Origin of the sequence: Sulfuricaulis sp. (assembly GCF_041499725.1) — a bacterium.
GTDB lineage: Bacteria > Pseudomonadota > Gammaproteobacteria > Acidiferrobacterales > Sulfurifustaceae > Sulfuricaulis.
Genome location: NZ_JBGQKW010000014.1, coordinates 1 through 44,898 on the forward strand (window position 1 = coordinate 1; position 44,898 = coordinate 44,898).

A 44,898-nucleotide genomic window follows, 5' to 3' on the forward strand; every position below is an offset into this window, starting at 1 on the left:
AGGTTTTCCGCAAGATCTGCTTTGGTCAAAGCCATATGCCTATACCCTTCTTCTTTGTTCCCAAGGACTTATTGACGTGGTAGCGCTCCCAGCTCGGTTCCCAGAGTCGATATAACCTCTGCCATCACCTGCTCCACATCCACTTCATTAAGAGTGCGCGAAGAGTGCTGCAAGGTCAAGCCCAGGGCCAAACTTTTTCTTCCGGAATCAATGCCTTTCCCGCGATACTCGTCAAATAGCTCAAGGTTTACGAGTAATCTTCCAGCGGTTTTTTGCACACAATCCAGTACCGCTTGGGCTGGTATGGTCTCATTCACTATGATAGCAATATCCCGCCGGATCGAGGGAAATCTGGAAAATTCCTTGAAAATAGGGACTCTCCCCCCCTCCAGAGAGGATAGCGGGAGTTCATACAGCATCACCGGCTGAGAAAGTCCCAAGTGGGCCTGAATCGTTGGGTGCAGCAAGCCCAGCAGGCCAATCCGTTGTCCGTGGTGTTGAATTTCCGCTGTCTGTCCGGGATGCAGGGCCGGGTGCTGTCCGGGCCGGAAAAGCACCTCCCCATCCATGCCCGCTAGGGCGAACAAGGCTTCAATATCGGCTTTGGCGTCATAAAGATCGGCCCCGCGCCGAGGTGCGCCCCATTGCTCAGCCATAGCATCACCATAAACAGCACCGCCCAGCATACGCTCCTGAACAACGTCATGGTTCCGCGGCAGGAAGGTGCGCCCAATCTCAAACAGGCGCACCCGCGTCAGCTGGCGATTCTGGTTATATAGGATGGTCTGGAGCAAACCGGGCCATAGCGAAGTGCGCATAACTGCCATGTCTGCACTGATGGGGTTGGCCAGCGCTAGCGGCGGGATCCCGGGGTCTACCAAGGTTTGAATCTTGGGATCGACGAAGCTGTAGGTGATAACTTCCTGGTAGTCGCGATCCATCAGCGCGGCACGCAGACGCGGTTCGGAGACACCGGACTCCGCTACTGGCCGCGCGGACATCGGTATACGCGGATGCCGGGTCGGGAGTTTGTCGTAACCATGAATGCGGGCGATCTCTTCGATCAGATCCGCTTCACGTTCGATATCGAAACGATAGGAGGGTGGCGTGACGATCCAGTTCGGCCCCGGCTTTTTCAGATTCATGCCAAGACGTTTCAGGATGCTCTCGATAGTTTTGGCCGGCACTTTCATACCCAGCAAACGTTCAACGCGATCGACACGCAACGTAATTGAAGCAGCGCGCGGCAGGTGCCTCCGTGCTGTTTGTTCAATAATCGGTCCAGGCTTGCCGCCAACGATGCCAAGCAGGAGCGACGTCGCGCGTTCCATGGCGCGCCGTTGCAAGTCCGGATCGACACCGCGTTCGAAGCGCTGTGACGAGTCGGTTTGCAATCCCTGTGAACGTGCGCGAACCGAAATCGTTCCCGGCCGAAACCAGGCGCTTTCGAGAAACAAATGCCTGGTGACATTGGTTACAGCAGAGTGAATGCCGCCCATGACACCGGCCAGCGCCAGTGGTTGCCGGTCGTCTGCGATTAGCAGACTGCCTTGCTCGATTTTGATCGTATTGCCATCGAGCAGGACCAGTGATTCGTTTTTCGCGGCATGTCGCACATGAATAGCGCCATGCAGTTTCTCGAGATCGAAGGCGTGCATGGGTTGTCCCAACTCGAGCATGACATAATTGGTGACATCGACAACGGGATGAATGCTGCGGATGCCGCTGCGGCGCAATTTTTCCTTCATCCATACGGGCGTGACCGCGGATGGATTGATATCGCCGATGATACGGCCGACATAGCGCGGACAGTCCTGTGATGCGTCGAGTTTGATGGAAATTTTACGGCGAAGTCTGGCGCCGACCGGTTTGGTGACCGGCGATTTTATTTTCGCACCCGTCAATGCCGCGAGCTCTCTGGCGATGCCGGCGACGCTCAGGCAATCGCCGCGGTTGGGAGTAAGATCGATCTCCAGCGTGACATCATCAAGACCCAGATAATCGGTGATCGACATACCCGGTCTGGCATCCTTGTCCAGGGATAGCAAACCATCGGCGGATTCCGCCAGTCCCAGTTCACTGGCGGAACAGAGCATGCCAGCGGAAATAACACCACGGACTTCCGCGTGTTTGATTTTCATCCCGCCCGGCAGCGTAGCGCCTTCCAGTGCGACGGGCACCTTCATGCCTGGCGCCGCGTTGGCCGCACCACACACGATATTGAGTGATTTGCCTTTGCCGGCATTCACCCGGCAAAGTCGCAGCTTGTCGGCGGAAGGATGCGACGCGACGGAAACGATCTTGCCGACCACGATGCGATTCAGAGCCGGCGCCACGGGTTCAATGGCACCGACTTCCAGTCCAGCCATGGTCAGGCGCTCCGCCAGCGCGCGCGTATCGAGCTTCGGCGACACCCACTCACGCAGCCATTTTTCGCTTATTTTCATAAATGATCTCGAACCGCCAAGAACGCCAAGATAAGTCGACTGAAAGAAATCCCAACTGCTTAGCGTTCTTGGCGGTTTAAATTCTTATTTAAATTGCTGTAAGAAACGCAAATCATTTTCATAGAACAGCCGCAAATCATTCACACCATAGCGCAGCATGGCAAGGCGCTCCACGCCCAGTCCAAAGGCAAAGCCGCTCCATCGCTCGCTGTCGATACCCACATGACGGAACACCTCGGGGTGCACCATGCCGCACCCCAACACCTCGAGCCAACCGGTGTTCTTGCACACACGGCAACCCTTGGCGCCACAGATGACGCAGCTGATATCCACTTCCGCGGACGGCTCGGTGAAGGGAAAGTACGACGGGCGAAACCGTACCTTGAGTGGTTTCTCGAAGAACTGAATGAGAAAATCACTGAGTACACCCTTGAGATCGGCAAAGCTCACCGTCTCGTCCACCATGAGCCCCTCGATCTGGTGGAACATGGGGGTATGGGTCACGTCCGAATCGCAGCGATAAACACGACCGGGCGCGATAATACGCAGCGGCGGCTGGTGGTTTTCCATGTAACGCACTTGCACGGGCGAGGTATGCGTGCGCAGCAATCGGTGCGCATCGAAGTAAAATGTGTCGTGCATCGCCCGCGATGGGTGGCTCGGAGGAATATTGAGCGCTCCGAAGTTGTGGTAATCGTCCTCGATTTCGGGGCCGTCGGCGACATCGAATCCCATGCGCAAGAACAAGGTCTCGAGCCGCTCCAGCGCGCGGGTGATCGGATGCGGACCACCCTGGCGTACGCCGCGTCCCGGGAGTGTCACATCCAGTATTTCACGCGCCAGTTGCTGGTCACGTGCCGCGGATTCAAGCTGATGTTTGCGCGCGCCGAGTTTCTCCTGCAGCGCTTCCTTGGCCCGGTTGACGAGCGCGCCGACGCGCGGCCGCTCGTCCGGCGGTAATCCGCCGAGGCTTTTCAGCTGCTCGGTCAACAGTCCCTTCTTGCCCAGATACTTGACGCGGAGGTCCTCGACAGCCGCAACATCGCCTGTAGCGGCCACGCCCGCCTCGGCTTCGTTCATCAGCGTCTTCAGATGTCGTTCGACTGCGTCTGTCGTGTCATTCACGTTTCAGTTCACTCGCGTGCAAATAAAAAAGGGAAAGGTCGGTTGACCTTTCCCTTTCGGTGACAATCGCCTCATGTGACGGCTCGCGCCGTCATCACGATCTCAAGCGGCCAGAGCGGTCTTGGCCTTGTCAGCCAGAACGGAAAAGGACTTTTTATCGTGCACCGCGATATCGGACAGAACCTTGCGGTCGATATCGATGGCAGCCTTTTTCAATCCGTTCATAAATCGGCTATAGGAGAGACCGCACTCGCGCGCCGCGGCGTTGATACGCGCGATCCACAGGGCGCGGAATTCGCGCTTGCGGACGCGTCGGTCGCGATAGGCATACTGGCCGGACTTGGCCACCGCCTGTTTGGCGACGCGATACACCTTGCGGCGTGCGTTGTAATAACCCTTGGCCTGCGCCAGCACCTTCTTGTGGCGCGCGCCGGCCGTAACTCCACGTTTGACTCTTGGCATGTTCTATTCTCCTCAGCTGTACGGCAACAAGCGGCGCAGACCGGCGACATCGGTTCCATAGACCATGGCCGTGCCGCGCAGGTGACGTTTGCGCTTGGAGCTTTTCTTGGTGAGGATATGTCGCAGATGTGAATGCGAGCGTTTGAAGCCGCCTTTCGCCGTCTTCTTGAAGCGCTTGGCGGCGGCGCGGTTGGTTTTCAACTTGGGCATGTTTGTACTCCTTGAGTAAGCGCCTGCGGGCACATGCGTGGCCCGTTCGGTCGCAGGTTGTAAAAAAATTGCGGCTAGGTCGCCGTCTTGATTTTGGGTTCAGCTTTCGGTTCTGCCTTGGGCTCCGTCTTCGGCGCGGGTTTCTCGCTCTTGACGACCTTGCCGGCACCCGGCTTGGGATTGAACACCATCACCATCTGCTTGCCTTCCATGCGTGGATGTTGTTCCACCACGCCGTAATCCTTGAGATCGCTTTCCAGTCGCTTCAGCATTTCAATGCCGAGTTCCTGGTGCGCCAGTTCGCGTCCGCGGAAGCGCAGCGTGATCTTGGCCTTGTTGCCCTCTTCCAGGAAGCGGACCAGGTTACGCAGCTTGGTCTGATAATCCCCGATATCCGTGCCGGGACGGAATTTGACTTCCTTGATCTGAATCTGTTTTTGCTTGCGCTTCGCCGCGTGTTTGCGCTTGCTTTCCTCGTACTGGTATTTGCCGAAATCCATGACCCGGCAAACCGGCGGCGCGGCGTTGGGTGAAATCTCTACGAGATCGAGGCCAGCTTCCTCTGCCTGGCGCAGCGCATCGCTTATGGGAACTATGCCAACCTGCTGGCCATCACTGCCGATCAACCTGACTTTCGGGGCGTTGATGCGCCCGTTGACACGAACCTCTTTATCCGTCGCGATGTTTCTGATCCTCCAAAATAGTTGCGCCGCGGCTCGCGGTTTCCCGGGTGAGCATGACGTGAAACGCCTCCGGCGTCATCCCGCCGAGATCCTCACCCTTACGCGTGCGCACGGCTAGGGTACCTTCCAGCGCTTCCTTCTTGCCGATTACCAGCATATAGGGGATGCGCTGCAAGGTATGTTCCCGAATTTTAAAGCCTATTTTCTCGTTTCTCAAGTCGGATTCGACCCGCCAGCCGTGGCGGCGCAGGGTTTTCTCAATCTTCCGGGCGGCGTCCTGTTGCTCATCGGTAATGGTCAGGATGACGGCCTGTACCGGGGCCAGCCAGGTCGGCAGCGCTCCGGCATGCTCCTCGATCAGAATACCGATAAAGCGCTCCAATGAGCCCAGAATGGCGCGGTGCAGCATGACCGGGACCTGCTTGGTCCCGTTTTCGGCGATATAGCTTGCGCCCAAGCGCCCAGGCATGGAGAAGTCCACCTGGATGGTGCCGCACTGCCAGATCCGGCCGAGGCTGTCCTTGAGCGAGAACTCGATCTTGGGACCGTAAAACGCCCCCTCCCCCGGCTGCAGGTCCCATTTGAGGCGCTTGGTGTTCAGTGCCTGTTCCAGGGCGTGCTCGGCCTTATCCCAGCTCTCATCGGAGCCGATCCGGTTGGGCGGGCGGGTGGAAAGCTTATAAATGATGTCCTTGAAACCGAAGTCGGCATAAACCCGGTGCAGCAAATCGATGAACGCCGATACCTCGCCCTGAATCTGCCCTTCCGTGCAGAAGATATGCGCGTCGTCCTGCACGAAATTGCGCAGGCGCAGCAGTCCGTGCAAGGCGCCCGACTGCTCATTGCGGTGGCAGGAACCGAACTCCGCCAGCCGTAGCGGCAGGTCACGGTAGCTCTTCAGACCCTGGTTGTAGACCTGGATGTGGCACGGGCAATTCATCGGCTTGACGGCATAAAGCCGTTTTTCCGATTCCGTAATGAACATGTCGCTGTGGAACTTCTCCCAGTGGCCGGATTTCTCCCACAACGAACGGTCCACGAGTTGCGGCGTGCGGATCTCGCGATAGCCGTGTTCGCGCCACAGATCACCCATGTACTGGACGATCTGCTGATAGAGGCGCCAGCCGCGTTCATGCCAGAACACCATGCCCGGGGCCTCTTCCTGCATGTGAAACAGATTGAGGTTGCGACCGATCTTGCGATGGTCGCGTTTCTCGGCCTCCTCGATCTGGTGCAGGTAGGCATCCAGCGCCTCCTTGCTGGTCCAGGCGGTGCCGTAGATGCGCGCCAGCATTTCATTGCGCGAATCGCCGCGCCAGTAGGCGCCGGCCACCTTCATGAGTTTGAACGCCTTGAGCTTGCCGGTCGAGGGCACGTGCGGACCGCGGCAGAGGTCGATGAATTCGCCCTGGCGGTAGAGCGATATATGCTCGCCGGCGGGAATGTCCTCGATGATCTTGGCCTTGTACTCCTCGCCCATGCCCCGGAAAAATCCGATGGCCTCGTCACGCGGCATGACGGTACGGCTGACAGGGTAATCGCGCTTGGCGATCTCGTGCATGCGCTGTTCGATTTTCGCCAGATCCTCTTCCGTGAAACCGCGCTTGAAAGCGAAATCGTAATAAAAGCCGTTCTCGATGACCGGGCCGATCGTGACCTGGGCTTCCGGGAACAACTCCTTGACGGCTTGCGCCAGCAGATGCGCCGTGGAATGGCGGATGATCTCGATCCCCTCCGGGCTTTTGTCGGTAACGATCACAACCTCGGCGTCTTGTTCGACGCGGAACGAGGTATCCACGAGCTTGCCGTTGACGCGACCGGCGAGCGCGGCACGCGCCAATCCCGCACCGATGCTCGCGGCAATATCAGCGACCGTTATCGGCTGGGGATACTCTCTACGGCTGCCGTCCGGCAGCGTGATGACTGGCATGATGCGCGACCCTTTCGTCAGTGGCGACCTCTACGAACGGCCGCGTAAACGGGTTTCAGCATTAGTTATATCCGCCGGCAGCGCCGGGTTGAATCTGGTAGGCGCGAGTGGGATCGAACCACCGACCACCACCATGTCAAGGTGGTGCTCTACCACTGAGCTACGCGCCTGCAAACAGGCGCGGAAAAATAGCACAATTCGGCGCGGCGTCACAAGTTTTATGCGGCATTGGGTGGAAACACCCGCTTTCCCGGAAATTCATTTCATCGAGCACGGGTTGACCACCCTCCTCATCCGCGCTTCCGACCCCCGCCTTCGACCACGCCGAACTGGCGCGAGCGGATGGTGTGAAGCTTGTCGCGCAGCGCCGCCGCCTGCTCGAACTCGAGATTGCGCGCATGGGCGTACATCTGTTTTTCCAGCTTGTTGAGCAGCTTGGCCAGCGCATCCGGTGCCATGGCCGCGTATTCGGCCTCCTCCTCGGCGGCGTGCAGGAACTCCCGTCCCGCATGGGCGGATTTCGTGCCGTAGTTTTTCGTGCCGAACAGCGGGTGCGTGGGCGGCACGCCGTCGATGATTTCCTTGACTGCCTTGATGATGCCCATGGGCGTGATGCCGTGGGTTTTGTTGTAGTCGACCTGTTTCAGCCGCCGGCGCTCGGTCTCGCCGATGGCCGCCTGCATCGAGTCCGTCATGCGGTCGGCGTAAAGAATCGCCTTGCCGTTTATATGACGCGCTGCCCGGCCCATGGTTTGGATCAGGGAACGCGTCGAGCGCAGGAAGCCCTCTTTGTCGGCGTCGAGGATGGCGACCAGCGACACCTCGGGAATATCCAGTCCTTCACGCAGCAGATTGATGCCGACCAGCACGTCGAAGGTGCCAGCGCGCAAATCGCGAATGATCTCCGAACGCTCAATGGTCTCGATGTCCGAATGCAGGTAGCGCACGCGCACGCCGTGCTCATGCAGGTATTCAGTGAGGTCTTCGGCCATGCGTTTGGTCAGCGTGGTGACCAGCACGCGTTCGCCGTCCGCGACGCGAAGGCGGATCTCGGACAAAAGGTCATCCACCTGCGCCGTCGCCGGCCGCACTTCCACCTCTGGGTCGACCAGACCGGTCGGCCGCACGATCTGGTCCACGACAACTCCGTGGCAACGCTCACGCTCGTACGGACCCGGTGTGGCCGAAGTGAAAATCGTCTGCGGCATCAGGCGCTCGAATTCATCGAAGCGCAGCGGCCGGTTGTCGAGCGCCGAGGGCAGACGGAAGCCATATTCGACCAGCGTCTCCTTGCGTGAGCGGTCGCCCTTGTACATGCCCCCGAGCTGGGGGATGGTCACATGACTCTCGTCGATGACGAGCAGCGCATTTTTCGGGAGATAATCGATGAGGGTCGGCGGCGGTTCGCCGGTCTTGCGCCCGGAAAGATAGCGCGAGTAATTTTCGATGCCGGCGCAATAGCCCACCTCGCGCATCATTTCGAGGTCGTACAGCGTGCGCTGTTCCAAGCGCTGCGCCTCGACCAGCTTGTCCAGGGAGCGCAATTGTTCCAGGCGTTCGCGCAGCTCCTGCTTGATCTCGTCGATCGCCTTTACGATGGTCTCGCGCGGCGTGACGTAATGCGACGAGGGAAAAATGGTCATCCGCACCCGGCGCCCGGCGACTTCGCCTGTCAGGGGGTCGAATTCGGAGATATTTTCCACGTCCTCGCCGAACAGCTCGACGCGCACGGCGAGCTGTTCCGATTCAGCCGGGAAGATGTCGATGACGTCACCGCGTACGCGGAACGTGCCGCGGCGCAGTTCCAGGTCGTTGCGCGTGTATTGCATTTCCGTCAGCCGTTGCAGGATGGCGCGCTGGTCCATGGTGGCACCCTGGCGCAGATGCAGAATCATGCTGTGGTAGGCATCCACATCGCCCAGGCCGTAGATGGCCGAGACCGTGGCCACGATGATGGTGTCTTCGCGCTCGATCAGGGCCTTGGTGGCCGACAGGCGCATTTGCTGGATCTGCTCGTTGATCGAGGCGTCCTTCTCTATATAGGTATCCGAGGAGGGAACGTAGGCCTCGGGCTGGTAGTAGTCGTAGTACGACACGAAATATTCCACGGCGTTGCGCGGAAAAAAATCGCGGAATTCGGAGTAAAGCTGGGCGGCGAGCGTCTTGTTCGGTGCCAGCACCAGCGTCGTCCGCTGCAGCTGCTGCACGACATTGGCGACAGTAAAGGTCTTGCCGGAGCCGGTCACGCCCAACAGGGTCTGACAGGCCTCGCCGTGGCGCAGCCCCGCCATGAGCGCCTCGATAGCCTGTGGTTGGTCACCTGCAGGCTGAAAAGGGCTGAGAAGTTCGAGCTTCTGGTTCATACGCTATCGTTTTTCCGCTGACATGCAGGTATATTACCGCGTTTTTCCAATATCGATTTCACGAGGAACCGTTGTCCACCATCCGCCTGTCAGGTCGCGTCAACCGCATCAAACCCTCCCCCACGCTGGCTGTCGATGCCCGGGCCAAGGAACTCAAGGCTCAAGGCAAGGATGTCATTAGCCTCGGCGCGGGCGAGCCCGATTTCGACACTCCGGAGCACGTCAAGGAGGCGGCGGTCCGCGCCATCCGTGACGGCTTCACCAAATACACCGCCGTGGACGGCACGCCCGGGCTCAAGCAGGCGGTGATCGCCAAATTCAGGCGCGACAACGGACTTGATTACACACCGGAGGAAATCCTCGTCTCCGTCGGCGGCAAGCATAGCTTTTTCAACCTGGCACAGGCACTGCTCGACAACGGTGACGAGGTTATCATCCCGGCGCCGTACTGGGTATCCTACCCGGACATGGTGCTGCTCGCGGACGCGAGTCCCATCGTCGTCTCGGCCGGCATCGATCAAGCCTTCAAGATCCGCCCCGATCAGCTCGAGCGCACCATCACCCGCCAGACGCGCTTGCTTGTCATCAACAGCCCATCGAACCCGACGGGAGCGGTCTACACGCGCGCGGAGCTGGCAACATTAGGCGAAGTGCTGCGCAAGCAGCCGCACGTGTTGATTGCCACGGACGACATGTACGAACATATTCTGTGGTCGAATGAACCGTTCTGCAACATTCTTAATGTCTGCCCCGATCTCAAGGAACGCACGATCGTATTGAACGGGGTTTCGAAAGTGTATGCCATGACAGGCTGGCGCATCGGTTATGCCGCCGGCCCGAAGTCGCTGATCGCGGCGATGAAGAAAATCCAATCGCAGAGCACCTCCAATCCGACGTCGATCGCACAGGTGGCGGCAGAGGCGGCGTTGAATGGCGATCAGGGATGCATTGCGCCGATGGTGCGTGCGTTCAAGGAACGGCACGATCGCGTGGTGAGCCGTCTGAACAAAATTCGTGGCGTGCGTTGTCTGCCCTCGCAGGGAACGTTCTATGCGTTTCCCGATTTCAGCAAGGCGATTGCCGCGACCGCCGGCATGGGCAACGATGTCGAGATGGCCGAGTACATTCTTAATAAAGGCGAGGTGGCGCTGGTACCCGGTTCCGCTTTCGGTGCCGAAGGTCACCTGCGCCTCTCCTATGCCACGTCCATGGATACGCTTGAAAAAGCGCTTGATCGGATTGGTAAATTACTCGGTACGAATTAATCCACAAGAATATATAAGATATAAAGCTTACTTTGCAGGTCTTGCAACCTGGGTATGGATTGGCATAATTATGCCTAATAATACCAAGCTGCAAAACCCAAGATAAAAACGTCGCGGGATAGCGGCGTCAACAAAAAAAACAGGATGGATGGGGTGAATCGTTATTTGCCCGGATCATTATCACCGCTACCAAGCTCCAGATATCTCCTGAAGCAGGGCGGCTATTCGCTCTACGATCTGATCATCACTTCTGCGGTGGCGAGCGTACTGGGGGTAGGCGCCATGGGCATGAGCAGCCTGGTGCAGGATGCGCGCATGGCGGCTGGAGTCAATAAGTTAATGACAGAGCTAAGTCTTGCTCGCAGCGAAGCCATCAAACGCCGATCGGCAATTACACTCTGCGCCAGCACAACAAGCAATGAATGCCAGAGTTCTCGAAAATGGCATGACGGCTGGATAATGTTTTGGGATCCGAACGGCAACGGCAGGCTCGAACCGGGTGAGTCCATACTGCGTGTTCAGGACTCGCCGGCGATCAAATCTTTGAACTTTGGCGCCTGGGGTCCAGGCACTGGTCAGTGGGTCACCTACGAAGCCGATGGCTCGACCAAGCAAAATGGAACCTTCACATTTTGCGACAGCCGTGGCGCTGCCAAGGCCAAGGCGGTAATTCTGCTTGGAACGGGACGCCCGCGGGTTTCAGCCCTCAATGCCAGCGGTGATCCGCTCAATTGCACCTAGGGGCTTGCCTTGACCCTACCCGACTTCCACCATAACATACGCGCCCTTCTGACAATTCCCCGGTAGCTCAGTCGGTAGAGCAAGTGACTGTTAATCACTGGGTCGGCGGTTCGAGTCCGTCCCGGGGAGCCACCTCTTTTCGATATGCTGTATCGATACTGGCGCTGGCTTTTTCTCATCCATCACGCCTTCCAAGTGCAGCAGGATCGCTTCCTTGGCATGGGTAAGCGCCTCATCCAGCGTTGTAGCCGGCCGAGAAGCAGCCCGGAAGATCGGGCACAACCACGCCATAGGCGTGCTTCTTATCGCCCTTCTCAATCGCTACTACGTAACGCATATCACTTACCTCCTTAACGGATTCCCGCTTGCTTAAGAATGGCCTTCACGAAACCGGTGCCCAGATCTTTTCTTGGATCCGGCACTGCCACCAGGCCGGGTCACCCCGGCGCAGGCAACAGATCCAGCACCTCGTGCAAAGCGCTGTCCACCAGCACCATGAATTCCGCCGAGCACTGCACCAGCGGACCTTCGATTAGGCGTTTGTTATCGATCGCGCGCAGCTGATCGATTAACAGGTCCGAGTCCTTCTTCAGTCGTCCGTGCGCGGAGACGCGCAGCCGCAGCGGTGCGGCTTCCTCCACCAGGCGCGTAGTCAGGGGAACGATGAGCGTGGAGGGGTGGTCGGCGTCCAGCAGCGCCTGGCTCTGCACAATCAGCACGGGGCGTATCTTGCCCGGTTCCGTGCCGCGTCGCGGGTTGAGGTTAGCGAGCCAGACGCTTCCGCGCTTACGCATCCGGTGCATCTTCAATGGCGTCGAATTCGGCGTTAACGCGCATGCTTTCGCCGCGTACCCGCCGCGAGGCCTCCATCATGCGTCGGCGGCGGTTTTCGGCGATTACCTGCGCGTTGAGCGCGGCAATCGCCCGCCGGATGTATTCGGCGCGCGGAACCTTCAGTTCCCGCGCGCGCTTCTCGGCCTCTTTTATGAGTTCATCCGGCAGGCGCAACGAAACGGTAGTCATATATGTATCTCGATTTGTATTCTATGATGAATATACACTTTGCCGTCATGGTTAGCAAGCCCAATAACAAGGTAGCTGCTATGAAATGTCAGTCAGCAGGATTTGATTCACACGGCAGGGGTAGCAGGTTCGAACTACAGATTGGGCTTTCCGAGGCCGGTTACATTAGGTTAACTGAAACCGACCAGTGCCCAGATTTGTCCGGAATGGGGAGCCAAAATTAAGGGGTTTCTGAGATTCACCGATCAGGCGCCCAATCAAAGCGGATTGCACGCGTCTGCAAATAAAACCCCGCCAGGCGGCGGAGTTTTGATCACGACTGTCCTACCCGGCGCGCCTCACCGATTCGATTCCTACCCGGGCGAGATAACCGGAGCGGGATTCCCCCGAGCGCTTCGCCGCTTCATCGATCACGCGCAGCACTTTGCGGGGCAGCGTGATGTTGATGCGCTCGGTCTTGTCATCGAGCTCGGCAAGGTCCACCTCGATAACCGCCCAGGTCCACCCTTTGTATTTGCGGTTCTTCTGGTGCGCCTCAAGCGGCTTTGGTGCTGGCGCTGGTTTTTTCTCATCCATCAAGCCTTCCAGGTGTAACAGAATCGCTTCCTTGACATTAGAAAGTGCCTCATCCAGCGTGTCTCCGGCCGAAAAGCAGCCCGGGAGATCGGGCACAACCACGCCATAGGCGTGCTTCTTGTCGCCCTTCTCAATCGCTACTACGTAACGCATATCACTTACCTCCTTGCCGGATTCCCGCTTGCTTAAGAATGGCCTTCACGAGACCGGTGCCCAGGTCCTTCTTCGGATGTGGCACGGTCACTAGGCCGGGTTTCGCCGGGTGCTTGAATTGGTGATGACTGCCACGCACCCGCATGAGCTGCCAGCCAGCGGCTCTGCCAAGCGGATCAGCTCCCGGCTGTTCATAGTGTGTATTATACACACTGCTTTAGCTTGATGCAAAGAGGCGGGGAAAATCGACAACGGAATCGCTGTGCCTATTTTGTGCTTAACACCGTCACTCTCCAGCTAATTCCAACCTACTCCAGCCAATATGGGACAATTTGATTTGATAAGTCTTTGTTGTAAAGGGCTGGAGTGGATTGGAATAGGCCGCCGTAGGTAGACAGGAATTGATTCACACGGCAGGGGTCGCAGGTTCGAACCTCCGGATGGGCCTTCCGGCCGGTTACGGTAGGCTGACTGACACCGACCAGTGCCCAGATTTGTCCGGCATAGGGAGCCATCTTTGCTGGTGTCATGCCAGCCGACAAAATCACTCCAGGATCGCCGCGCCGGCACGGGCGATTTGACCATCCTCGGATGATTTGACTCCGCTGACGCCGACGGCGCCGACGATCTGGCCTTTCCAAGTCAGCGGCACGCCGCCTTCTGATGACAGCACGCCCGGCAAACCAAGAACTCTATGCTGTCCACTCGCCAGGAGCTCTTCCCATGCCTTGGTAGGTCGCTTGAACGCCATAGCCGATCTGGCTTTCTGGATAGCGATCTCTACGCTGCCGAACTGGGCATTATCGAGACGTTGCAGGTAGATCAGGTTGCCACCGTCATCCACGACGGCGATCACCACCGGCCAGGCATGTTTCAGTGCCTCGGCCTCCGCTGCAGCGACGATTTTCTTGGCGGCTGCCAATGTTAACATCGCCTTTTCAACCACCATGCTGTTATCCGGCATTGCTCTCCTCCTTCTTATTGCTCAGCGAATGAATAAGGTACAGGGAAGACATTATCATGCAATCATTAATCCATTGCAGAATGCCGGACTTGTGAGAAGCCGCATTGATTCCGCATAATCTGCCTTTCCTTACACCGGTCAGACCATGTTCATCGTCCGTCTTTTCAGCATCGTCTTCCCGATCTTTGCGATCGTCGCCGTCGGCTATCTATACAGCCGCTGGCGTCAACCGGACATGACGTCGGCGAACCAGGTCAACATGACGATCCTGCTGCCGGCGCTGATATTTCATGTCCTGTCCGGCAAGGATTTTCAGCTTGCCGAGTACGGGTGGCTCGCCCTGGGCGCCGCCGCCATCGTGCTGGGCTCGGGCCTGCTGGCCTTGCCGGTGGCCAAGGCATCCGGATTGTCGTTCAAAACATTCGTGCCGCCGATGATGTTCACCAACTCCGGTAACATCGGCCTGCCGCTCGCGGTATTTGCCTTCGGCGAACAGGCACTGCCGGCGGCCGTGGTGTTGTTTCTGGTCGAGAACGGCCTGCATTTTACCCTGGGCACCTATCTCATGGATCACCGCGCGCCACTGCACAAGGTGTTGGTGCAGCCCATGGTCGCTGCCACGCTGGTCGGGATGGCCTTCAGTCTTTTCCGCTGGGGAGTGCCGACACCGCTGCGGGAAACCGTCAACCTGCTCGGCCAGGCTTCCATCCCCCTGTTGCTGTTCTCGCTGGGCACGCGTCTGACCAGCGTTGATTTCCGGGAGTGGCGGATCGGACTACTCGGCGCCGTCACTTGTCCGGTGACCGGCGTATTGATGCTACTGATCGTGCAACCCTTTCTGCGCTTGACGCCATTGCAGTCGAGTCTGCTGCTGGTGTTCAGCGCGCTGCCACCGGCGGTGTTGAATTATCTGGTGGCTGAGCAATACCGGCAGGAGCCGGGGAAAGTCGCCTCGATCGTCATGCTCGGGAACCTGGCGGGATTGGTCAGTCTGCCGCTAGCGCTGGCTTTCGCGCTGCACTGATCGCCTAGGGAAGCTCTGATCAATTCCGTTCGCCCTGAGCCTGGTTCGACTGGCTCACCACAGGCTTCGACTCGTTCGTGCTGAACTTGTCGAAGTACGAACGGGCTCAAGACAGGTTTGGCGAAGGGCGGGTTGATACAGCTCACTGATTCCGTGGCGTCGTCCGTTCATGGTTCGACAAGCTCATCACTAGCGGACGACTTATTCAGAGCTTCCCTAGTTTGTAGTGTGAAACATAATGCCCTACATGCCTGGAACGGATTCCGAAATGACAGCATCCGACCGGCTTGACGCGTCGGCGTCAGAAGGCCTGGCATTTTTGATCCGTTGCCGATGCCGGGCCAAGTGCAAGGGTGTCCAGGAATGCGGAACCCTGAACACGAAGTTATAGCGCGCGACGTGATAGCTGGGATCGAAACCGTAAAAATTGAGCTTCAGGCGTTCCAGTTCTTCGGCGCGATACGTTTCGAGGGATTTCACCGATTCATCCTGTACGCGCCGACGGCGTTTTGCTTCAAGCCGTGTTTCATAAGCAGAATCACGGGCAAGAGATTCGGCGACTGATTTAGTCATCGCCACGAATTCATTCACGCTCCCACCGAAACAGTCGTCAATGAGACCGACGCGCTTGGCCGCGCCGGCTCCCAGCGGCAGACGATTCCCCATGACCTCGCGCCCCCGCTCCCCCATCCGTTTGGGCAGCAGGTAGCTCCAATACTCGGAGCCGTAGAGGTTGCCCATGTTCTTGTAGTGCGGATTCAGAACCACGCCATTACGCGCATACAGGCGATCGGCGGAGAGCGCAAGAAATACGCCGCCGGCGGCGGTATTGCCCTGCAAAGCGGCAATGGTGAGATGCGAGTCCGTCGTGATAATGGCTTGCGCCAGATCGTCCATCGCATTGATGTTGCGCCAGGACTCGTCCGCCGGACTGTCAGCGGCTTCGATGCAGTTGAGATGAATCCCGTTCGACCAGAAGTCCGGTCCGCCCATCAGCACAATCACCCGTGTTGGCCTCCGGCAGGCCTGGAGATATGCCTCGCGCAGGCGTTGGCATTGTTCGGTGCTCATGGCGCCATTGTAAAAATCGAAATGCAGGTACCCCACCCCGGCCTTTTCCTCATACCAGATATCCTTGTACGTAAGGCGTGCCGGCGGGACGTCGAGCGCCAGCGTCGCTTCCGGGATCACGCCAAGCCGGTCATGCAGAACCAGGGTTGCCGGCAATTTGAACGTCTTCTCGCCGGAAACGATTTTTTTTACGTGGCCTATCCATACCGCACCGTCGCGGGTGGCGCGGCAAACGGCGCCGTGTCGGCGCGCAATGATCTCACCCGGCGCGCCGCGCAGGGTATCCTCCTCGCCGGCATTGTAGAGCCGGCAGGCCACGCCGAGCAGCGCGTCGTCGATGCCGGGAGAACCATCGGCGGAGTGGATTTTTCGCAAGACGGTTTGAGTATCATCAGCCAGCCAATCAATGCGTCGATCGGATTGCTTCACCAGCGGCCGCCATTTACCGAGCGCATCGGAACCGCTTTCATTCGGGTGTTCCGGGATAAATTTACCCGTGGCAAACCGGTCGATCGCCTGCAAAACCGCCGCGACCGCCGCCTCGGTCACCTCGTTGCGATACAGGCTGCTCTTGCGCGCAGCGCGCATCGGAAAGTTCACCGACGCCCACACCGGGCCGGCATCCATCTCGGCATCGGCCTGCAACACGGTCACGCCCCACTCCCGCTCGCCGTTCAGGATCGCCCAGTCGAGCGCCGACGGACCGCGGTCGCCCTCGACGCCCGGATGCACCACCAGACACAGGTGTTGCCGCCAGATCGCTTCCGGTATGGCGCGGCGCAAGTACGGCGCGACGATCAAATCAGGCTGGAAAAGCCGCACGGCCTCGATCGTGACGGCATCATTGATGTCGAACTCAATCGAAACATCATGGCCTTGTTGCGTCAGCTCGGCATGGAGCCGCTGCGTGAGACTGTTGAAGCTGTGGGTGAGAAATAGGATTCGCATGTCTCATTCACCCACGGCGACGTCCGATTCGGGAGTTTTCTCAGCCACCCGTGAATTGGTTACGGTTGCGTCATGGCGCCGGTATTTGTAATAAGCCGCGCAGGCGCCCTCCGATGACACCATGCACGATCCAATTGGATTTTGCGGCGTGCAAACCGTCCCGAAAATCCTGCAATCGGTGGGTTTCTTCACGCCGCGCAGGATGGCGCCGCATTCGCATGCCTTGTTCTCGTGCGCCGTCTTTTGCGCCAGGGAGAAGCGCAGTTCGGCATCGAATAACGCATACCGTTTTTTAATGCGCAAGCCGCTGTAGGGGACAACGCCCAGTCCGCGCCATTCAAATGAACGCCGCAGTTCGAAGACCTCCGCGACCATGGCCTGCGCCTTGAGATTGCCATGCCAGGTGACGCCGCGGGAAAACTGATTTTCCACCTCAGCCCGTCCTTCGTTCAGTTGGCGCACCAGCATCCCAATAGCCTGCAGCACGTCGAGCGGTTCGAAACCGGCGATCACTACCGGACGCTGGTATTCCTCGGCAAAAAAATCGTAGGGACGGCTGCCGATAATCGTGCTCACGTGCGACGGGCCGATGAAACCGTCCACGCGCACGCTGCCGAGCTTGCGTACATCCGGAGAATCCAGAATGTTCTGGATGGCCGAGGGCGTGAGCACGTGATTGCAGAACACGCTGAAGTTCTTGAGACCCAGCTTGTCCGCCTGTTGAATCGCCACCGCCGTCGGCGGCGTGGTGGTTTCAAACCCGATGGCGAAGAAAACGACTTCCTTGTCGGGATTGTCCTGCGCGATGCGGATGGTCTCGGAACAGGAATACACCATGCGCACGTCCCGTCCTTGCGCGCGGGATTTCAGCAAACTGCGCTTGCGTGAACCCGGGACGCGCAGCATGTCGCCATAACTGCACAGAATCACATTCGGGTTCTCGGCGAGCTCAATCGCCATGTCGAGGCGTCCGATCGGCAGTACACACACCGGGCAGCCGGGCCCGTGCACCAGATGCACGTTGGGGGGAAGCAGGTCCTGGATGCCATAACGAAAAATCGCGTGCGTGTGGCCGCCGCAAAATTCCATCAGGCTGTAATCGCGCGCGGGAACGGCTTCGACCGTCAGTGCGGCGGCCAGCGCGGTGGCGATCCGCTTGTCGCGGAATTCACTGATGTACTTCATGTGGGTTTTCTTCGAGCTGGCGGGCGATCTCGTCGAACAGCGCGAGCGACTTTGCCGCCTCCTCGGCGTTCAGTCGGGCGATAGCAAAGCCAACGTGGACGATCACGTAATCGCCGACGGTCACGTCCTCAACCAGCATAAGTGAAACTTGGTTGCGGACTCCGCCAACCTCCACCAGCGCCTGATCGTTTTCCAGCTTTTGTACAACTTTTGCCGGTATCGCTAAACACATAATTCACTTTCTCCCCTGGGTTAGAGGCCCGGTGTCGAGAGTCAGGTAATGCTATGCCACTTCCGGTGACTTCCACAAAAAACGTTTCGGTGCCACGTGCTCGGGCGCCTCTCCCAGGAGTTCAGGAAACCACAAAGCACAGCGGCCTTACTTTGATGGAAATCAAATATCGTCGGTGGCAACCGGCGTTATTCGTGTTTTTCAGATCACTCAGCTAGTTAGACTGTTTTTGCGCCGGTTTCCCGCGCAAATTTGATGGTAATGAAAGCCAACACTGACCCGAGCACTGCGCCGGCCAGAACATCGCTGAGAAAATGATGATCAGTAATTATGAGGGCGAGTGCCAGCAGCCACAGCAAGCCGAGGTAAATGGGGCGATAGCGAGGGTAATAATATGACAAGGTTGTCATCAGCGCGGTGAAGACGGTCATGTGCCCGGAGGGGAAGCAACCATATCCTTCGTCGTCGCGGAACCAGTAAAAACGCGGCGGCTCGTGAGCCAACAACCAGGCATAAGGATCGGGTCTGCCGAATACATACTGTAAGCCAGTCTTGGCAACAAAGGCCATCGGCACTACCGTACCGCAGACCCGCAAGAAATCCGTAAGATGATTGCAGATGCCACGGCGTACCAGGATAAAATATCCAACCCAGCTTGATACCGTGATCGCAATGACGATATGCAGCAACAGATCGGGAATATCAGCGGCAGTCTGCAATAGTCGATCGCTGCTATTGAGAATTCGGAAGACGAACTGGGCGATTCCTGTATCGAAATAGAAATAGCTGATAGCGGTCAACGACACGGTCACCAGCAGGACAATGGTCCTGCTTTTCAAAGAAAATATAGCTGTCAAAAGATTTCCGCCTTTTTTGATTTCCGCGATTCCGGTCAGCAAGACGCAAATTGTAAGGCTTCGTTCCGATAGATACCGTTCCTCATTTTCTCCGGTATAATCTAACCTCGTTGCCGCTGAGTTTACTCGCCAGATGCGTTTCCCAGGTATCCTGATGGACAGTCCCTTATTCGAAAAATTACGCCATTTTGTCACGCGCAAGCGTTTGCGTCTTGCATTGTTGTCCCTGGTGCTGCTGCTGTCGAGTTTTGTGCTTTACCTCGACATCACGTTACGTATCCAGTTCGAGGGCAAACGTTGGGCGCTGCCGGCGCGGGTCTATGCGCGACCGCTTGAGCTTTATCCGGGACTGAAACTGCGCCCGGAACAATTGGGTACTGAACTGGCCATGTTGGGCTATCGCGAGGAGGGTGAAAAGCTCGACCCCGGCGACTTCCGGCGTCAACGCGATGTATTCACTATCGCCACGCGGCCGTTTGTATTCTGGGATGGCGCACAGACTGCCCTGCAACTGCGCGCTGATTTCGATGGCGGTCATTTACGGAGCCTCACCGATCTCAAGACGGACAAACCGGTCACACTGGCGCGCCTCGACCCCCTGCTGATCGGCGGCATCTATCCGGCGCACAACGAGGATCGCGTGCTGGTGAAACTGAACGAGGTGCCGCCGATTCTGATCAAGGGACTGATTGCGGTCGAAGACCGGCAATTCTACACCCATCATGGCGTCGATCCCCGCGGTGTGGCACGTGCCCTGGTCACGACACTGCGTGGCGCCGGGCTGCAGGGCGGCAGCACCTTGACCCAGCAACTGGTGAAGAATTTTTTCCTGACGCCCGAGCGCACCCTGCGCCGCAAGTTCACGGAAATAATCATGGCCGAGTTGCTGGAAATGCACTACTCCAAGGAGGAAATACTCGAAGCCTATGTGAACGAGATTTACCTGGGCCAGGACGGTAACCGCGCGATCCACGGATTCGGTCTTGCCAGTCATTTTTATTTTAACCGCGCGCTGTCACAACTCGATCTTCCGCAGGCGGCGCTGCTGGTGGGACTGGTCAAGGGACCGTCATTTTATGATCCGCGTCGGCATCCAGCACGTGCGCTCGCACGGCGCAATCTGGTGCTTCAGGAAATGCGTCAACAGCAAGTCCTTACCCAGCAACAATACGTGACCGCCAGGATCTCGCCCCTGGGAGTGGCCGAACAGGCCCCCGGTGGAACGTCTCTTTACCCTTCCTTTGTCGAGCTGGTTCACCGCCAGTTGCGGCGCGACTACCGCGAGGAGGATCTACGCTCGGAAGGACTGCAGATATTTTCCTCGCTCGACCCATTGGCTCAATTTTCCGCCGAACGTGCCCTCACCACCCGTCTGACGCAACTGGAAAAGGCCCGGCGCATTCCACCGAAAGCGCTTGAGGGCGCGGTCGTGGTCAGCAACACGCAAAATGGCGAGATCCAGGCATTGGTCGGGGGGCGAAATACGCGCTACGAGGGATTCAACCGCGCGCTCGATACCGAGCGCCCGATCGGCTCGCTCATCAAACCGGTTATTTACCTCACTGCCCTCGAGCGCCCGGATACCTATACGCTGGCAACCCTGCTCGATGACAGTCCTCTCGTCTGGCGCGAACGCGGCACCACCGACTGGGAGCCACGCAATTACGACAAGGTATCTCATGGCCAGGTGCCGCTGCGTCTTGCGCTGGCCAACTCCTATAATATCTCCTCCGTGCGCCTGGGGTTAGCGCTGGGTGTACGCCAGGTGATGGACAGCGTTCACCGCCTCGGCGTTGAGCGTGATTTGAATGTCTACGCCTCGAGCCTGTTGGGCGCCGACGGGTTGAGCCCATTGGAAGTCATGCAAATGTATCAAACCATCGCGAGTGGTGGATTCCGCGTGCCGTTGCGCGCCATACGCGAGGTGCTGACGGCGGACGGCCAGCCGCTGCAACGCTATTCGCTTTCTATAGAACAAGCGATCGAGCCGGGACCGGCTTATCTGATTACCAGCGCACTTCAAGGCGTGGTGCGTGAAGGCACCGCCGACGGTCTGAACAAGTATTTGTCGCCGGATTTGCACATCGCAGGCAAGACCGGCACCACAAACGATCTGCGCGACAGCTGGTTCGCGGGTTACACCGGCGATCGTCTGGCCGTGGTGTGGGTCGGGCGCGACGATAATCAGCCGATCAACATGACCGGCGCGGGCGGCGCTATGACCGTGTGGGGTGATATGATGGCAAGTCTCGATCCCGAACCGCTCGTACCGCCTACACCGGAAAACATCGAACAGGTGTGGGTTGATTCCGCTACCGGTCATCGCGCCGATGAAAATTGCCAGGCCGTGGTGTCACTGCCATTCATACACGGTTCGGCTCCGGTGGAAACCGCTCCCTGCGCTACGCACGCGCAAGGTCCATCCATCAAAAACTGGTTCAAAAGGTTATTTGAATAATGAGATTTTATTTAACAGGATTATTTCTTCTGGGCGCGGCATGGATCTCGGGCTGCACCGGCATAGCGACCCAGGAGCCGGAATCGCTGCCGGTATCGGATAACAATGCGGTGACCGTGCTGGCCGAAGCGGCCCGGGCGGATGCCGCCAATGGAAAACTCGATGCCGCCGTGGGATCGTTCGAGCGCGCGCTGCGGATCGAACCGCGCAACCCGGCGTTGTGGCATGAGCTGGCAAAACTGCGGCTGCAGCAAGGACAGTATCAGCAGGCGGAAGGACTGGCGGCAAGATCCAACGGCTGGGCGGGCGGCAACAAGGCGCTACGCGCCGGGAACTGGCGCATCATCGGGCAGGCGCGCCTGAAGCGCGGTGACTATCCGGGCGCCCAATCCGCTTTTGACAAGGCGGCGGAACAGGCGAACTGAGCATGACCGGACATTCAGTATTTTTTAATCCTGCGTCCCGTTGATTCTCCCGAATAACGTTCCGGATCGTATCGATTTTCGTGTCGTATCCATTCTTGTGGGCTGTGCCGCACCGCAAGCGGTGAAATATATCAAGTAACCGACAATGGCCGATAACGAAGTAACACGGCCATCTTCGACCAGGCGCTTTGACATGCCACGGGACACTCCTCAGCACGCCTCCAGATCAAGGAGACTATACTTGGTCAGTGACCGGAGCGAAGCGTTGTCCGGCACGGCGAGGCATGAACCGTTTGTCAGTGGATAAACGCCGTTGGTGCGGAAAGGCCGCCTAGGCTGTTGAATTTGGGGGTGGTCTGAGGGATTCTGACGCTGGTTGATAAATAACTACACGGAGGTAAGGCATGAGCATCGATACGCTTCTTGTCATTCTGCTGGTGTGGACCGTAGCTGGATTGTTCGCCGCCATGGCATTCGGCAGGGCTAGCCGGGGAACCGACTCCGCGCGGGATGACGAGATCCTCGCTTCTTCTACCGGTTCCATCAAATATATCCGCCGTAACAAGCACAGATCGCCTGCGACACGCGCCAATAATGCGGAGCGCGCACATGCAAGCGTTTCGAAACGGGCAACGGTTTGAATTCTTGCTGACTTAGATGCCCTGTTCGGGGCTCACCGGCAGCGCGTTCTTGTTGATATTCCACGATAGCGTGATGTACGGACGTTTCCCGGTGTAGGGATTGACGGCGTGCACCAGCTGGCTCGGAAAAATGATCATGGTGCCGGCCGTCATGCCGGGCAGGAAAGGCGCGGTCATGCAGCCTTCCTGTTCCTGGCAACAGTTGTGCAGACGCGGATCCACAAAACAGAAACGGCCGCTGTGCACGTCTTCCGGATCCTCATCGCCGGGATCGAGACAATACACCACGCTTGCCGTCGAACGCAGCTGGCTGTGCGGCATGCAGTAATCTCCTGAGCGATAGACATTGGCCCAACTGAGATCCACCACCGCCTGATCGCACTCCAGCACGCGTTTGAACAGCGACATAGCGCGCGCGTTGATCAGTTCGGCCTCCGAGCTGACCCACTGCCCCAGGTTGTGTATCTTCGTTCCTCCCGCGCCACGAAAATAACGTTTACGCAGCCGATGGTTCTCCTCGAGCTCAAGGATTTTGGCGACAAGGCGCGGATGATATTCCTGCGTATCGGTAAAGGTGGTCATGCGGATGGTGGGATCGCCGCAGATTTCCGCTTCCTGTCCTTTTGGCCAGACCTCGATCGACTTAAAGCCAAGCTGAATGATCTCGTCTCCCATACCGTCTCTCTCATGCAGCCACGTGGGTGCTGCGGGTATTTTGTCATGGAATACGCGGCAAGGAAAATCGATTACCCGGGGCGGGTCACGTCCAGGCACAGCACAGGCTCGTCGCCAACGCGCTTCCGCGGCGCGCGTAGGCGGTAGGCCGACGTGACGGCAACGACCGCCAGCCGATATTCCGCAGAATGACGTCTGTCTTATGCCGTTTCGAGCGTGACGAACGCCACGGCATGGTCCTGTTCATCCGCGAGGCTGATGTGAGCAACCGCAACGCTTCTTTCTTGCATGAACTCGCGCGCCCGTCCGTGGAACACCAACATGGGTTTACCCTGCTCGTCATGGGTTACTTCAATGTCGTGCATTATCACACCGTTGCTGAACCCGGTTCCCATGGCCTTGACCGCGGCCTCCTTGGCGGCGAAACGCCGCGCAAGAAAGTTTGCCTTATTGGCGTTCTGATTAAATTCCAACAACTCACTTGCCGTGAGGATTCGCTCGGCAAATCGATCTCCGAAGCGACTGAGATCATCCCGGATGCGCCCCACGCGCACGATGTCTGTACCGATACCGTAGATCATGGCGACGCCTCCGTAAGTCCTGAGAAAACCTCCACACCATGCCGTCGGCGTCCTGCGGCCTTCGCCGGTCGCATCCCCAAAGGGGCCCCTGCTCCGCGGCTCATGCCGCTACTTCGTTCATCAGCCGCTTCATTTCACGCACGGCTTCCTGCATCCCCGTGAACAGGGCGCGTGCGATGATGGCATGTCCGATATTGAGATCCAAAATTCCGGGAATGGCGGCAATCGCCTGGACGTTGTGATAGTTGAGGCCGTGGCCGGCGTTCACCAGCAGTTTGAGTTCCAGCCCTTGTTGCACCGCCTGCTCGATGCGCACCAGCTCCTGCCGGCGGGCCTCGTCGGTTGCGGCATCCGCATACCGGCCCGTATGAATTTCTATTGCCGGTGCGCCGGTTTTGGCCGCGGCCTCGATCTGATTCGGGTCGGCGTCGACGAACAGGGATACCCGCACGCCGGCATCCGCCAACCGGACACAGCTTGCGGTGATTTTTTTGAACCCGCCGACCACATCCAGGCCGCCTTCGGTGGTCAGCTCCTGACGCCGCTCGGGGACAAGGCAGCAGTCTTGCGGACGTATGCGGCAGGCAAACGCCACGATATCGTCCGTCACCGCCATTTCGAGATTCATGCGTGTTTGAAGGAGATGGCGCAGCATCTCGACGTCCCGGTCCTGAATGTGTCGACGATCCTCACGCAGATGCAGCGTGATGGAATCGGCACCGGCCTGCTCGGCTTCCCGGGCCGCCTGGATGGGATCGGGATAGCGCGCGCCACGCGTCTGACGCAGGGTGGCCACGTGGTCGATATTAACGCCCAGCTTTAGCAATGCTCGTCTCCACAATGGTTTCCACGGCAGGTGCCACGACAACACGACGGAACAGCTTGCGGCTGTGCAGCGGCTGGTCGCCCAGGTGCCGCGCCAACGCCGCACGCATCAGCGCCTTGGCATCGCGCAAGGCGACGGGGTCGCATAGCGATTCCTGCGTCAGGGCCAGCAGACTCGCTCCGCGTATCCGAATTCCTTCTGTCGGGCGGTTCAACTCGGGGTGTATCAGGCGTCTGGGGCCGCTATCGACGGTGTAATCATAGACGGCCTGCGCCTCAATGGGAGTGTTGTCGGCAACATCGCGATCCAGCACCAGACCGTATCCCAGCTCGCGCAACAGATGCTTTTCGAAAATGCGCAATACTGCCTCGTTGGTAGCGTCCCGGTGCAGGCGTTGCAACGCATCCTGGTATGCCGCGTACAGCGCATCATGGGGATCATGACGGTGCAGCAAGCGCAATAACACCTCGTTCATGTAGAAGCCGCAATACAAGGCCTGCGCGATGAGCGCGGAATCGGGGCCATCCTGCTCGGCGCCGGTGAGTACCGCGAGCTCGCCCTTTCCGCTCCAGCCGATCAGCAAGCGCTGGAAGGGCTTGAGGATGCCGCGCATGCGGCTGCTCGCGCGCCGTGCGCCCTTGGCGATCAACCCGATGCGCCCGTGATGCGCCGTGAAAACTTCAAGCAATAAACTTGTCTCGCTGTAGTCGCGGTGATGCAGTACATAGGCTGGCTGCTGATGAATGCGCATCGATCAGTTCTCGTCAGTGTAACCCAGACTGCGCAGCAGTCTCTCGTTGTCGGACCAGCCCTCACGAACTTTCACCCACAGATTAAGATGAACCTTCCTGGCGAACATTTTTTGCATCGCCAGACGCGCGCGAGTTCCTACGGTCTTGAGGCGTTGGCCGTCTTTTCCGATCAGGATCGGTTTCTGTCCTTCCCTCTCCACCCAGATCGTTGCCTCGACATGCAGCGTGCCCTTGGCGCGCTTGAACTGTTCGATGCTGACAGCCGTGGCATAAGGCACTTCCTGCTGGAAGCCGCGAAATATCTGTTCACGGACGAGCTCCGCCGCAAGAAAGCGTTCGCCGCGGTCCGTGACCTGATCCGCCGGGTACAACGGCGGCTGTTCCGGAAGATATTTGAGAATGGTTTTTTCAAGATCGTCCACATTGGTGCCCGTGCGCGCGGAAACCGGAACGATATCGGCAAACGCCATCTTGCGACCCGATTGTTCCATTAGCGGCAGCAAACGGCCACGATCCTTGAGTTGGTCTAGCTTGTTGATCGCGAGGATCACCGGAATATGCTGTTTGGCTAGCAGCTGCAAGGGGTGCTCGTCTTCTTTCGTCCATCCGCTCGCCGCGATCAGCAGGACGATGCAATCCACGCCTTGCAGGCTTGCCCCGGCCACACGGTTCAGGTGACGGTTCATCATACCTTTATTATCCTTGTGCAGACCGGGCGTATCCACATAGATTGCCTGGACGTGCGAGGTGGTCTTGATGCCCAGCAGGCGGTGGCGGGTGGTCTGGGCGCGCGCCGAGGTAATACTGATCTTCTGGCCGACCAGACGGTTCAAGAGTGTGGATTTTCCGACGTTGGGGCGCCCGGCGAGGGTCACGAGTCCGCAACGCGTAATGGGGTCGGACATCAGCGGTGGGAAAGCAGGTCGAGTACCCGTGCGGCGGCTTCCTGCTCGGCGTGGCGCCGGCTGGTGCCCCGGCCTTGCACAGGAGCATCAAGCCCGGTCACCTGGCACTCCACCACGAAGTTCTGGTTGTGCGCTTCGCCGGTGATCTCCCGGACGACGTAGGTAGGCGTGGGCAGAGACTGCTTTTGCAGATGTTCCTGCAATTGGGTTTTGGGGTCCTTGGGAACCGAATGCGGATTGAGGCGCGCCAGCCGCTCATGGTAGAGATGCAGTATCACGCGCGCCACTTCGTCCGCCGAACTGTCCTTGCAGATGGCGCCAAGCACTGCCTCGAGCGAATCCGCCAGGATCGAGTCGCGGTCGTAGCCGCCGCTTTTGAGCTCTCCTTCTCCCAAGCGCAGATAATTTCCGATCCCGATGTCGCGCGCAAGTGCCGCCAAAGTGTTTTTGTTGACAAGGCTGGCGCGCAGCCGCGTCAGCTCGCCTTCAGACAGGGCCGGGTAGCGGTTGTAGAGTTCGGAAGAAATGGTGAACCCGAGGACGCTGTCACCCAGAAATTCGAGGCGCTCATAATTTTCTGCGCCTTTGCTGCGATGCGTTAAAGCCTGCTCGAGCAGTTCGGGTCGCCGGAAGGTGTAGGTCAGCCGGCGACCAAACTCATCGAGCGTCTTATTCAGGGCCACGGACCTCGATAGCGTGATCGAAACTGAGCAGCGCGGAAACATTGAACGCCATCGGCACGACTGACTCGTAATTGATCCGGATGGTCTTCATCTTTCCGCGCGACTCGACGGTCAATATTTTATTTAGATCGAAGAGATCATCGGCGCTGTCAATCTCAAGACGCTTACGGATGGCCTCCTTCGTCTCGGGAAGCGTCATCACACCGGCATCGGGTTGTCGCCCCAGGCTGTCGAGCGCGCTTTTTATCTTGAAGTCGTCCATGTAGGGTGGAAGCAGCTTGAAGAACAAAAAAAGGAAAAAAGCCAGCGTACCCACTACAAACAGCATTCCCCACATGGTCATGCCTGCCTGGCGTTTAGGGTTTTGCATCATGGTCTCCTTCACCGGTTGAATATCAATGTCAATTGATCGAATGGCCGATACGATCCCAGACAATACGCTGCCAGAACATCTTGCTCTGGTCGGTCATGTCCCAACTGAACCAGATGAGGAAGGCCTTGCCCACCAGATTCTGATCCGGCACGAAGCCCCAGTAACGGCTGTCGTTGCTGTGATCGCGGTTGTCACCCATAACGAAATACTGGCCTTCCGGCACCACAATCTCGGGCAGCGGCATGTCCGGGTGGTTGGTCGTCAGGATGTCATGCTTCACGCCGTCGAGGTTCTCTCTCGTCCTCAGGGCTTCTCCATGGGCATCGCTGCCCGAAGCAAAAAAATAAGGCCGGCCATCGGCCTGGTCCATGGGCGCTCCGTTGATATACAGCTTCTTATCTTTATATAGGATATGGTCGCCGGGAATGCCAACCACGCGCTTGATGTAGTTGATGGAGGGGTTACCGGGAAAACGAAACACCATCACTTCGCCCCGCTTTGGGTGACTGGAATCCATGATCTTGCTGTTGATCACGGGGAGCCGCACGCCATAGGAAAACTTGTTCACCAGAATGAAGTCGCCGATATAAAGACTGGGAAGCATGGAGCCGGAAGGGATGCGGAACGGCTCAACCACGAACGAGCGGATCAGGAACACGATCAGAATAACCGGGAAAAAGGCGCGCGCATATTCGACATAAGTCGGCTCCTGGCGTATCCGGGCCGCTTCCTCGGCCTTCCCCGCCTGGGAAAGCGCCTTGGCCTTGCGCTCGCGGTTCTCCGCCAGCAGCAATCGATCGAGTCCCCAGATCGCGCCGGTAGTGACCAGAATTAGCAGCATAATAAGTGCAAAGTCCATGTGTTATTTCTCGTCCACGCGCAGAACGGCGAGAAACGCCTCCTGCGGAATTTCTACGGTGCCCAGTTGTTTCATGCGTTTCTTTCCCTCTTTCTGTTTTTCCAGAAGCTTGCGCTTGCGCGTGGCGTCGCCGCCATAGCATTTGGCCGTGACATTCTTGCGCAACGCCTTGACCGTTTCGCGCGCGATGATCTTGGAGCCGATGGCCGCCTGGATGGCGACGTCGAACATTTGCCGCGGGATCAGTTCGCGCAGTTTTTTCGCCAGTTCCCGGCCGCGATACTGGCTCTGCTCCTGGTGCACAATTACCGACAGGGCGTCCACTTTATCGCCATTAATAAGCACGTCAAGCTTCACCACGTTAGCGACACGAAATTCCTGGAAGTCGTAGTCGAGCGAGGCATAACCACGGCTGACTGATTTCAACCGATCGAAAAAATCCAGCACCACCTCGGCCAGCGGTAGTTCGTACACCAGCATGGCCTGACGGCCGTGATAGGTCATATCCTTCTGGATACCGCGTTTCTCCACACACAGCCCGATGACATTGCCCACATATTCCTGCGGCACGAGGATTGTGGCGCGGATGATGGGCTCGCGTATATCGACGATTCTGGACGGGTCCGGCATTTTCGCCGGATTCTCGACAAGTAACACTTCATTTGCCGTTACCACCTCGTACACCACCGTGGGCGCGGTCGTGATGAGATTCAGTCCGTATTCGCGCTCAAGCCGCTCCTGAATGATCTCCAGATGCAACATGCCGAGGAAACCGCAGCGGAAACCGAAACCGAGGGCCTGCGAGGTTTCCGGTTCATAATGCAGCGAGGCATCGTTGAGCTGCAGCTTCGCGAGTGCGTCGCGGAACGTCTCGTACTCGGAGGATTCCACCGGATACAACCCGGCGAACACGCGCGGCTTTATTTCCTTGAATCCGGGGAGCGGTTTGTCGGCGGGACGGTCGACGTGCGTGATCGTGTCGCCGACGCGCGCGCTGCGCACGTCCTTGATGCCGGCCATGACATAGCCCACCTCGCCCGGCCCCAGATCGGTAACGGGTTTGCGCTTGGGCGTGAAGATGCCGATCTGCTCGGTCACGTAATCGCGTCCGGTGGCCATGAGCCGGATCTTCTCTCGTGGCTTCAGGCGTCCGTCCATGACGCGCACCAGCGAAACCGTTCCGAGGTAATTGTCGAACCAGGAATCGATGATCAGCGCCTTGAGCGGTGCGTTGGCGTCGCCCTTGGGTGTCGGGATATGCTTGACGATCGCCTCCAGAATTTCCGGCACGCCTTCGCCGGTCTTCGCGCTCGCGCGGACGGCATCCTGGGCATGAATGCCGATGATGTCCTCGATCTCCTGGATTGCCCGCTGCGGATCGGCGGAGGGAAGATCGATCTTGTTCAGCACCGGTAGAATTTCCAGATTCAGTTCAGAGGCGGTGTAACAGTTGGCCACGGTCTGTGCCTGCACGCCCTGCGATACATCCACCACCAGCAACGCGCCTTCGCAGGCGGTCAGCGAGCGCGACACTTCGTAGGAGAAGTCCACGTGTCCCGGCGTGTCAATCATATTCAGGCGATAGGTCTGGCCGTCACGCGCCTGGTAGTCGAGTGCCACACTCTGAGCCTTGATGGTGATGCCCCGTTCGCGTTCGAGATCCATCGAATCCAGCACCTGTTCCTGCATCTCGCGCGCTTCCAGCCCCCCGCAGACCTGGATGAAACGGTCCGCGAGCGTGGATTTGCCGTGGTCGATGTGCGCGATGATCGAGAAGTTCCGGATAAGTTCCTGGTTCCAGCTGCTCACAAATGTTGCCCTGCTGCGCTCGTCTTGTCATTCACAAATGTTGCGATGCTCCCGCCGAAATGGCGCCGGCGGAAACCGCCTGTGTCGTGGATACGAAAAAGGCGCCCGAGGCGCCTGGTTTCCTGGTTTCTGTCAAATGGCTTCAGGGCCGCGGCCTGTTTCCGAACGCCCTGCGCGGCGAAGCATACCTTATTTCAGGGTTGGTATAAATATTCATAACATGCGCTGACATGAGAATAACAACCCCCCGGGAATGTTCAAGTGGGTTCCGCCGAAATAATCGCCAGAAACAGCGTCGTCATGCCACGCCGTACCCGCAGTACGACGGGTCGATGCGGGGAAGCGTGTTCGAGAAGGCGATGGAAGGCGGCCACATCGCTGACGCGTTTGCCGTCCACTTCGAGGATCACGTCCCCGGGGCGCAAACCGGCGTCGCGCGCCTGGCCGTCACCGACACCGACAACGCTGATGCCATTATCGATCTCAAGATTTTTCCGCTGCGATGCCGACATTTCGCTCAAAGCTAGGCCGTATCGCGAATGCTTTTCGATGTCATCGCGCCGGGACGCCGGCTTGGCGGCGATTTCTTCCTTGAGTTCACCGACAGTCACCACCACGGTTCTTGGTCCCCCGTCGCGCCGGAATACACCGAGACGCGTAAGTGTGCCTGGCATCGTGAGGCCCACCTGTGGCGGCAGATCCGTGGACCGGTCAATCGCACGGCCTTGGTACTCCAGCACGATATCGCCGGTGCGCAGATCGGATTTTGCCGCCGGACTGCCGGGTAGAATATCGGCAATCAACGCACCGTGTGGCTGGTTCAGGCCGTAGGCACTGGCCAGCGTACGCGATACCTCCTGCAGACTCACCCCGAGCCAACCGCGCCGCACCCGGCCTTCGTTTTTAAGCTGCGCGCCGATCGTTATGGCGGCATTGATCGGAATGGCGAACGACACCCCCATGAAACCGCCGGTGCCGCTGTAGATCTGCGAATTAATGCCAACCACTTCGCCTTTGAGATTGAACAGCGGGCCGCCGGAGTTGCCGGGGTTAATGGGCACATCCGTCTGGATGAACGAAACATAATTTTCGTTCGGCAGCGTCCGCCCTTTGGCGGAGACGATGCCGGCCGTCGCGGAGCTGTCGAAACCGAAAGGCGAGCCGATGGCCAATACCCACTCGCCAACCTGAAGTTTATTCGCGTCGCCGATGACCACCGTGGGTAGCGCGGACGCTTCAACCTTGAGCAAGGCCACATCACTGCGGCGGTCCGCCCCCACCAGACGTGCGCTGAGTTCGCGCCGGTCGGCCAGCCGCACCTGGATCTCGCGCGCATTCTCGATCACATGCGCGCAGGTTAGAATATATCCGTCGGGCGAAATGATGAAACCCGATCCCAGTGAACTCTCCTCCGCTTGATCGGGATTTTCATCGAAGTAGCGCGGCGTGAAAAGGCGGGAGGATTTTTCATCGGTGGTGGACGATGGCGAAAAACCGGCGCGGCTGGGATCCCGCGTGACACTGAGGTTGACGACGGCCATGCCGTGCCGGACGACGAGCCGGCTGAAATCCGGCAGCTCGCGCGGCGCCGCTTGCACCGTCAGCGAAAGAAACAGCGGGAAGAAAAGACAGTATCCGTGTCGGCGCATCACAGCCGCGAAGCTCACTGCGCCGGCGCCACAGATCCGCCGATGAAAGCAACGGTCGCGGCCGGCACTTCGCCCACCGTCGTAATCTGGTAATCGCCCGACTGGGCGCTCATCGCGTGCACGGCGCCCATGCGGCTCGGTCCCTGCATGAAAGGTTTGACGCCCTTTTCCTGTTTCTCGATGAATACCGACACCATAGCCAACCCGTCCGTGTAAACGAGATGTTCAACGGGTTGCTTACGCATCGGCAGGCGGCGCGTCATGTGCGCGGACAGCCGGAACCCCCGGGGCAATTGCGCGGCAACCCAGCCGGGTTTTTCGGAGACGTTCCGGGCGCCGCTGTCTTCCCGGTACCAAGTCATGCTTTTGCCGGTCATGCCGGGCGCGAGCGCGGCAGCGGGAATTTTGATGCCGATATTGATCTGCGTGAACATGAACTGCTCGAGGATGGCGCCTTGCGTGTCAAGCAGGTCGGCCTTGAGCAGCAGGCCGGTATCGGCATCCGCCCATAAATGATAGCCGTAGCGATACTGATCAACCGGCTTGACGATCACGAGCTGTGCCACGCGACCGGTGACACGCTCGGTATTGCCCAGCATCAGGACGTAATAGTCGTCCAGGTCCTGCAAGCGCTCCGGAAGAATGGAAGGAAAACTTTTCCCGTCCGTTTTGCGATATTCGACCATGACTGAGTTTTTGTCCGGCCAGTAACAGCGGACTTCGTTCGCGTCGCGGATAATCTCGCGCGGCGCGCCGTTCAGCGACACCAGCCGTTCCCGCGACGACTTGTTCTCGATCTTGTGAAAGATCCGCATGGCCTCAAGCTGGGCGTCATGCTGGTAAACGAAGGTGCCGTCGTATTCCAGATCGCGCGCCGCGTGATTAATTTTCATCAACCACTCGTGCGCGGCATCCGCCGCCATGGCCGTGGAGCAAACGAACAAACCGAGAAAAATGAAAGCTGAACGATCCGAGAGGCGAGAAATCATTTATCGTTATCGTAACTGACAATCCGGACATAAGGCATCATGCCGCCGAGCCCGGATGTCGAGGCAAACTCGTCATGTTCAATCAAGTAGGCATTGAGCGCGCTTTCGGTCTCCGGTTCCTTCATGTCCCAACGCGTGGTGCCGGAACGGATGATGTTTTGCGGCGCCGGTTTGTTGGCGGCCAACGCCGGTAATGGCGCCGGGGTCGGCTGATGAATCCACTGCACGCCGGTGATAGCGATCGCCGCGACCGAGGCCGCGATCGCCAGCGTGCCAAGAAAACGGGTGACCCGATGACGCCGGAATGAAACAGCGGTGGACGGTTCGGCTTCGATGCGTCTCGCAACTTGCTCGGCCGCATCCTGCGCAACGACTACATCCACGTCGCGGTGCAGCGCCGCGCGCACGAGATGATAGCGTTCCCACGTGCGGCGGAGCGCGACATCGCCCTCGAGCGCCGTGAATACGCGGCGCTCTTCCAACTCGTCGAGTTCGTTGTCAACCAGCGCCGACAGTTTCTGTTTCATGTGTTCATCGTTCATATGGCACTACCTTTCCAGCAATGGCCGCAGTTCCTGATCGATGGCCTCGCGCGCGCGGAAGATGCGCGAGCGCACGGTGCCGATCGGACAATCCATGATTTCGGCGATTTCCTCGTAACTCATTCCCTCGATCTCGCGCAGCGTGATGGCCGTGCGCAGATCCGGCGGGAGAAGTTCCAGAACCCGGTGCACCGTCGTGGCGATCTCATTGGTCAGCATCTGGCGCTCTGGCGTGGCCTGATCGCGCAGCCCCTCGCCGCCTTCAATGAGTTCCGCGCTTTCAATCTCCATGTCCGAGCCGGGTGGCCGCCGGCCCTGCGACTCGAGGTAATTCTTCGCCGTGTTCACGGCGATCCGGTACAACCAAGTATAGAACGCGCTTTCGCCACGAAAACCTCCGATGGCGCGGTAGGCCTTGATCAGAGCCTCCTGCGTTACGTCTTCCACTTCTCGCCGGTCGCGCACGTAGCGCGAAATCAGCTTGGCGAGTTTGTGCTGGTATTTTCGGGTCAGAAGATCGAAGGCGGTTTTGTCGCCTTTCTGCACACGCACTACCAGCTTTTGGTCAATACTCCGCTCGCTCATGAGGACCTGTCCCCATGGGTTCCGATACGGGGTATTCTGCACCTAAGAGACCGTGGCGAGGGGCTAAAGTTCGCGGGAATGACACGGGGAAGAGGGTATTTGTTGTTCAATTTTCTGTCCCTGAGAGGAATCGGCACGGTAAAAACAAGTCCGACACGTGTGATAGGATATCGTAAACGCCACAAATGTGCCCTCTCCTCATCGAACGCGCATGAAAACCCCCCAGTTCTCCGACGTCCTGATCATCGGCGGCGGCGCTGCCGGTCTCAGCCTTGCACTGCGGGTGGCGGACAAGGCGCGGGTCACCATCCTTGCCAAAGCGGCGCTCACGGAGAGCGCCAGCCTCTATGCCCAGGGCGGCGTGGCCGCCGTTCTGAACGGACAGGAAGATACCTTCGATTCGCACATCCAGGACACGCTTAATGCCGGAGCCGGCTTGTGTCGCCGCGACACCGTTGAATTCGTCGTGCGCCAGGGACCGGAGGCGATTCACTGGCTGATTGACCGCGGCGTTCCGTTCAGCCAGGAGAAACAAGCGAATGGCGCAATGGAATATCACCTGACGCGCGAAGGCGGCCACAGTCACCGACGGGTAATACATGCCGAAGACGCTACCGGCCGCGCTGTCGAGACGACGCTCGAATCGCTCGTCCGCCGGCATCCGAACATCACGCTGCACGAAAGCCACATCGCCATCGATCTCATTACCAGCCGGAAGCTCGGCCGCACCGGGCCTGACCGTTGTCTTGGCGTCTACGCGCTGAACAGAAAATCCGGACACATCACCACCTACAGCGCCCATTTTGTGGCGCTGGCCACTGGCGGCGCCTGCAAGGCTTACCTTTATACCAGCAACCCGGACACCTCGACCGGCGATGGCATCGCCATGGCCTGGCGCGCCGGCTGCCGCGTGGCCAACATGGAGTTCATCCAGTTCCACCCGACCTGTCTGTATCACCCGCGCGCCAAATCATTTCTGATTTCCGAGGCAGTGCGCGGTGAAGGCGGACGCCTGACACTGCCGAACGGCAAGCCGTTCATGCAGGATCACGACCCGCGTGGCGAACTGGCCTCGCGCGACATCGTGGCGCGCGCGATCGACTACGAAATGAAGCGCGGCGGTCTCGATTACATCCACCTCGACATCAGCCACAAGCCGGCGGATTTCATCAAAAGCCACTTCCCGACGATTTACGAGCGCTGCAAGGAATACGGATACGACATCACGCGCGAACCGATCCCGGTGGTACCGGCGGCACACTATACCGGCGGCGGTGTCATGACCGATCTCTCCGCCCGCACCGATCTCGACCGGCTCTACGCTGTCGGCGAATGCGCCTACACCGGCCTGCACGGGGCCAATCGCCTGGCCAGCAACTCCCTGCTCGAATGCCTGGTGTTCGCCAAAACCGCGGCCGAGGACATACTCAAGCAGCTGCCGGTGGTCGGCCAGTTGCCGGGCGACCTGCCGCCCTGGGATGAAAGCCGCGTGACCGACCCCGACGAACAGGTGGTGGTGTCGCATAACTGGGACGAGCTGCGCCGTGGCATGTGGAGCTACGTAGGCATCGTGCGTACCACCAAGCGCCTGCAACGCGCACAGCATCGGGTGACGATGCTGAAAGAGGAGGTCCGGGAGTTCTACAGTAACTTTAAGGTTACGAATGATCTCATTGAATTACGTAATTTATTATTGGTATCCGAACTGATCATCCGCTCCGCCCTGGCGCGCAAGGAATCACGCGGGCTGCACTACACGCGTGACTATCCGAAGACGCTCCCGGGCACTCCCCAGGACACTGTGCTTACGCCGGAACCACATGAAGCTTCAGGGCGACGCGCCAACGCCTGAACGGTTCCGGTTCCACGGCATCGGCGGCAATGGCGAGACTGATCGGCCAGCGCCGGCTCTCGATTTTGAGCGATAAAAGCGTCAACCAGGGATGAACAAAGCGGCTGGTAATCTGGCAGACGTGCCAATCGTCCTTTCCTGCGAAGCACACCGACATCACCCCTTCTCCGTCCATCTCGATCGTCTCAATGGCTGACGGCCCCTGGCGCCACGCATGAACGCGTAAGGACCGGTAAAGGCTCATCCCTAACAGCGTCCAGAGTGCCAGCCGTACCGGCCAAGCGACGGGAACCACCATCAACAGCGCCATCCCGCCGAGATGCACGAACAGCAATGCACCCGTCAGAAGATGAGAAACTTTTATATTTAAAATCAGATTACTTTCTGATCTTGGATACAATTTGGCTTAACTCTTTTTCGAGTGGATTTTCGCTGCCCTGAACATAAGCCCAGAGTATGTTATCGGGAACAGCCAGTAATTTGTCGAAGGCTTCCTGTTCGGCCGGCGTGAGGGACGCATAACCCTGATCCAGGAAATTCTTAAGTACTATGTCGAGTTCCAGAAGCCCCCGGCGGCAACGCCAACGCAGCCGATCGAAATGACGCCCATCCAACTCCCCCTCTCCCGCATTGCGGGAGAGGGCAAGGGGAGAGGGTAGAGGCGATTTGTCCATCAGAGAACGCGTTTGGCCAGCATCATTTTGATATGGCCAATGGCTTTGGCAGGATTCAGCCCTTTGGGGCAAGCCTCGGTGCAGTTCATGATGGTGTGGCAGCGGAACAGCTTATAAGGATCTTCCAGGTCGTCGAGACGTTCACCGGTGGCTTGATCACGGCTATCGGCGAGAAATCGCCACGCCTGCAGCAGCGCGGCGGGCCCCAGGAACTTATCGGGATTCCACCAGAATGACGGGCAAGCCGTTGTACAACAAGCACAAAGTATGCACTCGTACAGGCCGTCCAGCTTGTCGCGCTCCTCGGGAGATTGAAGCCGCTCTATCTCCGGTTCCGGGTCATGATTGATCACCCAAGGCTTCACCGCCCGATAGGAGGTGTAAAACTGGGTCAGGTCCACGATCAGGTCGCGGATCACCGGCACCCCCGGCAGCGGCCGGAGCTCGATCGGCTGCTTCAAATCCTTCAGCGGCGTGATGCAGGCCAGCCCGTTGCGACCGTTGATGTTCATCCCATCCGACCCACACACCCCTTCCCGGCACGAGCGCCGGAACCCGAGACTGTCGTCCTGCTGCTTGAGCAGCACCAGCGCATCCAGCAGCATCACCGCGTCGCTATCATCCGGTAGCTCATAGGCCTGCATCCGTGGCCTTTTGTCGGATTCGGGGTTAAAGCGGTAGATGGAGAATTTCATTCAGCAGAGTTTAGCTTGATGCGGATTCAGTTGTCATATCCCCGGTATTTTCTCCGTGGCACCGTTTTGTTTCATACCTCCCCGTGGCGGCCCCCGAGAGGCCAATAATCCCTGCATAAAACAGCGAATTTAGTGACCGGTAATCCCCGTCGTTGCCGCCTTTGGTCGGACCGGCGCGATGTCCGCCTAGGCTAGCGCTAATTACTACGCATAATTACATGATCGGCCCGCAAGTGGTCATTTCGTAATGCACAAAGGGAGAATGCTATGGACAGCTGGCAGGCACTACTTATCTGGCCGGGAAACCCCGTCGTGTCGGTACTGATGTTGTTTGTCATTGCCATTCCAATTCTATACGGCGCGCGCCAGGCGATGCACAGCCTGCTGCACGCGTTGTTCCGTGCCATCAGCAATCCCCTGCGCCTCGGGTCCCACTGGCTTTTCAAAACCGCTGAAGAACTGCGCCAGCGTAATAAAATGGTGCTGCTCTCCCACGGACGCGGTGAAATCTCCCAAGGCATCGTCAAGGAGTTCGACCGCGTCACCAGCTTGGTGCAGCGCGATCTGCACGGTTACCCGGCGCTGCAGCGCAAGCTCATGGACGAGATCACGCGCATCGAGGAAGACTTTCAGAAGTGCGGCGAGGTGCCGCCGCCCCCGCCGGAGTGGACGAAAGCCGTCGCCGCGATCGCCAAGATCAAACCCTCCGGCGACGGTCTGGTGGAAAGAATTCTGGAAGACATCAGCGACTCCATCGAAGAAATTTACGAGAAGGTCATCGCCGAGTACCGCGAGTCATCCAAGAAGCGCCACGACATCCTCAAGGGCTTCATGCCGTTCTGGCGCTCCGTCGACCAGAGCCTGAACCGCGTGGACAAGAATCTCAACGGGCTCAAGGACAGCGCCGCCAAGATCGACGAGCAGATGGAGAAGTACAAGCAGATCAATGCCAACACCGAAAAGGCCGAGTATACCCTGACTTCCTCGGCAACCACCCTGTTCGTGATCTCGCTGCTGGTGATGCTGATAGCCGCCGGCGGCGCGTTCGTAAACTTCTGGCTCATCGAACGTCCCATGGAAGCGATGGTGGGCGGTTCGGAATATATTTACGGCAATCTCCAGGCCTCCTATCTGGCGGCGATGGTGATCATCTTTTTTGAAACCCTGATGGGTTTGTTCCTGATGGAATCGCTGGGCTACACCCATCTGTTTCCGCTCAATGGCGTCAACAACAGCATGCGGCGCTGGATGGTGTGGATCGCCTTTACCATCCTGCTGATCCTGGCCGGCGTCGAAGTGGCGCTGGCGGTTATGCGCGACATGATCGTCGCGGCGGACGTGGCCCTGAAACAGGAACTGGCCGGCGGCGCGGCGGTTACCGCGGCGAACGTTGGTTGGGCGCTGAATATTCCCAAAGCGGCGCAGATGATCCTGGGTTTCACGCTGCCCTTCGCCCTCGCCTTCGTGGCGATTCCGCTCGAGTACCTGATTCATTCCGGGCGCACCGTGTTCGGTGCGCTGCTGGTGCTGGGCATCCGCGGCCTGGGGTTCACGACGCGTTTCCTGTCGAGCATGACGCGTCAGATCGGCAAAGGAACGGAATATTTCTATGACGCCGTGATCTTTCTGCCGCTCATCATCGAACGTGTCGTGGTCAACCACGGTTCACAACCGGCGGGAAAATCGGGAGGCATGGCCGCCTTTTCCAAGCGCAGCACCGGGGAGCATGTACTGTGATGCGGCGCCTGGGTTTCATTCCGTTCCTGGCTTTAGCCCTGTTGTCAGCGTCCTGCGCCGATCAGCGCAGCCATGCGCAGGCGGTCTACATGCTGGTGGACACCTCGGGCACCTACTCGCAGGAGCTCGATAAGGCGCAGCGCATCGTCAGTTACCTGCTCGGCACCCTGAAGTCCGGTGACTCGCTAGCGGTGGCGCGGGTCAAGAGCCGCAGTTTCTCCGAGAAGGACATCGTCGCCAAGGCGACCTTCGTGAAGGACCCGATGCAGGTCAACAATCAGAAGCGCGCCTTCGCCGACAAGATCGGCGTCTTCAAGTCCGACGCCAAGAAAGGCAGCGCCTACACCGACATTACCGGCGGGGTCATCCAGGGAGCGGAGTTCCTGAATGAAACCGAAGCCGGACAGAAGACCATCCTGATCTTCTCCGACATGCAGGAAGAACTGGACTACAAGACCGTGCGTGACTTTCCCATCGACCTCAAGGGCATCCGCATCATCGCGCTGAACGTCACCAAGCTCACCACCGATAACGTCGACCCGCGCCGCTACATGGGGCGTCTGGAATGGTGGGAGAAGCGCGCCCGCGCCGCCGGGGCCACGGATTGGAAGGTGGTGAACGATCTGGAACACCTGGAGCGCATATTCAGGGGGCGAGGATAAATAAGTTGTGTACTTACAAACCGCTCTGAACTTACGCTTGTTAAAGGGTACTGACCCCTATATTTGGAAGGCATATTCAAATTGCGTAGCCATAGTTATTTCTCCTTGCCTTTAAATAAGGTGCTGCATGGGCAATATTGGGCGCTCATCTTTTCTTGCGCACAGTACTTTAAGCATGCCTCATAAGAAGGCTGTTTCCTAAACCAATCCAACCCAATCCATCCTCCATCACCGTTATAAATCATTTCTCCGCACGAAACTGCCTTAGCCGTTTTAATTACAGTTCGATCGATGGTATGAGTCATTGAATCTCTATTTAACTTCTTGATATTCTCAACGGAGACAAAACCATCACGAGCAGTCATGTTCAGGATTTCTTTCTTTTTAACTTCGTTAGAGTTTGGGCTCAGTATCACATTTAATTCTTTAAACTCCGTTGGGAATTGCTCCACAGGGATTCTCTTCCATTCCCCGTCGTATTTTAAGAACACGTAGGGCGGATTCGGTCTTTTCCATTTGTTATAGGCGAGACACCCGCCGGGCGTAGTAACTAGGTACGGTGTGCCGTTCAGGATGTCTACCATATACAAGACAAGATTGTCTTGATACGCCCTGCCAAAATCACTCTTCCACGTCACGGTCTGTTTCGTTTCCGGAACTGTGAACGTGAGCGTCGACTCCTTCAGCGGGTCGGGTTGGAAGGGCTCGCGCAAGCCCTTGGGATCGTAAGTATACGTGCGGGAAACGATGAGTTTTTTTCCGTCATGCAATGCCACCTCCTCTTTCCACGTGGTAGAAGTACAGGCGCTCAGGGCGACTCCCAGCATTACTATAAAAACAACCGGCTGCCACCCGCGTAACGGTAAGGTATGGGTTAACTTAATTAATGGGGCCAGAGCCACTAATAAACCCTTTCCTTCGGAGGGAAAGGCTCAACGCTAAGCGGCTTCATGCGCACCGGTTTGTAATCAAGCTTGTTGCCCTCCCGACTGTAGAGTGTGTGCTTAAGCCAGTTGCGGTCGTCGCGCTTGGGATAATCGAGTCGTGAATGCGCGCCGCGGGATTCGTGGCGCGCGGCAGCGGAGTGGACCGTGGCGAGCGCAATGTCCATGAGATTTTCGAGTTCGAGTGCTTCGATGCGCGCGGTGTTGAATATCCTGCTGTGATCGCGCAACGTGGCGCGCTGTAAACGCTCGACGAGTTTCGTGACTTTTTTAATTCCCTGGTCCAGCAATTCCTGCGTGCGGAACACGCCGCAGTGCTCTTCCATGGTGAGACGCAATTCGTCGCACAGCTTATCAACCGATTCGCCATCGCCCTGTTTATCCCAGCGTGTCAGGCGCGCCATCGCGCGATCCTTGGTATCGGGCGGCATTGGGCGGTGGCGCCGGTTTTCCTTGAGATATTCGAGGATGTGATTGCCGGCCGCGCGGCCGAACACGATGATATCGAGCAGCGAATTGCCGCCGAGGCGATTGGCGCCGTGTACCGATACGCAGGCGCATTCGCCCACGGCATAAAGACCCGGCACCGCTTCTTCCGGCCCGGTATGCACCGGCGCTACTACTTGGCCGAAACGGTTGGTGGGAATGCCGCCCATGGTGTAGTGCGCCGTGGGATAAACCGGGATGGGTTTTTCTATCGGATCGACGTGCGCGAAGCGCATGGCGGATTCGCGTATACCTGGCAGGTGTTTTTTGATGGCTTCTGCGCCGAGGTGATCGAGCTTGAGCAACACGTGGTCCTTCTTCGGCCCGCAACCGCGCCCGGCGTGGACCTCTTCATAAATTGCGCGGCTGACGACGTCGCGGCTGGCGAGGTCTTTAGCGTGCGGCGCGAAACGCTCCATGAAGCGCTCGCCTTCGGCATTAATAAGGTATCCGCCCTCGCCGCGTGCGGCTTCGGTAATGAGGATACCGATGCCGGCGATGCCGGTCGGGTGAAACTGCACGAACTCCATGTCCTGCAACGGGATGCCGGCGCGCAGCGCCATGGCCATGCCGTCGCCGGTATTGATCATGGCATTGGTCGTGGTGCGGTACAGGCGCGCCACCCCGCCGGTGGCGATCAGCGTGGTCTTGGCCTCGATGATCAGTGGCTCGCCGGTTTCGATTTCGATCGCGAGCGCGCCGAGCGCATAACCGTTCTTGTCCATCAACAGATCGACGACGAAGAATTCATCGAAGAAATGCGTGCGTGCCTTGAGGTTCTGCTGGTAAAGCGCATGCAGCATGGCATGACCGGTGCGATCGGCGGCGGGACAGGTGCGCATCGCCTGCTCGCCGCCAAAGTTCAGGCTTTGGCCGCCGAAGGCGCGCTGATAAATGCGGCCATTTTCCAGGCGTGAGAACGGCACGCCGTAATGTTCGAGCTCGATGACCAGGTTCGCCGCCGCGCGGCACATGTATTCGATCGCGTCTTGATCGCCGAGGTAGTCGCTGCCCTTCACGGTGTCGTACATGTGAAAATGCCAGTTGTCCGGTTGCGTGTTGCCGAGCGCGGCGTTAATGCCGCCCTGCGCCGCGACGGTGTGCGAGCGCGTGGGAAATACCTTGGACACGACGGCGACATGCGCCTCACCCTGTGCGAGTTGCAATGCCGCGCGCAGCCCGCCACCGCCGGCACCGATGACGAGGCAATCGAAACGACGGCGGGCGATGTTTTTCATGGGGCGGCGGTAATCAGAATTTGCGCTGCCCAGAGTACCAGAGCAAGCAGGCCCAGTGCGGTCAGCAAGGTGACGCTGAAACGCAGCCAGAGTGGATGCAGATAGTCGAGATAAATACTGCGCATGCCGACCCAGGCATGGATCAGGATGCTGGCCAGGAACAAAGCCCAGGCGATGCGTACATAGCCCGTGGCGAACCAGGCCTTCCACGCGATGTAATCACGGACCGGTAACAAGCTGAGATGCGCAATGGCGTAAATGACGAAGCCGCCCATGTACAACGAAGTCACGCGTTGCAGCAGCCATTCCGTCAGGCCGCTGTGGGCACTGCCCGCGGAGCGTACGCGTCTCACAGACAGACTCCGGTCAGCGCCACGACCGCCAGGGAAGCAGCAAAGGCGAGCCAGGCGTTGCGACGCGCGGCGGGCTTACTGTCGCCGATGCCGATGTCCAGCAGCAAATGCCGAACACCGGAAAAGAAGTGCTGGGCGAATACCCACACGGTCACCAGTACGACAATACGCCCAATAATGGTGGCCGCTTGCGTAGCAATTTTGGCGTAGGCCGCCGGGTCCTGAAGCGAACGCTGCAATATATATAGTGCGATCGGCAGCAACAGAACCAAGAACGCGCCAGTGGCGCGGTGCAGGATGGACAGGATTCCGCCAACAGGCAGGCGGATTTTGAAAAGATTGAGGTATACCGGACGTTTTTTGTTATTTCCCATGCGTGCCAAAATTCATCCTTAATATATGCGAACTCTACACCCTCTCGCCGGAGGAAGGAATTTGGAGATGGCATGGGGCATCTCTGATTAACCCCGTCCCGCTCGCCCTGAGCTAATCGAAGGGCGAGCAACAAATATCGATAAAACCAGCTTTATCGTCCGTTCATGCTTCGACAAGCTCTGCACGAACTGACTTGTTCAGAATTCCCTAGTGTAAACCGGCCGCGGGCGGCTTCCATTCGTTTCATACCGACCAGGACGCCGTGAATGCCATCCCTGGCGAGGCGTTCAGACTCTGTATCTGGCCCCGGCCTCGCCCGGCAAGGCGAGTTTCCGCTATCATGCGCATCCCAGTCAGCACTGGCAGGCAGGTAACCGTGAACGAAACGTGGAAATCCTTTATCGAGAACCAGGGCGCCGTCCTGGAGGGCGATCGCGTGCAGCACTTCGGCCATCCTGTCGAGGAACGCCGCGCCGCCGCTGGGGGGCATGTCCTCGCCGACCTCTCGGGTTTCTCGCTGATCGTGGCGCGCGGCGGCGACACACAGAATTTCCTCAATGGTCAGCTGAGCAACGACATACGCCAGCTCGACGCGACACACAGCCAGCTCGCTTCCTGGTGCAGCCCCAAGGGGCGCATGCTCGTTATCTTCCGGCTGCTCCGGCGTGGCAGCGACACTCTGCTGCAATTACCCGCGACATTGCTCGAGAACACACTCAAGCGACTGCGTATGTTCGTGATGCGCGCCAAAGTGACATTGGAAAGCGCGGACGCTGCACTGGTCAGTATCGGATTATCCGGCCCGGATGCCAAAAAGATTCTTACGGAAGCGGCGGGCTTTGCTCCCAGCGGGGATAACGGCTGCGAAACCCGCGAAGACGTAACTATTATAAATCTGCCTGGGCTCCACCCGCGCTATGAAATCATCGCGCCAACTGCCGCGGTGGAAAAACTATGGGGAAATCTCAAGTCCAAGGCGACGCCGGTCGGGCCGGCGGTGTGGGCATGGTTGGATATCATGGCGGGAATCCCCAGCGTTCACCCCCAAACCATTGAAGAATTCGTCCCACAAATGGCCAATCTCGAGGCCGTCGGTGGCGTCAATTTCAAGAAAGGCTGCTATCCCGGACAGGAAATCGTGGCGCGCATGCAGTACCTCGGGAAGCTCAAACAGCGCATGTATCGCGCACATGTCGCCGGCGAAGTCGCGCCGCGTCCGGGCGACGCCATTTTTGCATCGGACTTTCCCGGCCAGTCGGCCGGCACGGTCGTGGAAGCGCAACCGTCGCCGGACGGCGGTTACGACCTGTTGGCCGTGATTCAGATCAGCAGCGCCGAAGCGGGTGAGCTTCATTTCGGAAGCGAAACCGGTCCGCGCCTTACGCTCCACTCCCTGCCCTACTCTCTTCCTGCCGGCAGCTGAAACGGAATAAATACTTTCCGCTTCCCGTCAAACAGTTTGTTTTACGGCGCTACGCTTGTCTGTAGGGGATGCTTGTGTTTGAATGATTTTGCACAAGTCACAATATAAGCGAATTCTAATAAACTGCGTCGAGTCTTTCATAAAGCAGAAAACCAAGTGACCAAGGAGACAGAACGGATGGCATGACACCGAACCCTCGCATTTCTTACCTAACCGGCATCAGAAGTAAACCGGTGTATCAATAGAAAGAGCGTTCTATGGAGGAACAACTATGAGTGATACAGGTTTTTTTCGAAAATTGCCTAGCGCCATTCCCGGCCTGGCCCTGATCGTCATCACCTTGGTGATTATCCGCGGCTACCCCGGCATGGACATCGCCGGCTTCAAAGGAATCGAACCATGGATGGCCGCCACCAAAGTATTCGGGATGCAGAAACCGCTAACCGAC

The 44,898-nt window shown here is 58.3% G+C and carries 44 protein-coding genes, 2 tRNA genes and 3 pseudogenes; 11 read left to right on the forward strand and 38 right to left on the reverse strand.

Annotated elements, in window-relative coordinates:
- Positions 1-68: 68 nt before the first annotated feature.
- The 8 genes and pseudogenes from pheT to uvrB form a co-directional block, all read right to left on the reverse strand.
- Complete coding sequence (gene pheT, locus ACC569_RS04100; RefSeq protein ID WP_372522226.1) at positions 69-2,447, reverse strand: phenylalanine--tRNA ligase subunit beta; 2,379 nt, start codon at positions 2,445-2,447, stop codon at positions 69-71.
- Between the two features lie 84 nt (positions 2,448-2,531).
- A complete protein-coding gene (gene pheS / locus ACC569_RS04105; protein WP_372522264.1) occupies positions 2,532-3,527 on the reverse strand; it encodes a phenylalanine--tRNA ligase subunit alpha in 996 nt (331 codons plus the stop codon).
- 147 nt (positions 3,528-3,674) lie between these two features.
- The gene (gene rplT / locus ACC569_RS04110; protein WP_372522227.1) at positions 3,675-4,034 is read right to left on the reverse strand and encodes a 50S ribosomal protein L20; all 360 of its coding nucleotides are present in this window, start codon (positions 4,032-4,034) and stop codon (positions 3,675-3,677) included.
- A 12-nt stretch (positions 4,035-4,046) separates the two neighbouring features.
- Complete coding sequence (gene rpmI, locus ACC569_RS04115; protein ID WP_372522228.1) at positions 4,047-4,244, reverse strand: 50S ribosomal protein L35; 198 nt, start codon at positions 4,242-4,244, stop codon at positions 4,047-4,049.
- 173 nt (positions 4,245-4,417) lie between these two features.
- A pseudogene (gene infC / locus ACC569_RS04120) lies at positions 4,418-4,927 on the reverse strand (translation initiation factor IF-3); the annotation flags it as partial.
- Positions 4,914-6,857 carry a threonine--tRNA ligase gene (gene thrS, locus ACC569_RS04125; RefSeq protein ID WP_372522229.1) on the reverse strand — a complete coding sequence of 648 codons (1,944 nt, stop codon included), beginning with the start codon at positions 6,855-6,857 and terminating at the stop codon, positions 4,914-4,916. The pseudogene infC and the gene thrS, both read right to left, overlap by 14 nt.
- Before the next feature lie 95 nt (positions 6,858-6,952).
- A tRNA-Val gene (locus ACC569_RS04130) sits at positions 6,953-7,027 on the reverse strand.
- 120 nt (positions 7,028-7,147) lie between these two features.
- Positions 7,148-9,220 (reverse strand): excinuclease ABC subunit UvrB, encoded by a 2,073-nt coding sequence (uvrB, locus tag ACC569_RS04135; protein WP_372522230.1) that lies wholly within the window; start codon positions 9,218-9,220, stop codon positions 7,148-7,150.
- Positions 9,221-9,300: 80 nt separating this feature from the next.
- Between uvrB and ACC569_RS04140 the strand changes: the two genes are divergently transcribed.
- From ACC569_RS04140 to ACC569_RS04150, 3 genes are all read left to right on the forward strand, one after another.
- Positions 9,301-10,485, forward strand: coding sequence for a pyridoxal phosphate-dependent aminotransferase (locus ACC569_RS04140; protein ID WP_372522265.1), 1,185 nt, complete (start codon positions 9,301-9,303; stop codon positions 10,483-10,485).
- Positions 10,486-10,638: 153 nt separating this feature from the next.
- A complete protein-coding gene (locus ACC569_RS04145; protein WP_372522231.1) occupies positions 10,639-11,226 on the forward strand; it encodes a GspH/FimT family pseudopilin in 588 nt (195 codons plus the stop codon).
- 56 nt (positions 11,227-11,282) lie between these two features.
- Positions 11,283-11,358: transfer RNA gene (locus tag ACC569_RS04150), tRNA-Asn, on the forward strand.
- 53 nt (positions 11,359-11,411) lie between these two features.
- Here the strand turns inward: ACC569_RS04150 and ACC569_RS04155 are convergent.
- The 6 genes and pseudogenes from ACC569_RS04155 to ACC569_RS04180 form a co-directional block, all read right to left on the reverse strand.
- Positions 11,412-11,563: pseudogene (locus ACC569_RS04155) on the reverse strand (type II toxin-antitoxin system HicB family antitoxin); the annotation flags it as partial.
- Between the two features lie 100 nt (positions 11,564-11,663).
- Complete coding sequence (locus ACC569_RS04160) at positions 11,664-12,029, reverse strand: type II toxin-antitoxin system PemK/MazF family toxin (protein ID WP_372522232.1); 366 nt, start codon at positions 12,027-12,029, stop codon at positions 11,664-11,666.
- Positions 12,013-12,249, reverse strand: coding sequence for a ribbon-helix-helix protein, CopG family (locus tag ACC569_RS04165; protein ID WP_372522233.1), 237 nt, complete (start codon positions 12,247-12,249; stop codon positions 12,013-12,015). The genes ACC569_RS04160 and ACC569_RS04165 overlap by 17 nt, the downstream gene beginning before the upstream one ends.
- A gap of 324 nt (positions 12,250-12,573) precedes the next feature.
- Complete coding sequence (locus ACC569_RS04170) at positions 12,574-12,978, reverse strand: type II toxin-antitoxin system HicB family antitoxin (RefSeq protein WP_372522234.1); 405 nt, start codon at positions 12,976-12,978, stop codon at positions 12,574-12,576.
- Between the two features lies 1 nt (position 12,979).
- Positions 12,980-13,173 (reverse strand): annotated as a pseudogene (locus tag ACC569_RS04175) (type II toxin-antitoxin system HicA family toxin).
- A 349-nt stretch (positions 13,174-13,522) separates the two neighbouring features.
- Positions 13,523-13,942, reverse strand: coding sequence for a heme-binding protein (locus tag ACC569_RS04180; protein WP_372522235.1), 420 nt, complete (start codon positions 13,940-13,942; stop codon positions 13,523-13,525).
- Positions 13,943-14,087: 145 nt separating this feature from the next.
- Here ACC569_RS04180 and ACC569_RS04185 point away from each other — a divergent pair, with 145 nt between their 5' ends.
- Entirely contained in the window at positions 14,088-14,966 is an 879-nt protein-coding gene (locus ACC569_RS04185; protein ID WP_372522236.1) for an AEC family transporter, read from the forward strand.
- Between the two features lie 243 nt (positions 14,967-15,209).
- On the opposite strand, the gene ACC569_RS04190 is transcribed toward ACC569_RS04185, so the two are convergent.
- The 4 genes from ACC569_RS04190 to ACC569_RS04205 form a co-directional block, all read right to left on the reverse strand.
- Positions 15,210-16,985, reverse strand: coding sequence for a hydrogenase maturation protein (locus ACC569_RS04190; protein WP_372522237.1), 1,776 nt, complete (start codon positions 16,983-16,985; stop codon positions 15,210-15,212).
- Positions 16,986-16,988: 3 nt separating this feature from the next.
- The gene (gene hypD, locus ACC569_RS04195; protein WP_372522238.1) at positions 16,989-18,170 is read right to left on the reverse strand and encodes a hydrogenase formation protein HypD; all 1,182 of its coding nucleotides are present in this window, start codon (positions 18,168-18,170) and stop codon (positions 16,989-16,991) included.
- Entirely contained in the window at positions 18,154-18,402 is a 249-nt protein-coding gene (locus ACC569_RS04200) for a HypC/HybG/HupF family hydrogenase formation chaperone (RefSeq protein WP_372522239.1), read from the reverse strand. The genes hypD and ACC569_RS04200 overlap by 17 nt, the downstream gene beginning before the upstream one ends.
- Positions 18,403-18,620: 218 nt before the next feature.
- The gene (locus ACC569_RS04205; protein ID WP_372522240.1) at positions 18,621-19,301 is read right to left on the reverse strand and encodes a phosphatase PAP2 family protein; all 681 of its coding nucleotides are present in this window, start codon (positions 19,299-19,301) and stop codon (positions 18,621-18,623) included.
- Between the two features lie 112 nt (positions 19,302-19,413).
- Here ACC569_RS04205 and mrcB point away from each other — a divergent pair, with 112 nt between their 5' ends.
- The 3 genes from mrcB (at position 19,414) to ACC569_RS04220 (ending at position 22,783) form a co-directional block, all read left to right on the forward strand.
- Positions 19,414-21,717 carry a penicillin-binding protein 1B gene (gene mrcB, locus ACC569_RS04210; protein WP_372522241.1) on the forward strand — a complete coding sequence of 768 codons (2,304 nt, stop codon included), beginning with the start codon at positions 19,414-19,416 and terminating at the stop codon, positions 21,715-21,717.
- Positions 21,717-22,142, forward strand: coding sequence for a type IV pilus biogenesis/stability protein PilW (locus ACC569_RS04215; RefSeq protein WP_372522242.1), 426 nt, complete (start codon positions 21,717-21,719; stop codon positions 22,140-22,142). Before mrcB ends, ACC569_RS04215 begins: the two co-directional genes overlap by 1 nt.
- Before the next feature lie 404 nt (positions 22,143-22,546).
- Complete coding sequence (locus ACC569_RS04220; RefSeq protein WP_372522243.1) at positions 22,547-22,783, forward strand: hypothetical protein; 237 nt, start codon at positions 22,547-22,549, stop codon at positions 22,781-22,783.
- Positions 22,784-22,795: 12 nt separating this feature from the next.
- On the opposite strand, the gene ACC569_RS04225 is transcribed toward ACC569_RS04220, so the two are convergent.
- From ACC569_RS04225 to rpoE, 13 genes are all read right to left on the reverse strand, one after another.
- On the reverse strand, positions 22,796-23,458 hold the full coding sequence (locus tag ACC569_RS04225; protein WP_372522244.1) for a putative 2OG-Fe(II) oxygenase: 663 nt from the start codon (positions 23,456-23,458) through the stop codon (positions 22,796-22,798).
- A gap of 200 nt (positions 23,459-23,658) precedes the next feature.
- A complete protein-coding gene (acpS, locus tag ACC569_RS04230; protein WP_372522245.1) occupies positions 23,659-24,039 on the reverse strand; it encodes a holo-ACP synthase in 381 nt (126 codons plus the stop codon).
- A gap of 100 nt (positions 24,040-24,139) precedes the next feature.
- Positions 24,140-24,865 carry a pyridoxine 5'-phosphate synthase gene (pdxJ, locus tag ACC569_RS04235; protein WP_372522246.1) on the reverse strand — a complete coding sequence of 242 codons (726 nt, stop codon included), beginning with the start codon at positions 24,863-24,865 and terminating at the stop codon, positions 24,140-24,142.
- Complete coding sequence (gene recO, locus ACC569_RS04240) at positions 24,846-25,616, reverse strand: DNA repair protein RecO (protein WP_372522247.1); 771 nt, start codon at positions 25,614-25,616, stop codon at positions 24,846-24,848. The genes pdxJ and recO overlap by 20 nt, the downstream gene beginning before the upstream one ends.
- Positions 25,617-25,619: 3 nt before the next feature.
- Positions 25,620-26,522: a GTPase Era gene (gene era / locus ACC569_RS04245; protein ID WP_372522248.1), complete on the reverse strand. Its 903-nt coding sequence runs from the start codon at positions 26,520-26,522 to the stop codon at positions 25,620-25,622.
- Positions 26,522-27,199, reverse strand: a complete 678-nt coding sequence (gene rnc, locus ACC569_RS04250) for a ribonuclease III (RefSeq protein ID WP_372522266.1) — start codon at positions 27,197-27,199, stop codon at positions 26,522-26,524. Before rnc ends, era begins: the two co-directional genes overlap by 1 nt.
- Positions 27,192-27,575, reverse strand: coding sequence for a DUF4845 domain-containing protein (locus tag ACC569_RS04255; RefSeq protein ID WP_372522249.1), 384 nt, complete (start codon positions 27,573-27,575; stop codon positions 27,192-27,194). The genes rnc and ACC569_RS04255 overlap by 8 nt, the downstream gene beginning before the upstream one ends.
- Before the next feature lie 31 nt (positions 27,576-27,606).
- Entirely contained in the window at positions 27,607-28,437 is an 831-nt protein-coding gene (gene lepB, locus ACC569_RS04260) for a signal peptidase I (RefSeq protein ID WP_372522250.1), read from the reverse strand.
- 3 nt (positions 28,438-28,440) lie between these two features.
- Positions 28,441-30,246: a translation elongation factor 4 gene (gene lepA, locus ACC569_RS04265; RefSeq protein ID WP_372522251.1), complete on the reverse strand. Its 1,806-nt coding sequence runs from the start codon at positions 30,244-30,246 to the stop codon at positions 28,441-28,443.
- Between the two features lie 257 nt (positions 30,247-30,503).
- Positions 30,504-31,895, reverse strand: a complete 1,392-nt coding sequence (locus ACC569_RS04270; RefSeq protein ID WP_372522267.1) for a Do family serine endopeptidase — start codon at positions 31,893-31,895, stop codon at positions 30,504-30,506.
- Positions 31,896-31,909: 14 nt separating this feature from the next.
- Positions 31,910-32,884: a MucB/RseB C-terminal domain-containing protein gene (locus tag ACC569_RS04275; RefSeq protein WP_372522252.1), complete on the reverse strand. Its 975-nt coding sequence runs from the start codon at positions 32,882-32,884 to the stop codon at positions 31,910-31,912.
- Positions 32,881-33,426 carry a sigma-E factor negative regulatory protein gene (locus ACC569_RS04280; protein ID WP_372522253.1) on the reverse strand — a complete coding sequence of 182 codons (546 nt, stop codon included), beginning with the start codon at positions 33,424-33,426 and terminating at the stop codon, positions 32,881-32,883. The genes ACC569_RS04275 and ACC569_RS04280 overlap by 4 nt, the downstream gene beginning before the upstream one ends.
- A gap of 6 nt (positions 33,427-33,432) precedes the next feature.
- The gene (gene rpoE, locus ACC569_RS04285) at positions 33,433-34,011 is read right to left on the reverse strand and encodes an RNA polymerase sigma factor RpoE (protein ID WP_372522254.1); all 579 of its coding nucleotides are present in this window, start codon (positions 34,009-34,011) and stop codon (positions 33,433-33,435) included.
- Positions 34,012-34,222: 211 nt separating this feature from the next.
- On the opposite strand from rpoE, the gene nadB reads away from it, so the two are divergent.
- A complete protein-coding gene (nadB, locus tag ACC569_RS04290) occupies positions 34,223-35,863 on the forward strand; it encodes an L-aspartate oxidase (protein ID WP_372522255.1) in 1,641 nt (546 codons plus the stop codon).
- On the opposite strand, the gene ACC569_RS04295 is transcribed toward nadB, so the two are convergent.
- Genes ACC569_RS04295 through ACC569_RS04305 form a run of 3 tightly spaced genes read right to left on the reverse strand, consistent with a single transcriptional unit; the run spans position 35,817 to position 37,232 of the window.
- Positions 35,817-36,188 carry a protein YgfX gene (locus ACC569_RS04295; protein ID WP_372522268.1) on the reverse strand — a complete coding sequence of 124 codons (372 nt, stop codon included), beginning with the start codon at positions 36,186-36,188 and terminating at the stop codon, positions 35,817-35,819. The two genes, nadB and ACC569_RS04295, sit on opposite strands and share 47 nt — an antisense overlap.
- A 52-nt stretch (positions 36,189-36,240) precedes the next feature.
- Complete coding sequence (locus ACC569_RS04300) at positions 36,241-36,537, reverse strand: succinate dehydrogenase assembly factor 2 (protein WP_372522256.1); 297 nt, start codon at positions 36,535-36,537, stop codon at positions 36,241-36,243.
- The gene (locus ACC569_RS04305) at positions 36,537-37,232 is read right to left on the reverse strand and encodes a succinate dehydrogenase iron-sulfur subunit (protein ID WP_372522257.1); all 696 of its coding nucleotides are present in this window, start codon (positions 37,230-37,232) and stop codon (positions 36,537-36,539) included. Before ACC569_RS04305 ends, ACC569_RS04300 begins: the two co-directional genes overlap by 1 nt.
- Positions 37,233-37,499: 267 nt before the next feature.
- On the opposite strand from ACC569_RS04305, the gene ACC569_RS04310 reads away from it, so the two are divergent.
- Together ACC569_RS04310 and ACC569_RS04315 are read left to right on the forward strand one after the other, a co-directional pair.
- Entirely contained in the window at positions 37,500-38,969 is a 1,470-nt protein-coding gene (locus ACC569_RS04310; protein ID WP_372522258.1) for a hypothetical protein, read from the forward strand.
- Entirely contained in the window at positions 38,969-39,631 is a 663-nt protein-coding gene (locus ACC569_RS04315) for a VWA domain-containing protein (protein ID WP_372522269.1), read from the forward strand. The genes ACC569_RS04310 and ACC569_RS04315 overlap by 1 nt, the downstream gene beginning before the upstream one ends.
- A gap of 95 nt (positions 39,632-39,726) precedes the next feature.
- Here ACC569_RS04315 and ACC569_RS04320 read toward each other — a convergent pair whose 3' ends face one another.
- The 4 genes from ACC569_RS04320 to sdhC are packed head-to-tail and all read right to left on the reverse strand — an operon-like array spanning position 39,727 to position 43,026.
- Positions 39,727-40,533 (reverse strand): hypothetical protein, encoded by an 807-nt coding sequence (locus ACC569_RS04320; protein WP_372522259.1) that lies wholly within the window; start codon positions 40,531-40,533, stop codon positions 39,727-39,729.
- Positions 40,533-42,299 carry a succinate dehydrogenase flavoprotein subunit gene (gene sdhA, locus ACC569_RS04325; RefSeq protein ID WP_372522260.1) on the reverse strand — a complete coding sequence of 589 codons (1,767 nt, stop codon included), beginning with the start codon at positions 42,297-42,299 and terminating at the stop codon, positions 40,533-40,535. Before sdhA ends, ACC569_RS04320 begins: the two co-directional genes overlap by 1 nt.
- A complete protein-coding gene (sdhD, locus tag ACC569_RS04330) occupies positions 42,296-42,652 on the reverse strand; it encodes a succinate dehydrogenase, hydrophobic membrane anchor protein (RefSeq protein WP_372522261.1) in 357 nt (118 codons plus the stop codon). The genes sdhA and sdhD overlap by 4 nt, the downstream gene beginning before the upstream one ends.
- A complete protein-coding gene (gene sdhC / locus ACC569_RS04335) occupies positions 42,649-43,026 on the reverse strand; it encodes a succinate dehydrogenase, cytochrome b556 subunit (RefSeq protein ID WP_372522262.1) in 378 nt (125 codons plus the stop codon). Before sdhC ends, sdhD begins: the two co-directional genes overlap by 4 nt.
- A 377-nt stretch (positions 43,027-43,403) precedes the next feature.
- On the opposite strand from sdhC, the gene ACC569_RS04340 reads away from it, so the two are divergent.
- Positions 43,404-44,450 carry a folate-binding protein YgfZ gene (locus tag ACC569_RS04340; protein ID WP_372522263.1) on the forward strand — a complete coding sequence of 349 codons (1,047 nt, stop codon included), beginning with the start codon at positions 43,404-43,406 and terminating at the stop codon, positions 44,448-44,450.
- The last annotated feature ends 448 nt before the right edge of the window (positions 44,451-44,898 follow it).

Excerpts from the sequence above, each read along its gene's own strand:
- ACC569_RS04160 (WP_372522232.1), bottom strand. The coding sequence starts at position 12,029 with ATGCACCGGATGCGTAAGCGCGGAAGCGTCTGGCTCGCTAACCTCAAC.
- ACC569_RS04305 (WP_372522257.1), bottom strand. The coding sequence starts at position 37,232 with ATGAAATTCTCCATCTACCGCTTTAACCCCGAATCCGACAAAAGGCCA.
- pheS (WP_372522264.1), bottom strand. The coding sequence starts at position 3,527 with ATGAACGAAGCCGAGGCGGGCGTGGCCGCTACAGGCGATGTTGCGGCT.
- ACC569_RS04280 (WP_372522253.1), bottom strand. The coding sequence starts at position 33,426 with ATGAACGATGAACACATGAAACAGAAACTGTCGGCGCTGGTTGACAAC.
- ACC569_RS04190 (WP_372522237.1), bottom strand. The coding sequence starts at position 16,985 with ATGCGAATCCTATTTCTCACCCACAGCTTCAACAGTCTCACGCAGCGG.
- ACC569_RS04200 (WP_372522239.1), bottom strand. The coding sequence starts at position 18,402 with ATGTGTTTAGCGATACCGGCAAAAGTTGTACAAAAGCTGGAAAACGAT.
- ACC569_RS04170 (WP_372522234.1), bottom strand. The coding sequence starts at position 12,978 with ATGCGTTACGTAGTAGCGATTGAGAAGGGCGACAAGAAGCACGCCTAT.
- sdhC (WP_372522262.1), bottom strand. The coding sequence starts at position 43,026 with ATGGGAAATAACAAAAAACGTCCGGTATACCTCAATCTTTTCAAAATC.
- mrcB (WP_372522241.1), top strand. The coding sequence starts at position 19,414 with ATGGACAGTCCCTTATTCGAAAAATTACGCCATTTTGTCACGCGCAAG.
- thrS (WP_372522229.1), bottom strand. The coding sequence starts at position 6,857 with ATGCCAGTCATCACGCTGCCGGACGGCAGCCGTAGAGAGTATCCCCAG.
- sdhA (WP_372522260.1), bottom strand. The coding sequence starts at position 42,299 with ATGAAAAACATCGCCCGCCGTCGTTTCGATTGCCTCGTCATCGGTGCC.
- acpS (WP_372522245.1), bottom strand. The coding sequence starts at position 24,039 with ATGATCTACGGTATCGGTACAGACATCGTGCGCGTGGGGCGCATCCGG.
- ACC569_RS04255 (WP_372522249.1), bottom strand. The coding sequence starts at position 27,575 with ATGCAAAACCCTAAACGCCAGGCAGGCATGACCATGTGGGGAATGCTG.
- hypD (WP_372522238.1), bottom strand. The coding sequence starts at position 18,170 with ATGAAGTACATCAGTGAATTCCGCGACAAGCGGATCGCCACCGCGCTG.
- rplT (WP_372522227.1), bottom strand. The coding sequence starts at position 4,034 with ATGCCAAGAGTCAAACGTGGAGTTACGGCCGGCGCGCGCCACAAGAAG.
- era (WP_372522248.1), bottom strand. The coding sequence starts at position 26,522 with ATGTCCGACCCCATTACGCGTTGCGGACTCGTGACCCTCGCCGGGCGC.
- rpoE (WP_372522254.1), bottom strand. The coding sequence starts at position 34,011 with ATGAGCGAGCGGAGTATTGACCAAAAGCTGGTAGTGCGTGTGCAGAAA.
- ACC569_RS04315 (WP_372522269.1), top strand. The coding sequence starts at position 38,969 with ATGCGGCGCCTGGGTTTCATTCCGTTCCTGGCTTTAGCCCTGTTGTCA.
- ACC569_RS04225 (WP_372522244.1), bottom strand. The coding sequence starts at position 23,458 with ATGGGAGACGAGATCATTCAGCTTGGCTTTAAGTCGATCGAGGTCTGG.
- pheT (WP_372522226.1), bottom strand. The coding sequence starts at position 2,447 with ATGAAAATAAGCGAAAAATGGCTGCGTGAGTGGGTGTCGCCGAAGCTC.
- nadB (WP_372522255.1), top strand. The coding sequence starts at position 34,223 with ATGAAAACCCCCCAGTTCTCCGACGTCCTGATCATCGGCGGCGGCGCT.
- recO (WP_372522247.1), bottom strand. The coding sequence starts at position 25,616 with ATGCGCATTCATCAGCAGCCAGCCTATGTACTGCATCACCGCGACTAC.
- uvrB (WP_372522230.1), bottom strand. The coding sequence starts at position 9,220 with ATGAACCAGAAGCTCGAACTTCTCAGCCCTTTTCAGCCTGCAGGTGAC.
- ACC569_RS04310 (WP_372522258.1), top strand. The coding sequence starts at position 37,500 with ATGGACAGCTGGCAGGCACTACTTATCTGGCCGGGAAACCCCGTCGTG.
- ACC569_RS04185 (WP_372522236.1), top strand. The coding sequence starts at position 14,088 with ATGTTCATCGTCCGTCTTTTCAGCATCGTCTTCCCGATCTTTGCGATC.
- ACC569_RS04300 (WP_372522256.1), bottom strand. The coding sequence starts at position 36,537 with ATGGACAAATCGCCTCTACCCTCTCCCCTTGCCCTCTCCCGCAATGCG.
- lepB (WP_372522250.1), bottom strand. The coding sequence starts at position 28,437 with ATGGACTTTGCACTTATTATGCTGCTAATTCTGGTCACTACCGGCGCG.
- ACC569_RS04165 (WP_372522233.1), bottom strand. The coding sequence starts at position 12,249 with ATGACTACCGTTTCGTTGCGCCTGCCGGATGAACTCATAAAAGAGGCC.
- ACC569_RS04270 (WP_372522267.1), bottom strand. The coding sequence starts at position 31,895 with ATGCGCCGACACGGATACTGTCTTTTCTTCCCGCTGTTTCTTTCGCTG.
- ACC569_RS04215 (WP_372522242.1), top strand. The coding sequence starts at position 21,717 with ATGAGATTTTATTTAACAGGATTATTTCTTCTGGGCGCGGCATGGATC.
- rpmI (WP_372522228.1), bottom strand. The coding sequence starts at position 4,244 with ATGCCCAAGTTGAAAACCAACCGCGCCGCCGCCAAGCGCTTCAAGAAG.
- ACC569_RS04180 (WP_372522235.1), bottom strand. The coding sequence starts at position 13,942 with ATGCCGGATAACAGCATGGTGGTTGAAAAGGCGATGTTAACATTGGCA.
- ACC569_RS04220 (WP_372522243.1), top strand. The coding sequence starts at position 22,547 with ATGAGCATCGATACGCTTCTTGTCATTCTGCTGGTGTGGACCGTAGCT.
- ACC569_RS04275 (WP_372522252.1), bottom strand. The coding sequence starts at position 32,884 with ATGATTTCTCGCCTCTCGGATCGTTCAGCTTTCATTTTTCTCGGTTTG.